52 protein-coding genes and 2 pseudogenes (2 of these 54 cut by a window edge) are annotated in these 56,578 nt (G+C 59.6%); 40 read left to right on the top strand and 14 right to left on the bottom strand.

Features of this window, described 5'->3' with window-relative positions:
- Positions 1-1,657: the 5' portion of an electron transfer flavoprotein-ubiquinone oxidoreductase gene (locus C6382_RS16655; protein ID WP_107025482.1), read on the bottom strand. The gene continues 8 nt to the left of window position 1, outside the view; 1,657 of the gene's 1,665 nt are visible here — the first part of the coding sequence; the start codon lies at positions 1,655-1,657; its stop codon lies off the left edge, out of view.
- Between the two features lie 545 nt (positions 1,658-2,202).
- Here C6382_RS16655 and C6382_RS16650 point away from each other — a divergent pair.
- The 9 genes from C6382_RS16650 (at position 2,203) to C6382_RS16610 (ending at position 9,110) form a co-directional block, all read left to right on the top strand.
- On the top strand, positions 2,203-2,952 hold the full coding sequence (locus C6382_RS16650) for an electron transfer flavoprotein subunit beta/FixA family protein (protein WP_107025481.1): 750 nt from the start codon (positions 2,203-2,205) through the stop codon (positions 2,950-2,952).
- Positions 2,953-3,882, top strand: coding sequence for an electron transfer flavoprotein subunit alpha/FixB family protein (locus tag C6382_RS16645; protein WP_107025480.1), 930 nt, complete (start codon positions 2,953-2,955; stop codon positions 3,880-3,882).
- 115 nt (positions 3,883-3,997) lie between these two features.
- Positions 3,998-4,822: an ABC transporter substrate-binding protein gene (locus C6382_RS16640; protein WP_107025479.1), complete on the top strand. Its 825-nt coding sequence runs from the start codon at positions 3,998-4,000 to the stop codon at positions 4,820-4,822.
- A 9-nt stretch (positions 4,823-4,831) separates the two neighbouring features.
- Positions 4,832-5,185: a DUF4398 domain-containing protein gene (locus C6382_RS16635; protein ID WP_107025478.1), complete on the top strand. Its 354-nt coding sequence runs from the start codon at positions 4,832-4,834 to the stop codon at positions 5,183-5,185.
- A gap of 14 nt (positions 5,186-5,199) precedes the next feature.
- Positions 5,200-5,991 (top strand): OmpA family protein, encoded by a 792-nt coding sequence (locus C6382_RS16630; RefSeq protein WP_107025514.1) that lies wholly within the window; start codon positions 5,200-5,202, stop codon positions 5,989-5,991.
- 199 nt (positions 5,992-6,190) lie between these two features.
- Positions 6,191-7,636: a PLP-dependent aminotransferase family protein gene (locus C6382_RS16625; protein WP_107025477.1), complete on the top strand. Its 1,446-nt coding sequence runs from the start codon at positions 6,191-6,193 to the stop codon at positions 7,634-7,636.
- 75 nt (positions 7,637-7,711) lie between these two features.
- Positions 7,712-8,089, top strand: a complete 378-nt coding sequence (locus C6382_RS16620; RefSeq protein ID WP_107025476.1) for a translation initiation factor 2 — start codon at positions 7,712-7,714, stop codon at positions 8,087-8,089.
- A 128-nt stretch (positions 8,090-8,217) separates the two neighbouring features.
- Complete coding sequence (locus C6382_RS16615) at positions 8,218-8,472, top strand: YkgJ family cysteine cluster protein (RefSeq protein ID WP_107025475.1); 255 nt, start codon at positions 8,218-8,220, stop codon at positions 8,470-8,472.
- 32 nt (positions 8,473-8,504) lie between these two features.
- On the top strand, positions 8,505-9,110 hold the full coding sequence (locus C6382_RS16610; RefSeq protein WP_107025474.1) for an START domain-containing protein: 606 nt from the start codon (positions 8,505-8,507) through the stop codon (positions 9,108-9,110).
- Between the two features lie 148 nt (positions 9,111-9,258).
- On the opposite strand, the gene gltA is transcribed toward C6382_RS16610, so the two are convergent.
- The gene (gene gltA / locus C6382_RS16605) at positions 9,259-10,548 is read right to left on the bottom strand and encodes a citrate synthase (protein WP_028945360.1); all 1,290 of its coding nucleotides are present in this window, start codon (positions 10,546-10,548) and stop codon (positions 9,259-9,261) included.
- Between the two features lie 350 nt (positions 10,549-10,898).
- Here gltA and sdhC point away from each other — a divergent pair, with 350 nt between their 5' ends.
- The 11 genes from sdhC (at position 10,899) to C6382_RS16550 (ending at position 24,783) form a co-directional block, all read left to right on the top strand.
- Positions 10,899-11,285 carry a succinate dehydrogenase, cytochrome b556 subunit gene (gene sdhC, locus C6382_RS16600; protein WP_174446946.1) on the top strand — a complete coding sequence of 129 codons (387 nt, stop codon included), beginning with the start codon at positions 10,899-10,901 and terminating at the stop codon, positions 11,283-11,285.
- Positions 11,279-11,647 (top strand): succinate dehydrogenase, hydrophobic membrane anchor protein, encoded by a 369-nt coding sequence (gene sdhD, locus C6382_RS16595; RefSeq protein WP_028945358.1) that lies wholly within the window; start codon positions 11,279-11,281, stop codon positions 11,645-11,647. The genes sdhC and sdhD overlap by 7 nt, the downstream gene beginning before the upstream one ends.
- A 3-nt stretch (positions 11,648-11,650) precedes the next feature.
- A complete protein-coding gene (gene sdhA / locus C6382_RS16590) occupies positions 11,651-13,423 on the top strand; it encodes a succinate dehydrogenase flavoprotein subunit (RefSeq protein ID WP_107025473.1) in 1,773 nt (590 codons plus the stop codon).
- A gap of 12 nt (positions 13,424-13,435) precedes the next feature.
- Positions 13,436-14,140 (top strand): succinate dehydrogenase iron-sulfur subunit, encoded by a 705-nt coding sequence (locus tag C6382_RS16585; protein ID WP_107025472.1) that lies wholly within the window; start codon positions 13,436-13,438, stop codon positions 14,138-14,140.
- Between the two features lie 246 nt (positions 14,141-14,386).
- The gene (locus tag C6382_RS16580) at positions 14,387-17,218 is read left to right on the top strand and encodes a 2-oxoglutarate dehydrogenase E1 component (RefSeq protein WP_107025471.1); all 2,832 of its coding nucleotides are present in this window, start codon (positions 14,387-14,389) and stop codon (positions 17,216-17,218) included.
- Between the two features lie 42 nt (positions 17,219-17,260).
- A complete protein-coding gene (gene odhB / locus C6382_RS16575; protein ID WP_107025470.1) occupies positions 17,261-18,472 on the top strand; it encodes a 2-oxoglutarate dehydrogenase complex dihydrolipoyllysine-residue succinyltransferase in 1,212 nt (403 codons plus the stop codon).
- 90 nt (positions 18,473-18,562) lie between these two features.
- On the top strand, positions 18,563-19,999 hold the full coding sequence (lpdA, locus tag C6382_RS16570) for a dihydrolipoyl dehydrogenase (protein WP_107025469.1): 1,437 nt from the start codon (positions 18,563-18,565) through the stop codon (positions 19,997-19,999).
- 175 nt (positions 20,000-20,174) lie between these two features.
- On the top strand, positions 20,175-21,341 hold the full coding sequence (sucC, locus tag C6382_RS16565) for an ADP-forming succinate--CoA ligase subunit beta (RefSeq protein WP_038613110.1): 1,167 nt from the start codon (positions 20,175-20,177) through the stop codon (positions 21,339-21,341).
- Positions 21,341-22,225, top strand: coding sequence for a succinate--CoA ligase subunit alpha (gene sucD, locus C6382_RS16560; protein ID WP_038613108.1), 885 nt, complete (start codon positions 21,341-21,343; stop codon positions 22,223-22,225). The genes sucC and sucD overlap by 1 nt, the downstream gene beginning before the upstream one ends.
- A gap of 312 nt (positions 22,226-22,537) precedes the next feature.
- Positions 22,538-23,851 carry a branched-chain amino acid transport system II carrier protein gene (gene brnQ / locus C6382_RS16555; RefSeq protein WP_107025468.1) on the top strand — a complete coding sequence of 438 codons (1,314 nt, stop codon included), beginning with the start codon at positions 22,538-22,540 and terminating at the stop codon, positions 23,849-23,851.
- 188 nt (positions 23,852-24,039) lie between these two features.
- Entirely contained in the window at positions 24,040-24,783 is a 744-nt protein-coding gene (locus tag C6382_RS16550) for a DUF599 domain-containing protein (protein ID WP_107025467.1), read from the top strand.
- Between the two features lie 73 nt (positions 24,784-24,856).
- Here C6382_RS16550 and C6382_RS16545 read toward each other — a convergent pair whose 3' ends face one another.
- Positions 24,857-25,138 (bottom strand): hypothetical protein, encoded by a 282-nt coding sequence (locus tag C6382_RS16545; protein ID WP_107025466.1) that lies wholly within the window; start codon positions 25,136-25,138, stop codon positions 24,857-24,859.
- A gap of 156 nt (positions 25,139-25,294) precedes the next feature.
- Here C6382_RS16545 and C6382_RS16540 point away from each other — a divergent pair, with 156 nt between their 5' ends.
- The 4 genes from C6382_RS16540 to C6382_RS16525 all read left to right on the top strand — a co-directional run bounded on the left by C6382_RS16540 (position 25,295) and on the right by C6382_RS16525 (position 29,021).
- Positions 25,295-25,771 (top strand): PaaI family thioesterase, encoded by a 477-nt coding sequence (locus tag C6382_RS16540; protein ID WP_107025465.1) that lies wholly within the window; start codon positions 25,295-25,297, stop codon positions 25,769-25,771.
- Complete coding sequence (locus C6382_RS16535) at positions 25,768-26,229, top strand: PaaI family thioesterase (RefSeq protein ID WP_107025464.1); 462 nt, start codon at positions 25,768-25,770, stop codon at positions 26,227-26,229. Before C6382_RS16540 ends, C6382_RS16535 begins: the two co-directional genes overlap by 4 nt.
- A 105-nt stretch (positions 26,230-26,334) precedes the next feature.
- Positions 26,335-28,239 carry a molecular chaperone HtpG gene (htpG, locus tag C6382_RS16530; RefSeq protein WP_107025513.1) on the top strand — a complete coding sequence of 635 codons (1,905 nt, stop codon included), beginning with the start codon at positions 26,335-26,337 and terminating at the stop codon, positions 28,237-28,239.
- Positions 28,240-28,295: 56 nt separating this feature from the next.
- Positions 28,296-29,021: a dienelactone hydrolase family protein gene (locus C6382_RS16525; protein WP_107025463.1), complete on the top strand. Its 726-nt coding sequence runs from the start codon at positions 28,296-28,298 to the stop codon at positions 29,019-29,021.
- A 62-nt stretch (positions 29,022-29,083) separates the two neighbouring features.
- Here C6382_RS16525 and C6382_RS16520 read toward each other — a convergent pair whose 3' ends face one another.
- Entirely contained in the window at positions 29,084-29,947 is an 864-nt protein-coding gene (locus C6382_RS16520; RefSeq protein ID WP_178082792.1) for a pirin family protein, read from the bottom strand.
- A gap of 109 nt (positions 29,948-30,056) precedes the next feature.
- On the opposite strand from C6382_RS16520, the pseudogene C6382_RS16515 reads away from it, so the two are divergent.
- The 3 genes and pseudogenes from C6382_RS16515 to C6382_RS16505 form a co-directional block, all read left to right on the top strand.
- Positions 30,057-30,290 (top strand): annotated as a pseudogene (locus C6382_RS16515) (amidohydrolase); the annotation flags it as partial.
- Positions 30,291-30,375: 85 nt separating this feature from the next.
- A complete protein-coding gene (locus tag C6382_RS16510) occupies positions 30,376-30,840 on the top strand; it encodes a DUF3859 domain-containing protein (protein WP_107025461.1) in 465 nt (154 codons plus the stop codon).
- Positions 30,839-31,054 (top strand): annotated as a pseudogene (locus tag C6382_RS16505) (methyl-accepting chemotaxis protein); the annotation flags it as partial. The gene C6382_RS16510 and the pseudogene C6382_RS16505, both read left to right, overlap by 2 nt.
- Positions 31,055-31,120: 66 nt before the next feature.
- Here the strand turns inward: C6382_RS16505 and fabB are convergent.
- From fabB to C6382_RS16480, 5 genes are all read right to left on the bottom strand, one after another.
- Positions 31,121-32,341 (bottom strand): beta-ketoacyl-ACP synthase I, encoded by a 1,221-nt coding sequence (gene fabB / locus C6382_RS16500; protein ID WP_107025460.1) that lies wholly within the window; start codon positions 32,339-32,341, stop codon positions 31,121-31,123.
- A gap of 11 nt (positions 32,342-32,352) precedes the next feature.
- Positions 32,353-32,868 (bottom strand): 3-hydroxyacyl-[acyl-carrier-protein] dehydratase FabA, encoded by a 516-nt coding sequence (gene fabA, locus C6382_RS16495; RefSeq protein ID WP_107025459.1) that lies wholly within the window; start codon positions 32,866-32,868, stop codon positions 32,353-32,355.
- 212 nt (positions 32,869-33,080) lie between these two features.
- Positions 33,081-35,006 (bottom strand): ATP-binding protein, encoded by a 1,926-nt coding sequence (locus C6382_RS16490; protein WP_107025458.1) that lies wholly within the window; start codon positions 35,004-35,006, stop codon positions 33,081-33,083.
- Positions 35,003-35,899: an ABC transporter substrate-binding protein gene (locus C6382_RS16485; protein WP_107025457.1), complete on the bottom strand. Its 897-nt coding sequence runs from the start codon at positions 35,897-35,899 to the stop codon at positions 35,003-35,005. The genes C6382_RS16490 and C6382_RS16485 overlap by 4 nt, the downstream gene beginning before the upstream one ends.
- A complete protein-coding gene (locus C6382_RS16480; RefSeq protein ID WP_107025456.1) occupies positions 35,896-38,007 on the bottom strand; it encodes a TonB-dependent siderophore receptor in 2,112 nt (703 codons plus the stop codon). Before C6382_RS16480 ends, C6382_RS16485 begins: the two co-directional genes overlap by 4 nt.
- A gap of 171 nt (positions 38,008-38,178) precedes the next feature.
- Between C6382_RS16480 and C6382_RS16475 the strand changes: the two genes are divergently transcribed.
- The 3 genes from C6382_RS16475 to sixA are packed head-to-tail and all read left to right on the top strand — an operon-like array spanning position 38,179 to position 40,019.
- The gene (locus tag C6382_RS16475) at positions 38,179-39,204 is read left to right on the top strand and encodes an NAD(P)H-dependent glycerol-3-phosphate dehydrogenase (protein WP_107025455.1); all 1,026 of its coding nucleotides are present in this window, start codon (positions 38,179-38,181) and stop codon (positions 39,202-39,204) included.
- Between the two features lie 15 nt (positions 39,205-39,219).
- The gene (locus C6382_RS16470) at positions 39,220-39,567 is read left to right on the top strand and encodes a DUF4389 domain-containing protein (protein ID WP_107025454.1); all 348 of its coding nucleotides are present in this window, start codon (positions 39,220-39,222) and stop codon (positions 39,565-39,567) included.
- Positions 39,564-40,019 carry a phosphohistidine phosphatase SixA gene (gene sixA, locus C6382_RS16465; RefSeq protein ID WP_107025453.1) on the top strand — a complete coding sequence of 152 codons (456 nt, stop codon included), beginning with the start codon at positions 39,564-39,566 and terminating at the stop codon, positions 40,017-40,019. Before C6382_RS16470 ends, sixA begins: the two co-directional genes overlap by 4 nt.
- Before the next feature lie 129 nt (positions 40,020-40,148).
- Here the strand turns inward: sixA and C6382_RS16460 are convergent, their stop codons facing one another.
- A complete protein-coding gene (locus C6382_RS16460; protein WP_107025452.1) occupies positions 40,149-41,987 on the bottom strand; it encodes a hypothetical protein in 1,839 nt (612 codons plus the stop codon).
- 353 nt (positions 41,988-42,340) lie between these two features.
- On the opposite strand from C6382_RS16460, the gene C6382_RS16455 reads away from it, so the two are divergent.
- The 4 genes from C6382_RS16455 (at position 42,341) to C6382_RS16440 (ending at position 45,964) form a co-directional block, all read left to right on the top strand.
- On the top strand, positions 42,341-43,135 hold the full coding sequence (locus tag C6382_RS16455) for an alpha/beta fold hydrolase (RefSeq protein WP_107025451.1): 795 nt from the start codon (positions 42,341-42,343) through the stop codon (positions 43,133-43,135).
- Positions 43,132-43,986, top strand: a complete 855-nt coding sequence (locus tag C6382_RS16450; protein WP_107025450.1) for an alpha/beta hydrolase — start codon at positions 43,132-43,134, stop codon at positions 43,984-43,986. Before C6382_RS16455 ends, C6382_RS16450 begins: the two co-directional genes overlap by 4 nt.
- Positions 43,987-44,101: 115 nt before the next feature.
- Complete coding sequence (locus C6382_RS16445) at positions 44,102-44,899, top strand: DUF4892 domain-containing protein (RefSeq protein WP_107025449.1); 798 nt, start codon at positions 44,102-44,104, stop codon at positions 44,897-44,899.
- A 12-nt stretch (positions 44,900-44,911) separates the two neighbouring features.
- The gene (locus C6382_RS16440) at positions 44,912-45,964 is read left to right on the top strand and encodes an AI-2E family transporter (protein WP_107025448.1); all 1,053 of its coding nucleotides are present in this window, start codon (positions 44,912-44,914) and stop codon (positions 45,962-45,964) included.
- 13 nt (positions 45,965-45,977) lie between these two features.
- On the opposite strand, the gene C6382_RS16435 is transcribed toward C6382_RS16440, so the two are convergent.
- The 3 genes from C6382_RS16435 to C6382_RS16425 form a co-directional block, all read right to left on the bottom strand.
- Positions 45,978-46,472 carry an Lrp/AsnC family transcriptional regulator gene (locus C6382_RS16435; RefSeq protein WP_107025447.1) on the bottom strand — a complete coding sequence of 165 codons (495 nt, stop codon included), beginning with the start codon at positions 46,470-46,472 and terminating at the stop codon, positions 45,978-45,980.
- Positions 46,473-46,571: 99 nt separating this feature from the next.
- Positions 46,572-47,618, bottom strand: a complete 1,047-nt coding sequence (locus C6382_RS16430; RefSeq protein ID WP_107025446.1) for an ornithine cyclodeaminase — start codon at positions 47,616-47,618, stop codon at positions 46,572-46,574.
- A gap of 165 nt (positions 47,619-47,783) precedes the next feature.
- Positions 47,784-49,577 carry a sigma-54-dependent Fis family transcriptional regulator gene (locus tag C6382_RS16425; protein ID WP_107025445.1) on the bottom strand — a complete coding sequence of 598 codons (1,794 nt, stop codon included), beginning with the start codon at positions 49,575-49,577 and terminating at the stop codon, positions 47,784-47,786.
- Positions 49,578-49,825: 248 nt separating this feature from the next.
- On the opposite strand from C6382_RS16425, the gene C6382_RS16420 reads away from it, so the two are divergent.
- From C6382_RS16420 to C6382_RS16395, 6 genes are read left to right on the top strand one after another with little or no spacing between them, the layout of a single operon-like run.
- On the top strand, positions 49,826-50,920 hold the full coding sequence (locus C6382_RS16420; RefSeq protein ID WP_107025444.1) for an ABC transporter ATP-binding protein: 1,095 nt from the start codon (positions 49,826-49,828) through the stop codon (positions 50,918-50,920).
- The gene (locus tag C6382_RS16415; protein WP_107025443.1) at positions 50,920-52,017 is read left to right on the top strand and encodes an ABC transporter ATP-binding protein; all 1,098 of its coding nucleotides are present in this window, start codon (positions 50,920-50,922) and stop codon (positions 52,015-52,017) included. The genes C6382_RS16420 and C6382_RS16415 overlap by 1 nt, the downstream gene beginning before the upstream one ends.
- Positions 52,014-52,877, top strand: a complete 864-nt coding sequence (locus tag C6382_RS16410) for a carbohydrate ABC transporter permease (protein ID WP_107025442.1) — start codon at positions 52,014-52,016, stop codon at positions 52,875-52,877. The genes C6382_RS16415 and C6382_RS16410 overlap by 4 nt, the downstream gene beginning before the upstream one ends.
- A gap of 10 nt (positions 52,878-52,887) precedes the next feature.
- Positions 52,888-53,688, top strand: a complete 801-nt coding sequence (locus C6382_RS16405) for a carbohydrate ABC transporter permease (protein ID WP_107025441.1) — start codon at positions 52,888-52,890, stop codon at positions 53,686-53,688.
- 11 nt (positions 53,689-53,699) lie between these two features.
- Positions 53,700-53,972: a DUF2160 domain-containing protein gene (locus tag C6382_RS16400; protein ID WP_107025440.1), complete on the top strand. Its 273-nt coding sequence runs from the start codon at positions 53,700-53,702 to the stop codon at positions 53,970-53,972.
- A gap of 50 nt (positions 53,973-54,022) precedes the next feature.
- Positions 54,023-55,762: an ABC transporter substrate-binding protein gene (locus tag C6382_RS16395; RefSeq protein ID WP_107025439.1), complete on the top strand. Its 1,740-nt coding sequence runs from the start codon at positions 54,023-54,025 to the stop codon at positions 55,760-55,762.
- A 111-nt stretch (positions 55,763-55,873) separates the two neighbouring features.
- On the opposite strand, the gene folD is transcribed toward C6382_RS16395, so the two are convergent.
- Positions 55,874-56,578 carry the 3' portion of a bifunctional methylenetetrahydrofolate dehydrogenase/methenyltetrahydrofolate cyclohydrolase FolD gene (gene folD / locus C6382_RS16390; RefSeq protein WP_107025438.1) on the bottom strand. 150 nt of this gene lie beyond the right edge of the window, so the window shows 705 of its 855 coding nt (coding positions 151-855); its start codon lies off the right edge, out of view; it ends in the stop codon at positions 55,874-55,876.

Below are 56,578 nucleotides of genomic sequence, written 5' to 3'. Positions count from 1 at the left end.
TCGGGTAAGTCGGGCCACCAGCGCCTTCCGGCGTTACCCAGGTGATGTTCTGCGCAGGGTCCTTGATGTCACAGGTCTTGCAGTGCACGCAGTTCTGGGCGTTGATCTGGAAGCGCTTGTTGCCGTCTTCCTGAGTAACCACCTCGTACACGCCAGCCGGGCAGTAGCGCTGGGCCGGTTCGTCATACAGCGGCAGGTTGCTGCCAATCGGGATGCTCGCATCGGCAAGCTTCAGGTGGCAGGGTTGTTCTTCTTCATGGTTGGTGCTGGAGAGGAATACCGAGCTGAGTTTGTCGAAGCTCAGTTTGCCATCCGGTTTTGGATAGTCGATTTTTTTCGAGTCGGCGGCCAGCTTCAGGCAGGCGTAGTCCGGCTTGGTGTCGTGCAGGGTAAACGGCAGTTTGCCACCGAACCAGTTCTGGTCAACGTAGTTGAACGCTGCACCGAGCATCGGGCCGAACTTGTGCATGGCCGGGGCGAAGTTACGGCTGGAAAACAGCTCTTCATACAGCCAGCTGGCCTTGAAGGCATCGACGTAGCTGTTGAGTTGATCGCCGCCTTCACCGCCGGCCAGCAGGGCATCGGCCACTGCGTCGGCAGCGAGCATGCCGGACTTCATTGCGGTATGGCTGCCCTTGATCTTGGCAACGTTCATGGTGCCCAGGTCGCAGCCGATCAAGGCGCCACCAGCGAAGACCATTTTGGGCAGCGAGTTCAAGCCACCTTTAGCCAGAGCGCGGGCGCCGTAGCTGATGCGCTTGCCACCTTCGAGGTACTGGCTGATCACCGGGTGGTGCTTGAGGCGCTGGAATTCATCGAACGGCGACAGGTAGGCGTTGCTGTAGGACAGGTCGACGATCAGTCCGACCACTACCTGGTTGTTTTCCAGATGGTAGAGGAACGAGCCGCCGGTGTTCTCGGTGCTCATCACGTCCAGTGGCCAGCCAGCGGTGTGCACCACCAGGCCCTGTTCGTGCTTGGCCGGGTCGACTTCCCAGATTTCCTTGAGACCGATGCCGTAGTGCTGGACGTCGGACTCGCTGTCGAGGTTGAAGCGTTTGATCAGTTGCTTGCCGATGTGGCCACGGCAGCCTTCGGCAAACAGGGTGTATTTGCCGCGCAGCTCCATGCCTGGAGTGTAAAGCCCTTCTTTCGGGTTGCCTTCACGGTCGACACCCAGGTCACCGGTGATGATCCCGCGGACTACGCCGTTCTCGTCGAACAACGCCTCTTGGGCGGCGAAGCCCGGGTAGATCTCCACGCCCAGGTTCTCGGCCTGCTGAGCCAGCCAGCGGCACAGGTTGCCCAGGGAGATGATGTAGTTGCCTTCGTTGTGCATGGTCTTGGGCACGAACAGGTCAGGGACCTTGATCGAGCTGCCAGCATCCTTGAGCACGTAGATGTCGTCGCGTTTGACTTCGGTGTTGAGCGGGGCGCCGAGCGCTTTCCAGTCCGGGAACAGTTCGTTCAGGGCACGCGGTTCGAAGACCGCGCCGGAGAGGATATGGGCACCGACTTCCGAGCCTTTCTCGACCACGCAGACGCTGATTTCGTTACCGGCTTCGGCGGCCTTCTGCTTCAGTCGGCAGGCGGCGGACAGGCCAGCCGGGCCAGCGCCGACAATGACCACGTCGAATTCCATGTATTCGCGTTCCACAGGTTCTCTCCTACTCAAGGCTCATCGGTTTTTCTTTGTTGGCGGGTGTCAGGCGGTCATTTTTCGGTACGTGTAAGCTGTAGCTCGAGTGATGACGGACTACACCGCTTTCTCTTGGCCGCGCATTATATCTACACCACTCACAGGGTCCAATACAAACGTTTGTTTGAATTTGCCGCAGGCCAGTAAAATCAAAGACGCACGGCGTGAATCTGGCCGGTTTGCCGTATTGACCGGATTGGGCGTTACGGTCAAGATACGAGCGGTTTTGCGCTCGCCGTAGGCTGACCGCCGGATGCAGGTGCACCCCTAAAAACCAGGCGAAAAGCAGGGCAGTTGGGCTGCGGGCCGCTTTGTAGTGGAGTTTACACACCACGACAGAAAATGACCCATAGGTTTTGCTGCTGCAAGGTCGAATTGAGACTGCTGGGTCAGGGTTGAATTCTATCGGCTGCAATCGTTTTTAGAGGTGCCCTTGTACCCACGCGCAATCGCCGGGTTTGCCCCAGGCGACATTCTTTTCACCGGAGAGTAACGAGGAATCCATGAAGGTTCTTGTAGCTGTCAAACGAGTGGTCGACTATAACGTCAAGGTTCGCGTCAAGGCGGACAACTCCGGCGTCGACCTTGCTAACGTCAAGATGTCCATGAACCCCTTCTGCGAAATCGCCGTAGAAGAAGCCGTACGCCTGAAAGAAAAGGGCGTTGCGAGCGAGATCGTCGTCGTTACCGTCGGCCCGGCCACTGCCCAGGAGCAGTTGCGTACTGCTCTGGCACTGGGTGCCGACCGTGCCGTGCTGGTCGAATCTGCTGAAGAGCTGACTTCGCTGGCCGTGGCCAAACTGCTCAAGGCTGTGGTCGACAAAGAACAGCCGCAACTGGTGATCCTTGGCAAGCAAGCGATCGACAGCGACAACAACCAGACCGGTCAGATGCTGGCAGCGCTGAGCGGTTTCGCTCAAGGTACTTTCGCCTCCAAGGTTGAAGTGGCTGGCGACAAGGTCAACGTTACCCGTGAAATCGACGGTGGCCTGCAGACTGTTGCGCTGAACCTGCCTGCGATCGTCACCACTGACCTGCGCTTGAACGAGCCGCGCTACGCGTCGCTGCCGAACATCATGAAGGCCAAGAAAAAGCCGCTGGAAACCGTTACTCCAGACGCGCTGGGCGTTTCCACCGCCTCCACCAACAAGACCCTGAAAGTCGAAGCGCCAGCTGCACGCAGCGCGGGTATCAAGGTCAAGTCGGTTGCTGAACTGGTCGAGAAATTGAAGAACGAGGCGAAGGTAATCTAAATGACTATCCTGGTTATCGCTGAACACGAAAACGGTGCCGTTGCCCCGGCCACTCTGAACACTGTTGCTGCTGCCGCCAAAGTTGGTGGCGACATCCACGTGCTGGTCGCTGGCCAGAATGTCGGTGGCGTCGCTGAAGCAGCAGCGAAAATCGCGGGTGTTGCCAAGGTGCTGGTTGCCGACAACGCCGCTTACGCGCATCAACTGCCGGAAAACGTCGCGCCGCTGGTAGCCGAGCTGGGCAAGGGCTACAGCCATGTGCTGGCGCCAGCCACTTCCAATGGCAAGAACATCCTGCCGCGCGTTGCCGCGCTGCTGGACGTTGACCAGATCTCCGAGATCATCTCGGTGGAATCGGCTGACACCTTCAAGCGTCCGATCTATGCCGGTAACGCCATTGCCACCGTGCAATCGAACGCTGCCGTCAAAGTCATCACCGTCCGCGCCACCGGCTTCGACGCTGTTGCAGCTGAAGGTGGTTCGGCTGCTGTTGAAGCCGTCGCTGCTGCTCACAACGCTGGTATTTCGGCGTTCGTTGGTGAAGAGCTGGCCAAGTCCGATCGTCCTGAGCTGACCGCTGCCAAGATCGTCGTTTCCGGCGGCCGTGGCATGCAGAACGGTGACAACTTCAAACACCTGTATGCCCTCGCTGACAAGCTGGGTGCTGCCGTCGGTGCTTCGCGCGCTGCGGTCGATGCAGGTTTCGTACCGAACGACATGCAGGTCGGCCAGACCGGCAAGATCGTTGCGCCACAACTGTACATTGCCGTCGGTATCTCCGGCGCGATCCAGCACCTGGCCGGCATGAAAGACTCCAAAGTGATCGTTGCGATCAACAAGGACGAAGAAGCGCCGATCTTCCAGGTGGCCGATTACGGGCTGGTCGCTGACCTGTTCGAAGCCATCCCTGAGCTGGAGAAGCTGGTTTAATCCAGCTGCTTCACTTATAAAAGAGCCCGATCCGTTCGGGCTGTGCAAGCCTGCCTTGCACAGCTCGATTGATCGGGCTTTTTCATTCAGGGTACTAAGGGTAGGGAGTCGTTGCATGGGAGGGCATGGCCGAATTAACACGGCGCTGGTGTTCGCTACGCTGCTGATGCCGTTGTCGGCGTGGGCTATGGGTAAATGTGAACGGCTGGTGGCTACCGGCAGCCCTGACGCTCCGCCTTATTCCTGGCGCGACCCGCAAGACCCCAAGCACCTGATCGGCGCTAGCGTCGACCTGTTCAAGCAGGTTGCTGGCGAGTTGGGCCTGAAGGTTGAAGTGCTTGATAGCGGAACGCGCAACCAGGCGCTGGAAGAAGTGCGCAGCGGTCGTGTGGATTTGCTGATCGATTCACCCTTCGCGGTGGCTGAGCTCACTACGGTGGACTATGTACACCCGTCGTTGCTAAGCAATGAGTACGTGGTCTGGACTCGCCACGATTCGACGCTGGCCTACGACACCTTGTCCGATCTGCGCGAGCGCCAGGGCAGTGTTTCGGAAAAAGCGCGCCTTACCCCGGAATTTTCAGCCTACGCCAAGAGTCAGTTGCGGCTTGCGCCAGCGCAGAATCTGACCCAGGCGTTTCAGAGGCTGTTGCTTGGCCAGGTCGACTATGTCCTGGCTGGACGCTATGCCGGTATGGCCATGACTCAGGCCCTGGGCATGAGCAACGCGTTGATCGCCCGCGGCTTGCCCCTGGATCGCCCTGGATTGTATTTGGCGCTGTCGCACAATTCGGCGTGCAATGACGCCTGGTTGCGCGGACAACTGGCAAAAAAGCTGACAGAATTGCCGGCCTCCGGCGTGTCCCAAGCGGTACTGCAGCGCAACTTCGAGCGCTGGAAGGCGCAGATGCAGGTACCGCTGGATGCCCCTAAACAGTAGGAAGATTGCGTGAGAACTCATTCACTATTCGCCGCTCTGGCGCTGCTGGCCCTGGCTGGATGCGCCAATGACCCGGCTCCCAATGAACAGCTGCGCCTGTCTGAGCAGGCGCTGGCGCAGGCCAAGGCCGTCGGTGCGACCGATGAGGTGGCAGAGCTGAAAATGGCCGAAGCCAAAATGGCTCGGGCCCAGGTCAATATGAGCCATGAAGCCTACCGCGATGCGCGCATGCGCGCCGAACAGGCTGAGCTCGACGCGCGTCTGGCCGAGGCGCGGGTGTTGACCAGCAAGAGCAAAGAGCAGCTCGACCTGCTGCAATCGCGGGTCAACCGCCTGCGCAAACAGTTGGGAGAACAGCCGTGAGTTCGATCAAACCTATGGCGGCTTTGCTGCTGCTCGGGCTCGTCGGCCTGCAGGGTTGCGCCAGTCAGCGCAGCGAGTCGACGCTGGATGAGGCGACGGCCAAGTTCCAGGCCGTCAAGGACGATTCTGATGTGCTGCGCAGTGCGCCACGCGATGTTATTCGCGCGGGTGAGTCGCTGGCGCGGGCCGATCGGCTGTCCAGTTACTTGGGGACCGGTGCCGATGTGCGCCACTATGCTTACCTGAGCCAGCGTTACAGTGATATTGCCCGTGAGCACAGCAACCTGGTGCTCAGCCAGGAGCGTCTGGCCAAACTCGAACTTGAGCGTCAGCGCCTGCAGCTGGCGCTGCGTGAGGCCAAGCTGGCCAGTGTGCAGCAGCAGGGCAAGTGGCTGGAGGCGCAGATTGTCAGTCTGGCCACCACCCAGAGCGATCGCGGCCTGGTCATGACGTTGGGCGATGTGCTGTTCGACACCGGTCGCGCCGAATTGAAAAGTTCGGCCAATCGAACCGTGCTCAAGCTCGTGCAGTTCTTGCAACTCAACCCCAAGCGTGTCGTGCGTATCGAGGGTTACACCGACAGCACGGGTGCAGCGCAGGACAACCTCAAGTTGTCCCGCGAGCGGGCGCAGGCGGTGGCGGATATGCTGGTCGACCTGGGGGTCGACGAAAAGCGCATTCAGGTCGAAGGATATGGCGATCAGTATCCGGTCGAGGCCAATGCTTCGGAACGGGGCAGGGCGCAGAACCGTCGGGTCGAAATCGTCTTTTCCGACGATAAGGGCAGGCTTGGCGCAGCGCGTTAAAGCGCTTTGAAAACCCGGTGAGTCTGCTCACCGGGTTTTTTTATGGGCGTTAGAAAGCGGCGGCGGGGGGCTGTCACGCAACTGTATTGTCGACTATTCTTCAATCTGTCCCAGTACACTTTGCAACTGTTCCGGTATTCTGGCTCGAGCTTCGAGTCGTAAAACAATAATTACATTGCCTGCGTGTCGAGAACCGATCATGACCAACCTGTTGCTCTACCAGCGCATCGCCCAGCAACTGGCCGAAGACATTCGTCGTGGTGTCTATCAGCCGGGTGAGCGGGTGCCGTCGGTACGCAAGATGAGTTCGCAGCTCAATGTCAGCCATGCCACGGTGCTGCAGGCCTATGCCAACCTGGAAGACCAGGGGCTGATCCGGGCTCGTCCGCAGTCTGGCTATTATGTGCACCAGACCCCGGCGCTGACTGCGCAGACCCCGGATATCGCCCGGGTCGAACGCCCCGGTCTGGTCACCCGTAGCAGCATCATCCAGCAAGTACTGGCCGAAGCGCGGCGTGACGGTGTGTTCCCGTTCGGGGCGGCGGTACCTCATGTCGACTATTTGCCGGTGCGGGCACTGCATCAGCAACTGGCCAAGGTCACCCGTTTTCATAGTCCGCGGGCTTTCAGCTATATGTTCAGCCCGGGCTTTGAGCCTTTGCGTCGGCAGATCGCCATCCGCATGCGTGATGCCGGCGTCGTAGTTGATCCCAGTGAGGTAGTGGTCACCCATGGTTGCGTCGATGCGCTGCAGATGTCGCTACGGGTGTTGACCAAGCCGGGTGATCTGATTGCCGCCGAATCACCGACTTATTATGGTTTGCTGCAATTGGCCGATCTGTTGGGGCTGAAAGTCATCGAGATTCCCAGTGATCCGTCTACCGGCATCAGTCTGGAGGCGCTGCAGCTTGCGGCCAATCAGTGGTCGATCAAGGCGTTGGTATTGACCGCGCGGCTGAGCAACCCGCTCGGTGGTACGATTCCGGAAGATCGGCAGAAGCAATTGCTGCGCCTGGCTTCGGACTTCGATATCCAGATTGTCGAAGACGATATTTACGGCGAATTGATGTTTGAACAGGGCAAGACCAAAGCGCTCAAGGCCTTTGATCGCTTGGGGCGGGTGATTTATTGCTCAAGCTTTTCCAAGACCTTGTCGCCCGGGGTGCGTATTGGCTGGATGATTGCCGGTAAATACCAGGCGGAAATCCAGCGCTTGCAGACCTTCACCACGCATTCGGCCTGCAGTGTGACGCAGATGGGGGTGGCCTCGTATCTTGAGAATGGCGGCTACGATCGGCACTTGCGTTATATCCGCCAGGAGTACCGGAAAAACCTCAGCGCCTATCAGTTGGCGGTGCAGCAGCATTTCCCTGAAGGCACACAAATGACCCGGCCGACCGGTGGTTTCATTCTCTGGGTGAGCCTGCCTGGGCGGGTCAATACCCAGGAGCTGCATGTGCGGGCGCTGCAGCAGGGGATCAGTATCGCACCGGGGCTGATATTCAGTAATACCGAGCAGTTCAACCACTGCATCCGCCTGAATTGCGGGATTCCCTGGAATCGCGAAGCGGAACGCGCCTTGATGACCTTGGGTATGTTGGCCGGTCAACTGTGTCAGGAGTCGGGGGTGGCAAACTTTTTCTAGGTATTGTGCCGTAAGCTTGCCAGTCCTCTCGGGAGCGAGGAGCATATACATATTTGCAGATGATTTTCGGTGTATATGAAAGCCTTGTCTCGGGTTGGTCTGTTCCTGTGTTTTCTGGGCTTGCTGGCAGGCAACGGCAGTGCGACGGCTCAGACACCAGTTGCTGCTACGCCGACGAAACAGGGCAAAGCTGCGCCGGCAGCGCTGCCAGCAGCAAAACTCGACCTGCGTTTACCGGTCGATATGGTCAAAGATCTCAAGCCGGCGACCCAGGATCCGGCGTCTACGCCCAGGCCTTTGTTGCCCTATCTGTTTGGTGAGAAGCCCCCGTCTGACAGCCCGTTTCAGCTCAACGGCCGCCTGCTGAACAACGAAATGCAGCTGCAGTTGCGTAATGATGCTCGCCAGCAGGATATCGAAGGGGCGGCGATCGAATTCGAGTTCAAACAATAGTTGTCGTACTGACCCGTCAGTCATGGCCGGTCACGTGAGTTTTCATGTTTTCAGCAATTTCAAACGACCGTTTAAGCGGTTACTATTTCGATTCATTGATCATTTGCTGTACCGAGGATTGTGTTGTCATGAATTGCCGTGAAGGATGTGGCGCTTGCTGCATCGCGCCCTCCATCAGCTCACCGATTCCGGGTATGCCCAAGGGCAAGCCAGCGGGTGAGCGTTGTCTGCATCTGTCGCTCGCTAACCTGTGCGGGTTGTTCGGCAAGCCCGAGCGACCTGCGGTGTGTGGCGGCTTCAAGGCCGATGTTGACGTATGCGGCAGTGATCGCGATGAGGCGATCAGGATCCTGGGATGGCTGGAGCAAATGACGGCGGCTTGAAACGTGGATCTTCGACAATAAGGAACAATAGAATGGGATCGTTTAAGCGAGTGGCACTGGTCATGGGGCTTAGTGTGGCGCTGCTGCCGCTGGCCCATGCCGAGAGCTGGAAGCAGGCCAGGAACGAAGATGGGATCAAGGTCGATCTGGCTGAGGTTGCCGGTTCCGACTACAAGGCTTATCGCGGCGTAACGCTGATCAAGGCGCCGCTGGCAAAAGTCAGGGCCCTGCAGGAAGACGTCGTGGGTGCTTGCGCCTGGATTCATCAGTGCAAGTCGCAAAATCTGCTCAAGATCGAGGGCAATCAGAGCTGGTCTTACACGCAGTTCAATACGCCATGGCCGGTCACCCCGCGCGACTCCATTCTGCACGTCACCACCACTGAGGAAGCTGATGGCAGCTTGACCCGCAAGCTTGAAGGTGTGCCGAAGTATCTGCCTGAAGAAAAGGGCTTTGTGCGCGTGGCCAAGGTTCAGGGTTTCTGGAAGCTGCAGCCCAAAGAAGGTGGTACCGAGGTAACTTACCAGGTGCACACCGAGCCAGGTGGCAGCGTGCCGTCGATGGTGGCGAACAAGTTTGTGGTGGATGCGCCGTTCAATACCTTGAAAGCGTTGAAGGCGAAGGCTGAGAAGCCTTGACTCGGTAAGTACAGATCGCCAGTTTAACGAAGGCCGCGAAACTGTAGGGTCGCTTTGTGAGCCATCGCCGGCAAGGCCGGCTCCTACAAGGATTGCACCAATAAAAAGGCTGCCCGAGGGCAGCCTTTTTTCGTGTTCAGCGCAGGGCTTACTTGCGGTCTTCCAGCTTGGTGATGTCACGCGACTCGTAGCCGGTGTACAGCTGACGCGGACGGCCAATCTTGTACGGGCTGGAAAGCATTTCTTTCCAGTGCGAGATCCAGCCGACGGTACGCGCCAGGGCGAAGATCACGGTGAACATACTGGTTGGAATGCCGATCGCCTTGAGGATGATCCCCGAGTAGAAGTCGACGTTCGGGTACAGCGAGCGCTCGATGAAGTACGGATCGGTCAGGGCGATCTCTTCCAGGCGCATGGCCAGTTCCAGCTGCGGGTCGTTCTTGATGCCCAGCTCGCGCAGGACTTCGTCGCAGGTCTGCTTCATCACGGTGGCGCGTGGGTCACGGTTCTTGTAAACGCGGTGACCGAAGCCCATCAGCTTGAACGGATCGTTCTTGTCTTTGGCCTTGGCGATGAACGTGTCGATGTTCGAGACATCGCCGATTTCATCGAGCATGGTCAGTACGGCTTCGTTGGCGCCGCCATGCGCCGGGCCCCAGAGTGCGGCGATACCGGCAGCGATACAGGCGAACGGGTTGGCACCCGAGGAGCCGGCCAGGCGGACGGTGGAGGTCGAGGCGTTCTGTTCGTGGTCGGCGTGGAGGATGAAGATCCGGTCCATTGCCTTGGCCAGTACCGGGCTGATCGGTTTGATCTCGCACGGGGTGTTGAACATCATATGCAGGAAGTTTTCCGCGTACGACAGGTCGTTGCGCGGGTACATCATGGGTTGACCCATGGAGTACTTGTACACCATCGCCGCCAGGGTCGGCATCTTGGCGACCAGGCGAACCGCGGAGATTTCGCGGTGCTGCGGGTTATTGATGTCCAGCGAGTCGTGGTAGAACGCCGACAGGGCGCCGACCACACCGCACATGACGGCCATCGGGTGGGCGTCGCGGCGGAAGCCGTTGAAGAAGGACTTCAACTGCTCATGCACCATGGTGTGATTTTTCACGGTGCTGACGAACTGGGCCTTCTGCTCGGCATTCGGCAGTTCGCCGTTGAGCAGCAAGTAGCAGGTCTCGAGGTAATCGGATTTTTCAGCGAGCTGTTCGATCGGGTAGCCGCGGTGCAGCAGGATACCCTTGTCGCCGTCGATATAAGTGATCTTCGACTCGCAGGATGCGGTCGCCATGAAACCAGGGTCGAAAGTGAAGTGACCCGTGGCCCCCAACCCTCTAACGTCGATAACATCGGGACCAACGGTGCCGGTTAAAATGGGCAGCTCGACGGGGGCTGCGCCCTCGATGACCAACTGCGCTTTTTTGTCAGCCATGTGGCCTCCTATTAATGCTTGAAATCATCAGACAGACCCCCCACGCAGGGCCCGCACCACTATAGTGAGATAAATTCGAATGTCAATTTGCCTAAAGCACGGTTGTAATGGGCTTTGGGCGCGGTTTTTCCTCGAAATTACCGCCCGTTTACGCCTTTTGTCCGCTAAAGGCAATGCGCTATTTGGGCTAGGGGCTTGCGTTGTCATTAGTAGCCTAACTGTCTATAATCGGCCCCCGACCGCCAGGGGCTTGCAAGCCCGTGTTGCTGGGGTCGTCACTCCCTGGGTGGTGGGTACCTGACCAGTACACTTACCAACAACTTTGCCCTGCTTGCTAGGGGCTCTTCAGTGTGAAAAAAGCCGTGAAAAGCCAACGACCTGTAAACCTAGACCTAAGGACCATCAAACTCCCCATTACCGGCGTTACGTCATTTCTTCACCGTGTTTCCGGCATCATCCTCTTCCTGGGCCTTGGCATCATGCTTTATGCATTGGGCAAATCCCTGGGTTCGGAGGAAGGTTTCGCCGAGGTGAAGGCATGCTTGACCAGTCCGCTGGCCAAATTCGTGGCATGGGGCCTCCTGTCCGCCTTGCTGTATCACTTGGTAGCCGGTGTGCGCCACTTGATCATGGACATGGGCATCGGTGAAACGCTGGAAGGCGGAAGACTGGGCTCGAAAATTATCATCGCCGTCTCTGTGGTGGTGATCGTGCTGGCAGGAGTTTGGATATGGTAACCAACGTCACGAACCTCTCGCGTTCGGGCCTCTATGACTGGATGGCGCAGCGCGTTTCTGCGGTCGTTCTCGCGGCTTATTTCATTTTCCTGATCGGATACCTGGTCGCGCACCCGGGCATCGAGTTTGCCCAGTGGCACGCTCTGTTCTCCAACAACGCGATGCGTATTTTCAGTCTGCTGGCACTGGTTGCCCTGGGCGCTCACGCCTGGGTCGGCATGTGGACCATCGCAACCGACTACCTGACGCCGATGGCGCTGGGCAAGTCGGCGACTGCCGTACGTTTCCTGTTCCAGGCGGTATGTGGTGTCGCGATGTTCGCGTACTTCGTCTGGGGTGTGCAGATTCTCTGGGGTATCTGATTCATGGCTAACATTCCTACGATTACATTCGACGCCATCATTATTGGTGGTGGTGGTGCCGGCATGCGCGCTGCGCTGCAGCTGGCTCAGGGTGGTCACAAGACTGCCGTGATCACCAAGGTCTTTCCGACCCGTTCGCATACCGTATCGGCCCAGGGTGGCATCACCTGCGCCATCGCTTCGGCCGACCCGAACGATGACTGGCGCTGGCACATGTACGATACCGTCAAAGGCTCCGACTACATCGGTGACCAGGACGCTATCGAATACATGTGTCAGGAAGGCCCTGCTGCGGTCTTCGAACTGGACCACATGGGTCTGCCGTTCTCGCGCACCGAAACCGGTCGTATCTATCAGCGTCCGTTCGGTGGTCAGTCCAAAGACTACGGTAAAGGTGGCCAGGCCGCCCGTACCTGTGCCGCTTCCGACCGTACCGGTCACGCGCTGCTGCACACCCTGTACCAGGGCAACCTGAAAGCAGGCACCACCTTCCTGAACGAGTACTACGCCGTAGACCTGGTGAAAAACCAGGAGGGCGCGTTCGTCGGTGTGATCGCGATCTGCATCGAAACCGGCGAAACCCTGTACATCAAAGCCAAGGCCACCGTATTGGCTACTGGCGGTGCAGGCCGTATCTACTCCTCCACCACCAACGCCCTGATCAATACCGGTGACGGTATCGGCATGGCGCTGCGTGCAGGCGTTCCGGTCCAGGACATCGAGATGTGGCAGTTCCACCCGACTGGCATCGCCGGCGCCGGTGTACTGGTTACCGAAGGTTGCCGTGGTGAAGGTGGTTACCTGATCAACAAGCATGGCGAGCGTTTCATGGAGCGTTATGCGCCAAACGCCAAAGACCTTGCCGGTCGTGACGTTGTAGCCCGTTCCATGGTTAAAGAGATCATCGCCGGTAACGGCTGTGGCCCTAATGGCGACCACGTGATGCTCAAGCTCGACCACCTGGGCGAAGAAGTACTGCACAGCCGCCTGCCAGGCATCTGCGAGCTGTCCAAGACTTTCGCTCACGTCGACCCTGTCGTCGCGCCGGTTCCTGTTGTTCCAACCTGCCACTACATGATGGGCGGCGTTGCCACCAACATTCATGGCCAGGCGATGACTCAGAACGCCGATGGCGTTGACCAGATCATCCCGGGGCTGTTCGCGGTAGGTGAAGTGGCGTGCGTATCGGTTCACGGTGCCAACCGTCTGGGCGGCAACTCGCTGCTCGACCTGGTTGTCTTCGGCCGTGCTGCTGGCCTGCACCTGGAAAAAGCGCTGTCCGACGGTATCGAATACCTCGACGCCAGCGACACCGATATCGATGTTGCCCTGAGCCGCCTGAACAAGCTCAACGAGCGCAGCACTGGTGAAGACGTGGCTACCCTGCGTCGCGAGCTGCAAAGCTGCATGCAGAACTACTTCGGTGTATTCCGTACTGGCGAATACATGCAGAAGGGTATCGAGCAGCTGGCGCAACTGCGTGAGCGTATCGCCAACGTCAAGATCAACGACAAGTCCCAGGCCTTCAACACTGCGCGTATCGAAGCGCTGGAGCTGCAGAACCTGCTGGAAGTCGCTGAGGCCACTGCAATCGCTGCAGAAGTTCGTAAAGAGTCCCGCGGTGCCCACGCCCGTGAAGACTTCGAAGACCGTGACGACGAAAACTGGCTGTGCCACACCCTGTACTTCCCGGGCGAAAAACGCGTTGCCAAGCGCGCCGTCAACTTCGCGCCGAAAACCGTACCGGCGTTCGAGCCAAAAGTCCGGACTTACTAAGGGGTGGTCGCTATGTTGCAAGTCGAAGTCTATCGTTACAACCCCGATACCGACGCTGCGCCGAAGATGCAGACGTTCCAGGTCGATACCGGTGGTAAGGACTTGATGGTGCTGGATGTCTTGGCGCTGATCAAAGAACAGGATGAAGGTTTCTCGTATCGTCGTTCTTGCCGCGAAGGTGTTTGCGGCTCCGACGGTATGAACATCAACGGCAAGAACGGCCTGGCCTGCATCACGCCGCTGTCGGCAGTGGTCAAGCGTAACAAGCTGATCATCCGTCCGCTGCCTGGATTGCCGGTCATTCGTGACCTGGTCGTCGATATGAGCATCTTCTATAAGCAGTACGAGAAGGTGAAGCCATTCCTGCAGAACGACACGCCGGCTCCGGCCATCGAGCGTCTGCAGTCGCCGGAAGAGCGTGAGAAGCTGGACGGTCTGTACGAGTGCATCCTGTGCGCTTGCTGCTCGACCTCTTGCCCATCGTTCTGGTGGAACCCTGACAAGTTCCTCGGTCCAGCTGCACTGTTGCAGGCCTATCGTTTCCTGGCCGACAGCCGTGACACCAAGACCCAGGAGCGTCTGGCTTCGCTGGACGACCCGTTCAGCGTATTCCGCTGCCGCGGGATCATGAACTGCGTCAACGTTTGCCCTAAAGGTCTGAACCCGACCAAGGCAATCGGCCACGTACGTAACATGTTGCTGCAGAGCGGTGTCTGATTTTTAAAATGTTGTACCCGTAGCACGCCGAGGTGCGGGCCTTTGCCCGCACCAAGGTGAAACCCGAGCGAGGGCCCAAAAAGCCTGAGCTTTTACCTATGAAGATATGAGACCAGCAGGGGCTTCCGGGCTGGTACCCGGAAAATCTGTGGGATCCTTGGTGGCTTGGTTCGGTCGCTGCATTGGGACTTTTCCAGGCTTGCTATGGCTCTCGCCGATCCGTCCCCTAACCGAGGGTGACCAAGCATGCAAGAAAGCGTGATGCAGCGCATGTGGGAAAGCGCCCACCTTTCAGGTGGTAACGCTGCATATGTGGAAGAGCTCTACGAGCTTTACCTGCACGACCCTAACGCTGTGCCAGAAGAGTGGCGCACTTACTTCCAGAAGTTGCCCGCCGAAGGCAGCACCGCTACCGATGTATCGCACTCTACAATCCGCGACCATTTCGTACTGCTGGCAAAGAACCAGCGCCGCGCTCAACCGGTTTCTGCCGGGAGCGTGAGCAGTGAACACGAGAAGAAGCAGGTTGAAGTTCTGCGACTGATCCAGGCTTACCGTATGCGCGGCCACCAAGCTGCCAAGCTCGACCCCCTGGGGTTGTGGCAGCGCCCTGCGCCAGTAGACCTGTCGATCAATCACTACGGCTTGACCAATGCCGATCTTGATACGACCTTCCGTGCCGGCGACCTGTTCATCGGCAAAGAGGAAGCGAGCCTACGCGAAATTTTCGACGCTTTGCAGCAGACATATTGCCGCACCATTGGCGCCGAATTTACCCACATCGTCGATTCCGAGCAGCGCAGCTGGTTCCAGCAGCGTCTGGAGAGCGTTCGTGGCCGCCCGGCTTTCTCCGCGGATGTCCAGAGCCACCTGCTTGAGCGTGTGACCGCAGCAGAAGGTCTGGAAAAGTACCTGGGTACCAAATACCCGGGCACCAAGCGTTTCGGCCTGGAAGGCGGCGAAAGCCTGATTCCGATGCTGGACGAGCTGATTCAGCGTTCCGGCTCCTACGGTACCAAGGAAGTTGTCATCGGCATGGCCCACCGCGGCCGTCTGAACGTGCTGGTCAACACCTTTGGCAAGAACCCGCGTGAGCTGTTCGACGAGTTCGAAGGCAAGAAGAAGGTCGAGCTGGGTTCCGGTGACGTTAAATACCACCAGGGCTTCTCGTCCAACGTGATGACCGCCGGTGGTGAAGTTCACCTGGCCATGGCGTTCAACCCTTCGCACCTGGAAATCGTCTCGCCAGTGGTTGAAGGTTCGGTGCGCGCCCGTCAGGACCGTCGCAACGACACCGTTGGCGACAAGGTACTGCCGATTTCCATCCACGGTGACGCGGCATTCGCCGGTCAAGGCGTGGTCATGGAAACCTTCCAGATGTCGCAGACCCGCGGTTTCAAGACCGGCGGTACCGTGCACATCGTGATCAACAACCAGGTCGGTTTCACCATCAGCAACCCGCTGGACTCGCGTTCCACCGAATACGCTACAGACGTCGCCAAAATGATTCAGGCGCCGATCCTGCACGTGAACGGTGATGACCCAGAGGCGGTGCTGTTCGTGACCCAGCTGGCAGTTGACTACCGCATGCAGTTCAAGCGTGACGTGGTCATCGACATGGTCTGCTATCGTCGTCGTGGCCACAACGAGGCCGACGAGCCGAACGGCACCCAGCCGCTGATGTACCAGCAGATCGCCAAGCAGCGCACTACTCGTGAGCTGTACGCCGAAGTTCTGACCAAGTCGGGCAGTCTTGATGCTGCACGCGTCCAGGCCAAGGTCGACGAGTACCGCAACGCGCTGGACAACGGTCTGCACGTAGTAAAGAGCCTGGTCAAAGAGCCGAACAAAGAACTGTTCGTTGACTGGCGTCCGTACCTGGGTCACACCTGGACCGCGCGTCACGACACGCGTTTCGACCTCAAGACCCTGCAGGAACTGTCGGCCAAGCTGCTGGAACTGCCAGAAGGTTTCGTGGTTCAGCGTCAGGTTTCGAAGATCTACGAAGATCGCCAGAAGATGCAGGCCGGTGGCTTGCCGATCAACTGGGGCTACGCCGAAACCATGGCCTATGCGACCCTGCTGTTTGAAGGTCATCCGATCCGCATGACGGGTCAGGATATCGGTCGCGGCACTTTCTCCCACCGCCATGCGGTATTGCACAACCAGAAAGACGCCAGCACCTACCTGCCACTGCAGAACCTGTACGCCGATCAGCCTAAGTTCGACCTGTACGACTCCTTCCTGTCGGAAGAAGCGGTACTGGCCTTCGAATACGGCTACTCCACCACCACGCCAAACGCGCTGGTGATCTGGGAAGCCCAGTTCGGCGACTTCGCCAACGGTGCCCAGGTGGTTGTCGACCAGTTCATAACCAGCGGCGAGCACAAGTGGGGCCGTCTGTGCGGTCTGACCATGCTGCTGCCACACGGTTATGAAGGGCAGGGGCCTGAACACTCTTCGGCACGTCTGGAGCGTTACCTGCAGCTGTGCGCCGAGCACAACGTCCAGGTTTGCGTACCGACCACGCCGGCTCAGATCTACCACCTGCTGCGTCGTCAGGTCATCCGTCCGCTGCGCAAGCCGCTGATCGTGCTGACGCCAAAGTCGCTGCTGCGCCACAAGCTGGCCATCTCGACCCTGGAAGAACTGGCCGAAGGCTCGTTCCAGACGGTGATCCCGGAAATCGATACTCTCGATCCGAAAAAGGTCACTCGCCTGGTCCTGTGCAGCGGCAAGGTCTACTACGATCTGCTGGAAAAACGCCGTGCCGAAGGCCGCGAAGACATCGCTGTCGTGCGTATCGAGCAACTGTATCCGTTCCCTGAGGACGATCTGGTCGAGATCCTCGCGCCGTACTCCAATCTCAAGGATGTGGTGTGGTGCCAGGAAGAGCCGATGAACCAGGGCGCCTGGTACAGCAGCCAGCACCACATGCGTCGTATCCTGACCCGCCACAATAAAGAGCTGGTTCTGGAATACGCCGGTCGTGATGCTTCGGCAGCACCAGCCTGTGGTTACGCTTCGATGCACGCCGAGCAGCAGGAAAAACTGCTGCAAGATGCCTTCACTGTTTAATGCCATCGCGCACCAGAAACCGAATTTAAGGAACCACTGATAATGGCTATCGAGATCAAAGCCCCTACTTTCCCGGAATCGGTTGCCGATGGCACCGTTGCCACCTGGCACAAGCAGCCGGGCGAAGCCGTCAAGCGTGACGAGCTGATCGTCGACATCGAGACCGACAAAGTCGTTCTGGAAGTACTGGCTACCGCCGACGGCGTACTGGGCGCTATCGTCAAAGGCGAGGGCGAAACCGTCCTCTCCGACGAAGTTCTGGGCTCGATCGAAGAAGGTGGCGTTGCCGCCGTAGCGCCTGTCGCTGCCGCCGCTCCGGCTGCCGCTGTTGCCCCTGCCGCTGCTGGCGACGAAGACGCCATCGGCGCTCCAGCTGCTCGCAAGCTGGCCGAAGAGAACGGCATCGCGCTGAACAGCATCAAGGGCACCGGCAAAGACGGTCGTATCACCAAGGAAGACGTTGTAGCTGCCATCGAAGCGAAGAAATCCGCTCCGGCTGCCGCTCCAGCTGCCAAGCCTGCCGCTGCTGCGCCGATCGTTGCTACTGGCGATCGTACCGAGAAGCGCGTGCCGATGACCCGTGTGCGTGCAACCGTGGCCAAGCGCCTGGTTGAAGCACAGTCGAACATGGCCATGCTGACCACCTTCAACGAAGTCGACATGACCGAAGTCATGGCGCTGCGTTCGAAGTACAAGGACCTGTTCGAGAAGACCCACAACGGCGTACGCCTGGGCTTCATGTCGTTCTTCGTCAAGGCTGCTACCGAAGCACTGAAGCGCTTCCCGGCTGTCAACGCTTCGATCGACGGTTCCGACATCGTTTACCACGGTTATGCGGACATCGGCGTTGCCGTATCCAGCGACCGCGGCCTGGTGGTACCGGTTCTGCGTAACGCCGAGCTGATGAGCCTGGCTGAAATCGAGAACGGCATCGCTACCTTCGGCAAAAAAGCACGTGACGGCAAACTGTCGATCGACGAAATGACCGGCGGTACTTTCACCATCACCAACGGTGGTACCTTCGGTTCGATGATGTCGACGCCGATCGTCAACCCGCCGCAGGCCGCTATCCTGGGCATGCACAACATCATCCAGCGTCCTATGGCCGTCAATGGTCAGGTCGTGATCCGTCCGATGATGTACCTGGCACTGTCCTATGATCACCGCCTGATCGACGGTAAAGAAGCCGTGACCTTCCTGGTGACCATCAAGAACCTGCTGGAAGACCCGGCTCGTCTGCTGCTGGACATCTAAAACGCAGCCGCGAGCGGCAAGCGGCGGGCCCCTGAGGGCTACGCTGCTTGCCGCTTGAGGCTTGCCGCTTGAAGCTAAAAGGAATCTTTTATGACCCAGAAATTCGACGTGGTAGTGATTGGCGCAGGTCCTGGCGGCTACGTAGCTGCTATCAAGGCCGCGCAACTCGGTCTGAGCACCGCCTGTATCGAGAAGTACACTGACGGCGAAGGCAAACTGGCCCTCGGCGGTACCTGCCTGAACGTGGGTTGCATTCCGTCCAAGGCGCTGCTGGACAGCTCCTGGAAGTACAAGGAAGCCAAAGAGAGCTTCAACGTCCACGGTATCTCCACCGGCGAAGTCAAAATGGACGTCGCGGCGATGGTTGGCCGCAAGGCTGGCATCGTCAAGAACCTGACCGGCGGCGTAGCCACTCTGTTCAAGGCCAACGGCGTTACTTCGATCCAGGGCCACGGCAAACTGCTGGCCGGCAAGAAAGTCGAAGTCACCAAGGCTGACGGCACCACCGAAATCATCGAAGCCGAAAACGTGATCCTGGCTTCCGGCTCGCGTCCGATCGACATTCCGCCGGCTCCGGTCGACCAGAACGTCATCGTCGACTCCACCGGTGCCCTGGAATTCCAGGCCGTACCTAAGCGCCTGGGCGTTATCGGTGCTGGCGTTATCGGTCTGGAGCTGGGTTCGGTCTGGGCTCGTCTGGGCGCAGAAGTTACCGTTCTGGAAGCGTTGGACACCTTCCTGATGGCGGCTGACACTGCCGTCTCCAAGGAAGCCCTGAAGACCCTGACCAAGCAAGGTCTGGACATCAAGCTGGGCGCTCGCGTCACCGGTTCCAAGGTCAACGGCGCTGAAGTCGAAGTGACCTACACCGATGCCAATGGTGAACAGAAGATCACCTTCGACAAGCTGATCGTTGCCGTCGGCCGTCGTCCAGTGACTACCGATCTGCTGGCTGCCGACAGCGGCGTGACCATCGACGAACGTGGTTTCATCTTCGTTGATGACCATTGCGCGACCAGCGTACCGGGCGTTTACGCCATCGGTGACGTGGTGCGTGGCATGATGCTGGCGCACAAGGCCTCGGAAGAGGGCATCATGGTTGTCGAGCGCATCAAGGGCCACAAAGCCCAGATGAACTACGACCTGATCCCGTCGGTTATCTACACTCACCCGGAAATCGCGTGGGTCGGTAAAACCGAACAAACCTTGAAGGCTGAAGGCGTTGAGGTTAACGTGGGCACCTTCCCGTTCGCGGCCAGCGGCCGTGCGATGGCTGCCAACGACACCGGTGGTTTCGTCAAGGTCATCGCCGATGCCAAGACCGACCGCGTTCTGGGTGTACACGTGATTGGCCCATCGGCTGCCGAATTGGTGCAGCAGGGTGCAATCGCAATGGAATTCGGCACCAGCGCCGAAGACCTGGGCATGATGGTTTTCTCCCATCCGACCCTGTCCGAAGCGCTGCATGAAGCCGCGCTGGCTGTGAATGGCGGTGCCATTCACGTAGCCAACCGTAAGAAGCGTTAAACAATAAGAAACCACGGCGGGTGGCCCGTCGTGAGTCTTGCGTGCATGGCTCACCGCGGAAAGTCCGCCGGACTCGAACCCCCGGAGCATACCGGGGGCAAGTGGTCACAGGTGGCGCGGCACTCCAAAAGAGCGCAGCGCCGAAGCGCAGTACCTAACGAAGACGGTAAAAAGCATGAATCTTCACGAGTATCAGGGTAAGCAGCTGTTCGCTGAATACGGCCTGCCAGTTTCCAAGGGTTTCGCAGTCGACACCCCAGAAGCTGCCGCAGAAGCCTGCGAAAAGATCGGTGGCACCGAGTGGGTTGTCAAAGCCCAGGTTCACGCCGGTGGTCGCGGTAAAGCGGGCGGCGTCAAGCTGGTTCGCAGCAAAGAAGACGCCAAGGCGTTCGCTGCGCAGTGGTTGGGCAAGCGTCTGGTGACTTACCAGACTGATGCCAACGGTCAGCCAGTGACCAAGATCCTGGTCGAATCCTGCACTGACATCGCCAAAGAGCTGTACCTGGGCGCTGTAGTCGACCGTTCGAGCCGTCGTATCGTGTTCATGGCCTCCACCGAAGGTGGCGTGGACATCGAGAAAGTCGCTCACGACACTCCTGAGAAGATCATCAAGGCTACTATCGATCCTCTGGTTGGCGCTCAGCCATTCCAAGGTCGTGAACTGGCGTTCCAGCTGGGTCTGGAAGGCAAGCAAGTTGCACAGTTCGCCAAGATTTTCGTCGGCCTGGCCAAGCTGTTCAAAGAACACGACCTGGCCCTGCTGGAAGTAAACCCGCTGGTCATCAAGGCCGACGGCGACCTGCACTGCCTCGATGCCAAGATCAACATCGACGCTAACGCCATGTACCGTCAGCCTAAGCTGAAAACCTTCCACGACCCGTCGCAAGACGATCCTCGTGAAGCCCACGCTGCCAGCTTCGAGCTGAACTACGTGGCGCTGGAAGGTAACATCGGCTGCATGGTCAACGGTGCTGGCCTGGCCATGGGTACCATGGACATCGTCAACCTGCACGGCGGCAAGCCAGCCAACTTCCTCGACGTAGGTGGTGGTGCTACCAAAGAGCGCGTTACCGAAGCCTTCAAGATCATCCTGTCCGACAGCAATGTCGCGGCCGTTCTGGTCAACATCTTCGGCGGCATCGTTCGCTGCGACATGATTGCCGAAGGCATCATCGGTGCGGTGAAAGAAGTCGGCGTGAAAGTACCGGTTGTTGTTCGCCTGGAAGGTAACAACGCTGAACTGGGTGCTAAAGTACTGGCAGAAAGCGGTTTGAACATCATTGCGGCAACCAGCCTGACCGACGCTGCTCAACAAGTTGTCAAAGCTGCGGAGGGCAAGTAATGAGCGTCCTGATCAATAAAGACACCAAAGTCATCTGCCAGGGCTTCACCGGCTCGCAAGGTACTTTCCACTCCGAACAAGCCATCGCCTACGGCACCAAGATGGTTGGCGGTGTGACTCCGGGCAAAGGCGGCACCACCCACCTGGGGCTGCCAGTGTTCAACACCGTTAAAGAAGCCGTTGCGGCTACCGGTGCTGACGCTTCGGTCATCTACGTTCCGGCTCCTTTCTGCAAAGACTCGATCCTGGAAGCGGCTTTCGGCGGTATCAAGCTGATCGTCTGCATCACCGAAGGCATTCCTACCCTGGACATGCTCGATGCCAAGGTCAAGTGCGACGAGCTGGGTGTTACCCTGATCGGCCCTAACTGCCCAGGTGTCATCACTCCGGGCGAGTGCAAGATCGGCATCATGCCAGGTCACATCCACTTGCCAGGCAAGGTCGGTATCGTTTCGCGTTCCGGCACCCTGACCTACGAAGCGGTCAAGCAGACCACTGACGCCGGTTTCGGTCAGTCCACCTGCGTTGGTATCGGTGGTGACCCGATCCCTGGCTCGAACTTCATCGACATCCTGAAGCTGTTCCAGGAAGACCCGAAGACTGAAGCGATCGTCATGATCGGTGAGATCGGCGGTTCGGCTGAAGAAGAAGCGGCTGCCTACATCAAGGCAAACGTGACCAAGCCTGTGGTTTCCTACATCGCTGGTGTTACCGCTCCTGCGGGCAAGCGTATGGGTCACGCCGGTGCAATCATCTCCGGCGGCAAAGGCACTGCAGACGAGAAATTCGCTGCACTGCAAGACGCCGGTGTGAAAACCGTGCGTTCGCTGGCAGACATCGGCAAGGCCCTGGCCGAGCTGACTGGCTGGGAAGTGAAGAAGTAAGCTACGGCTGAACCTTCGCTCCAGACGCAAAGGCCACCTTCGGGTGGCCTTTGTGCTTTTTGGGGGTGCACCAGGTGACGCCTGGATTGCTGTCATCAAGGCGACAAACCCATGCGCTCATCGGACACCTTGACTGGCAGCGGTGCGCTGTTGGTGCAACTTGGTTACACTGTGCGCACTTTCGTGTCGGTACCCCAAAAGGGCACAGGCATGCTTTAAAGGGCTTGTCTCATCCGGACGGGCTACATATTTCCCTCACCCAAGGGGAAATCCCTCTCTAAATCCCGATTTCAGAAGTGTGGTATTTCCTTAATGAAAGTGTTGAAAGGCCAGGACATCCTGGCGCTTGGTTTTATGACGTTCGCGTTGTTCGTCGGTGCGGGCAATATCATCTTCCCGCCTATCGTCGGTCTGCAGTCCGGTCCGCATGTGTGGATGGCGGCGTTAGGCTTTCTGATCACTGCAGTTGGCCTGCCGGTCATCACGGTTATCGCCCTGGCCAAAGTTGGCGGTGGCATGGACGCGCTGAGCAGCCCTATCGGTAAGGTGGCTGGTGGTTTGCTTGCAGCGGTCTGCTACCTGTCGGTCGGTCCGCTGTTCGCTACCCCGCGCACCGCTACGGTGTCGTTTGAAGTGGGCCTGGCGCCGCTGACCGGCGAAAGCCCGGCGGCGCTGTTCATCTACAGCCTGGTGTACTTCCTGGTGGTGCTGGCCGTGTCCATGTACCCGGGCAAGCTGCTCGATACCGTCGGTCGCTTCCTGGCACCGCTGAAGATTATCGCCCTGGCCGCTCTGGGTATTGCCGCGTTCATGCTGCCTGCCGGTACCAGTGGTGAGGCAATGCCTGCCTATGAGGCGTCAGCATTTTCCCAGGGCTTTATCAATGGCTACCTGACCATGGATACCCTCGGCGCGCTGGTGTTCGGTATCGTTATCGTCAATGCCATTCGTTCCCGTGGTGTCGAGTCGCCGAGGCTGATTACCCGTTACGCCATTATCGCCGGCCTGATCGCCGGTGTCGGCCTGGCGCTGGTGTACATCAGCCTGTTCCGCCTGGGTGCGAGCAGCCATGAAATTGCCGCTGGCGCTACCAACGGTGCAGCGGTTTTGCATGCTTATGTGCAGCACACCTTCGGCTCTCTGGGCAGCGGCTTCCTCGCCGTGCTGATCGCATTGGCCTGCCTGGTAACGGCTGTGGGTTTGACCTGCGCCTGCGCCGAGTACTTCAGCCAGGTGTTGCCGTTGTCCTACCGCACCCTGGTGGTGATTCTGTGCGGATTCTCGCTGCTGATCTCCAACCTGGGTCTGACCAAGCTGATCATGTTCTCGATCCCGGTACTGACGGCTATCTACCCGCCGTGCATCGTGGTGGTGGGGTTGAGCTTCTGCAAAGAGCTGTGGAACTCCCAGGCACGCATCCTGGCTCCGGTGATGCTGGTATCGCTGCTGTTTGGCATGGTTGATGCCCTCAAGGGCACCAGTCTGGCTCACTTGCTGCCAGATGCTCTGGCGCACCTGCCGTTGAGCGATCAAGGCTTGGCCTGGCTGGTCCCTTCGGTGGCGACCCTGGCGGTAGCGGTGGTTTGTGACCGTATGCTGGGCAAACCGCGCGAAGCGCTTGCCTGAGAATAAGCCGAAGCCTGACGTCGGCCACAAGCCATAGCGCGTCGGGCAGGGCGGATTCCAAGCCCCGTATCCGTAAGGATGCGGGGCTTTTTCAATTTTTGCTCGAGGACGTGTCTTTTTCTTCGGCTAAGCGTCGAAATCCGGTCAATGCGCTTTACTGTGCACGAAACTCTTTACCGGGAGCTTGCATGAGCTTTATTCAAAGTAATCTCAATCACTTGCTGGCGGCCTGTTGGTTTGTTGTCTGCTGGGGCGGCTATACCCGCTATGCCACCTGGAAGGGGCGTGATACCGCGTGCCTGGCCAGCGTGCTGCACCTATACCGCGAAGACTGGATGCGCCGCATGCTGATGCGTGACAACCGTATCGCCGATGCCAGCGTGATCGCCAACCTTGAGCGCAACGCCTCGTTCTTCGCCTCCAGTACCCTGATCATCCTTGCCGGTATCCTTACTGTGCTCGGCGCTTCAGATCGCGCGGTGTCGCTGCTGGCGGACCTGCCGCTGGTCCAGCAGGCGACCCAGGGCATGTCGGAAATCAAACTGCTGTGCCTGGCCACAGTGTTTGTCTATGCCTTTTTCACCTTCAGCTGGTGCATGCGCCAATACAACTTCGCTGCTGTGCTAGTGGGTTCGGCGCCGATGATCGGTGAGCGGCATGTCACAGAGATGGAGCGCAAAGCGTTCGCCCAGCGTGCCGCTCGGGTTATCTCAATGGCCGCCAATCAGTTCAACTTTGGCTTGCGCTCCTATTATTTCGGCATGGCCATGCTCAGTTGGTTCATCAGCCCCTGGTTGTTCATGCTAATGAGTGCCGGGGTTGTTCTGGTACTGTATCGGCGCGAGTTTCACTCCGATGTCCTGGAGGTGATGGTATATACCCCGACCGAAGCGCCAGCGGCGGACGCGAGCAAAGAGACTGTCGTTAACTGAAGCGTTAAAGCAAGGTTGGCCAGGTATAAAAAAACCCGACAATAGTCGGGTTTTTTCATTCCAGGGTGCTTGCTTACTTGGCAGGCTCGGCTGGAGTGGTTTCTGGCGCTGGGGTAGCCGGAGCAGCAGGAGCGGCTTCTTCAGCGGCTTTCTGTTGCGCTTCAGCACTGTCTTTGGCTGCTTCAGCGTTTTCTTTTGCGGCCTCGTTCACTTTATCCTGAGCTTCGTCCATCTTCTGCTGGGCGTTCTCGGTTTGTTGCGCAGCATCCTGAGCCTTGTCTTCGTTGGCTTTATCGCAAGCAGCGAGACCCAGGGCGGCGGCCAGCATTACGGCAAAAGCAAAAGGTTTACGCATGGGGTGTTTCTCCTTGGGGAAATAAGTTACTTGTTCCTTTGAGCTCAAGTAACGGATAGAAGTTCCACTTACTTTACAGATATATAAGTGCTGGATCTATATAGACTTTTTTCTAGGCTTGTGCATCGTCTGAACAACCACAAGGGCCTTAGTGATATGAGCGAGACTGCATTGATGGCCATGGCAGAGCGATTTCTCTCTGCCTTGCGTCATTGCCAGGTATTACAGATGCGTGTGCAGCATGCCGATGCTCAGGGAATGACCCTGTTGCTACCGTATTCGACGAAGATCGTCGGTAACCCCCAGACCGGCGCCATTCACGGTGGCGCGTTGACCACCCTGATGGACACCACCTGCGGCATGGCCACGCTCTGCGCATTGCCTGAGTTCGAAGTCTGCCCGACCCTCGATCTGCGCATCGACTATATGCACCCGGCCAAAGCCGGTCTGGACATCTACGGCCACGCTCACTGCTACCGGGTCACCCGCGATGTGATCTTTACCCGCGGTATGGCCTATCAGGACGATCCCGAGCAGCCGATTGCGCAAGTGGTGGGCACGTTCATGCGCTTGGGCAAGGGGGTGAAGGGTGGGTTGAATTTCGCTAACGCGCTGAAGGGCGGTGCCCAATGATACCTCCCGAGGTGCATCAGCAATTACGCCAGGCCCATGCACAAGGCAACTACCAGCCGCTGTTGCAGCTGATTCCCTATGCGGGGTTGATCGGTATCCAGTGCAGCCGTCAGGGCGATGATCTACTGTTCTGTTTGCCGGCCAATAAGGACAACATCGGCAATCCGTTGCTGCCGGCTATCCATGGTGGCGTGATTGCCGGATTCATGGAGCTGTCGGCGGCCCTGTATCTGCTGATTTTCACCGAGAGTGCGACAATTCCGAAGATCATCGATTTTTCCATCGATTATCTGCGTGCCGGCCATTTTCGCGACACCTATGCTCGTTGCCAGCTCTGGCGCCAGGGGCGACGGGTAACCAACGTGGCGATTACCGCCTGGCAGGGCAACCAGGACGAGCCCATCGCCACCGCACGTGCGCATTTCAAGATCGAAGAAATGACTGCGCCCTTGAAATAGCTTCTCGCGCCCCCATCTGCATGACATCCCGCCGTGAAAGCAGGCCCGGGCCGCTGTGTCCGCCTGCCGAGCGACAACTGCCATCAGATTGGAGTGTTGAAGACCATGAGTGTGGAAACTCAAAAAGAAACCCTGGGCTTCCAGACCGAGGTGAAGCAGCTGCTGCACCTCATGATCCATTCCTTGTATTCGAACAAGGAAATCTTCCTTCGCGAACTGATTTCCAACGCCTCCGACGCCGTCGACAAACTGCGTTTCGAAGCGCTGGCCAAGCCTGAGCTGCTCGAAGGCGGCGCCGAGCTGAAAATTCGCGTCAGCTTCGACAAAGACGCCAACACCGTCACCCTCGAAGATAACGGCATCGGCATGAGCCGCGAGGATGTGATTACCCACCTGGGCACCATCGCCAAGTCCGGCACCGCCGACTTCATGAAGAACCTGACCGGTGACCAGAAGAAAGATTCGCACCTGATTGGTCAGTTCGGCGTGGGCTTCTACTCGGCCTTCATCGTTGCCGACAAGGTTGATGTATTCAGCCGCCGTGCCGGTCAGCCTGCCGCCGAAGGCGTGCACTGGTCGTCCAAAGGCGAGGGCGAGTTTGAAGTTGCCACCATCGACAAGGCCGAGCGCGGTACGCGTATCGTCCTGCACCTGAAAAAGGGTGAGGAAGAGTTCGCTGACGGCTGGCGCCTGCGTAACATCATCAAGAAGTACTCCGACCACATCGCCCTGCCGATCGAGCTGCCAAAGCAGGTCGAAGCCGCTGAAGGCGAAGAGAAGCCGGCCGAAGAATGGGAAACCGTCAACCGCGCCAGCGCCTTGTGGACCCGTCCGCGTACCGAGATCAAGGACGAGGAATACCAGGAGTTCTACAAGCACATCGGTCACGACTTCGAAAACCCGCTGGCCTGGAGCCACAACAAGGTTGAAGGCAAGCTTGAGTACAACTCGCTGCTGTATGTGCCTGCACGTGCGCCGTTTGACCTGTACCAGCGTGAAGCACCTCGCGGCCTGAAGCTCTACGTTCAGCGCGTGTTCGTCATGGACCAGGCCGAGTCGTTCCTGCCACTGTACTTGCGCTTCATCAAGGGCGTGGTTGATTCCAACGACCTGTCGCTGAACGTTTCGCGGGAAATCCTGCAGAAAGATCCGATCATTGATTCGATGAAATCGGCGCTGACCAAGCGCGTACTGGACATGCTCGAGAAGCTGGCCAAGAACGAGCCTGAACAGTACAAGGGCTTCTGGAAAAATTTCGGTCAGGTGATGAAAGAAGGCCCGGCCGAAGACTTCGCCAACAAGGAGAAAATTGCAGGCCTGCTGCGCTTTGCCTCCACCAGCGACGACAGCGGCGAGCAGAGCGTTGCCCTGGCCGACTACCTGGCGCGGGCCAAGGAAGGTCAGGACAAGATCTATTTCCTCACCGGCGAATCCTATGCGCAGGTCAAGAACAGCCCGCACCTGGAAGTCTTCCGCAAGAAAGGCATCGAAGTGCTGCTGCTGACCGACCGTATCGACGAGTGGCTGATGAGCTACCTGAGCGAATTCGACGGCAAGCACTTCGTCGACGTCGCCCGTGGCGATCTGGACCTGGGCAAGCTGGACTCCGAAGAGGACAAGAAGGCCCAGGAAGAAGTCGCCAAGGAAAAAGAAGGGCTGGTTGAGCGCCTGAAAGCGGCCCTGGGCGAAAACGTCAGCGAAGTGCGGGTCTCGCACCGCCTGACCGATTCGCCAGCGATCCTGGCCATTGGTGAGCAGGACCTCGGCCTGCAGATGCGCCAGATCCTCGAGGCCAGTGGGCAGAAGGTACCGGATTCCAAGCCGATCTTCGAATTCAACCCTGGCCATCCGTTGATCGAGAAACTGGACAACGAGCAGAGCGAAGACCGTTTCGCCGACTTCTCGCACATCCTCTTCGATCAGGCCGCCCTGGCGGCAGGTGACAGCTTGAAGGACCCGGCGGCCTACGTTCGTCGCCTGAACAAGCTGCTGGTCGAATTGTCGGCTTAAGTAGACTCAGCAAAGCCCGCTTCGGCGGGCTTTTTTCATGGTGCAAGGAGGAGTGCATGAGCAAGGTTACCGTCGAATCGCTGGTCTATCATGTTGCCGGCAAAGCCTATGAGAGCCGCTTGTTTTATACCCATGACGCCAAGCCGCAGCCTGGTTTGCTGATGGCGCCGAACTGGATGGGGGTCGGCGAAGGCGCCGAGCGGATTGCCCGCGACGTTGCCGCCCAGGGGTATGTGGTGCTGCTCGCCGATATCTACGGGCAGACCCTGCGGCCGTCGAACATGGATGAAGCAGGTGCGGCGATGATGCCGCTTAAAAATGACCGCGTCGAACTGCGTAAACGCATGAAAGCGGCGCTGGACCAGTTGCTGGGGCAATCGAAGGCGGTGCTGGAGCCAGGCAAACTGGCGACCTTCGGCTTCTGTTTTGGCGGTTGCTGTGCACTTGAGCTGGCCCGTGAGGATGATCGTCTGCAGGCTGCGGTGTCCTTTCACGGGACCCTCGATACGCCATTGCCGGCGCAGGGAGGCAAGGTCAAGGCATCGATGCTGGTATTGCACGGTGCGGCTGACCCGTTTGTGCCCAAGGAACAATTGCCAGCCTTCGAGGCTGAGATGGACGCAGCCAAGGTCGATTGGCAATTGATCAGCTACGGTGGTGCGGTGCACTCGTTCACCGATACCGCCGCGAACATGCCGGGCAAGATGAAGTACGACGCCAAAACCTCCAGGCGCGCGTTCCGGGCGATGTTCAATTTGCTGGGTGAAGTGTTCCAGCGCTGAATTGCTCCTCGTTGCAGGAGCCGATTCACCGGTCCGGCGTCCCGGTGAATCCCCACAGCTTTCTACTTAGGCAACTCGATCCGCTCGCTTTCCCCCGGCACCGTCGGCCAGTCTCCAGCAGCCCAACGCACCCGGGCCCGCTCGATCAGCGCCGGATCACTGGCCACGAAGTTCCAATTCATCCGCCGTGGCCCGTCCAGTACTGCGCCGCCGAACAGCACCAGCCGGCTCTCACTGTCGGCATACAAACTCATTTCCTCGCCTTCAGGTAGTACCACAAGGCTCTGGGGTTCGACGGCTTCATCGTTGAGGCTCATCTCACCGTCCAGCACATACAGCGCACGTTCGGCATGCTCATCGGGGATGGTCAGGGTTGTCGCAGCCTGCATCTGCACCAAGGCATAGAGGGTCGGCGACAGCACCGGCACCGGGGATACCAGGCAGAAGCCGCTACCGGCAATCATACGGATGTTCACACCCAGGTTATCGCTGACCGGCAGGGTTGCAGCCGGGTAGTGGCTGTAATGGCCGGGTCCCTGTTCCTTGTCTTTGGGGGAAGCCAGCCAGACCTGCAGGCCATGCAGGCGTGAGCCCTTTTCCAGCAGATCAGCCGGGGTGCGTTCGACATGGGCAATGGCGCTACCCGCCGTCATCCAGCTGACATCTCCAGCCTTGACCCGTTGATCCGATCCGAGGCTGTCCTTGTGCAGGATCTCGCCTTCGAACAGGTAGGTGAGGGTGGACAGGCCGATGTGTGGGTGCTGACGAATGTTTACGCCATTACCGGCGGTGTAATCGGTTTCGAGCATGTGATCGAAGAACACGAACGGTCCGACACTGCGGCATTGTGCCGACGGTAGTGGGCGCAGGATCGGTTGACCCTCGACAGACTCGACGCGAGGGCGGATGACCAGGGGATTGCTCACGGCGGGCTCCAGAGCGGGGATGATGAGCTTGAGCATAACCTGTTACAGGCAGCGCCTGAACTGCGCTGCGGTTTGACCGGTCTACCCTGTATTCATCGACCTGTCCTGAAGCGTCCTGCAGCCTTGTCTGTTGGGCGAGCAGGGCGAGCCCAGGGCTGCGTGGCTGGCGCTGGTCAAACGCTTCCCGGAGCGCTTCATGCTCGGTTCTGATGTGGTCGGACGGTTCGACAGCCTGGGTGAGCAGTTGCACGGCTTCGATCCTTTCCTCGATGCCTTGCCGGCGGATGTGGCGCAGAAGGTTGCGCGGGATGATTTTCTCGCGGTACTGGCGAAGCGGCGCTAGGGACGCCGCTGTCGGTTGTGTAGTTGTCATCAGTCTGTCATGCCGGCGTCATAGCCTGCCGCCATCAATCCTGATGGAGTGCATCATGTTTTCAAGTCGTTTTAGTGCGGTGTGCGGGCTTTTGCTGGTCAGTGGCCTGGCCAGTGCAGAGGTCAGGGTCGAAGGGCCGATTGAATATGGTCTGTTTGAAACCCGTCACCAGAACTTTCAGCCCGGTGAGCGGGTGCTGACCCAGAGCAACCAGACTCTCCAGTCCACCGATCAGATCCCGGCGCGCCTGGGCAGCAAGTTTGGCATGCGCTACCGCCTGGAAGGCAAAGTGGCAGACGACACGCCGCTGACCCTGTTGTCCCTCACCCCGGGGGTGCGCACGCCCGATGGCAAGCGCCATGACAAATTCGAAGTGGTGCAGAAGCTGGTGCCTGGAGCGGCCCAGGATGTCATGGCCTACGAGTTCACTGAAAACCACGAAGTGGTGCCGGGGCAATGGCATTTCATGGTCTTTCAGGGTGATCGCCTGCTCGCCGAGCAGCGTTTTATTGTGCGCTGAGCGGATTGCGCCTGCCGTCGCGATGAGCAGGCGTTTTGATATCGTATTTCCGTCTAAGGCAAATCTTCCGCGGGAGGTGGGCCGCAACCTGACCAACATCCGCGATATAGCGATGCAGGGCTCGGCGGGGGCCAACCAGACCAATGCGGCGAGTCAGGCATTGTCGCAGTTGGCGATTGATTTGAATGGCCTGGTGGCGCGGCTCTCGGTGTAAACAATCACGAGGCAGAAACAAAAACGCCCCGACGAGTCGGGGCGTTTCAGTATAAGGGGCTAGCCCTTACTTGCCTTCCCAGCGCTTGAGCACCAGGGTGGCGTTGGTGCCGCCGAAACCGAAGCTGTTGCTCATGACGGTATCGATCTTGGCGTTTTCCCGCGTTTTGGTCAGGATCGGCATGTCGGCTACCGCTGGGTCCAGCTCGTCGATGTTGGCGGAGCCGGCGATGAAGTTACCTTCCATCATCAGCATGCAATAGATCGCTTCGTGAACGCCGGCGGCGCCCAGGGAGTGACCGGACAGGCTCTTGGTCGAGCTGATGGCCGGAGCCTTGTCGCCGAACACTTCGCGAACGCCCTTGATCTCGGCAACATCGCCGACCGGCGTCGAGGTGCCGTGGGTGTTCAGGTAGTCGATCGGGGTGTCGACGGTGGACAGCGCCTGCTGCATGCAGCGGATGGCACCTTCGCCACTTGGGGCAACCATGTCGTAGCCATCGGAGGTCGCGCCGTAGCCGACGATCTCGGCGTAGATTTTCGCGCCACGGGCCAGAGCGTGCTCCAGCTCCTCGACCACGACCATGCCGCCACCACCGGCGATGACGAAACCGTCACGGTCGGCGTCGTAGGCGCGGGAGGCCTTTTCCGGGGTGTCGTTGCGCTTGCTGGACAGCGCGCCCATGGCATCGAACAGGAACGACTGGCTCCAATGCTCTTCTTCACCACCACCGGCGAAGACGATGTCCTGCTTGCCCATCTGGATCTGTTCCATCGCGGTGCCGATGCAGTGCGCACTGGTGGCGCAAGCGGAGGCGATGGAGTAGTTCAGGCCCTTGATCTTGAACGGGGTGGCCAGGCACGCCGAAACGGTGCTGCTCATGGTCCGGGTGACGCGGTACGGACCAACGCGCTTGACGCCTTTTTCGCGCAGGATGTCCAGCGCTTCCATCTGGTTCAGGGTCGAGGCGCCGCCGGAACCTGCGATCAGGCCGGTACGCGGGTTCGACACTTGCTCTTCAGTCAGGCCCGAATCCTTGATCGCGTCGGCCATTGCCAGATAGGCGTAGGCGGCAGCGTGACCAACGAAACGGAAGATCTTGCGGTCGATCAGTTCTTCGAGGTTGAGGTCAATGGAGCCGGAAACCTGGCTACGCAGACCCATTTCGGCATATTCCGGGTTGAATCGGATGCCAGGGCGGCTTGCACGCAGGTTGGCGGAGACGGTCTCTTTGTCATTGCCCAGGCACGAAACGATGCCTAGACCAGTGATAACGACGCGGCGCATGCGGATAACCCTTAGAAGTTGTCAGTGGAGGTGAATACGCCGACCCGAAGGCCTTCGGCGGTGTAGATCTCACGGCCGTCGACGCTGACCGAGCCATCGGCGATGGCCATGTTCAGCTTGCCCTTGAGGACGCGCTTGATATGAATGTTGTAAGTGACTTTCTGGGCGGTTGGCAGGACCTGGCCGAAGAACTTCACTTCGCCCGAACCCAGGGCACGGCCACGGCCCGGCAGGCCCTGCCAGCCGAGGAAGAAGCCGACCAGCTGCCACATGGCGTCCAGGCCCAGGCAGCCTGGCATCACTGGATCACCTTCGAAATGGCAGGCGAAGAACCACAGGTCCGGATTGATATCCAGCTCGGCGACCAATTCACCTTTGCCGTACTTGCCACCCTCGGCGCTGATATGGGTGATGCGATCCACCATCAGCATGTTCGGGGCGGGCAGTTGCGCGTTACCTGGGCCGAACAGCTCACCGCGACTGCAGCGCAGCAGGTCTTCCCGAGTAAAGGCGTTTTGTTTGGTCATGCGAGCTCCTCAATAGTCCCCATGTGGCAGGGGGGCAAATCTTCCCGGCCGACCCAAAACGCTTGTGCTTGGGGCGGCAGCCTACACATAGACTATTGCGTTGTAGTGAAAGTCACAGCGCACGAGGCAAAGAAGTACACTTGTGCACTGAAATTTTATTTTCAGGCCTTCAACGCGGCCTGTCCAGTCCATAAGACTGCCGCAATTTCAGATTAATCGCCAGTCGCAGCTGACTGATCGGGCAGCCAACGCTGCAGAATCTGCTGCAGATCAGTACGTTTGAACGGCTTGGCCAGGTAATCGTTCATGCCGGCGCTCAGGCAGCGTTCGCGGTCACCCTGTAAGGCATTAGCGGTCAGGGCGATGATCGGCATGGCGGCCGCCTGGGGGAATTGGCGGATGCGCCGGGTGGCTTCATAGCCATCGATGATCGGCAATCGGCAATCCATCAGGGTTGCGGCAAAGCGCTGACGGGCAACCTGCGACACCGCCTGGGCACCGTCCACGGCAATCTGCACCTCGTATCCCAGGCTGCGCAGCATGGCTTCGATCACGGTCTGGTTCACCGGATTGTCCTCCACCAGCAGGATTCGCCGACCCTGAGCTGCGTCTTCCTGGTCGCGGTTCTGGCTGGGCAGGCACGGTGCCGGCTGCACTGACAGCGTCAGCGGCATTTCCAGGGTAAAGGTCGAGCCCTGCCCCTGACGGCTTTCACCACGTAAGGTGCCGCCCATGCGTTCTGCCAGCGTGCGCGCAATCGACAGGCCCAGGCCGGTGCCGCCGTAACGTCGGGAAATCGAGCTGTCGGCCTGCTGGAAGGCAACGAACATGGTTTCCAGGCGCTCGTTGTCGATGCCGATACCGGTGTCGTGCACCGCGCAGGCGAACCAGATCAGTTGGCGGTCGAGCACCTGCCAGCGCGGTTCGATGCGTACGCCGCCTTGCTCGGTGAACTTCAGCGCATTGCCTACCAGATTGAGCAGGATCTGGCGAATCCGTGTCGGGTCGCCGACCACCTGCAACTGTTGCATGCCGGCTGGCAACAGCAACTGCAGGTTCAAGCCGCGCTGGGTGGCCAGGTGCTGGAAGGATTGCACACAGCTACCGATCAGTTCACCGAGGTTGAAATCGATGTGCTCCAGCTCCAGGTGAGTGCGCTCGATCCGCGAGAAGTCGAGAATGTCGTTGATCACCTTGAGCAGGTGGCCGGTCGATTCACTGGCCACGGCGGCGTATTCGACCTGCTCCTCGCTCAGGCTCGTGGTTTCCAGTAACTGCAACATGCCCAGCACCCCGTTCATGGGGGTGCGCAGTTCATGGCTCATCATGGCCAGAAAGTCGGATTTGGCCCGGTTCGCCTGTTCGGCTTCTTCCCGGGCCTGGATCAGTTGCGACATGGCCTGCTGTTGCTCATGGCTGGCCTGAGCCAGTGCCCGGGCCAGGTTATTGATGTGACGGGCCAGGTGTCCGAGTTCACTGTCATCGACTACCGGCAAGGGGGCATTGAAGTCGCCTTGCTGGATGGCCTTGACCGCATGGCCCATGTCACTGATCGGTTTGGCCAGGCTCAGGGCCAGACGGCGGGCCAGTAGAAAGGTGAAGAGCAGGGCGAACAAGGCCAGTATCCCGGCCTTGATCACGATTTCCTGCTGACGCTCGCTGAACGCGTCATTGGACATACCGACAATGACCCGGCCCAGGTAATCATCATCGATATGTTTTAAGGGTTGCCTGCCGTTATGCAGAAAATCGTTGTCCAGGCGGATTTGCTGCAGGCGGATAGGGGCCTGGAACACCTCGACCTGTTGGGCGCGGTTGTCGTGCTCATCCGGCTGTTCGACATACACCAGAATATGGTTGCTGCTGTCCTGTACTTCGAGAAAGCGCACATGAGGGATGCTCAAGGTGGCGCGCATCAGGCTTTCGAGCACTTCGTCGTTACCGGCGATCACGCCGTACTCGGACGCAGGCGCCAGCTGGTTGGCGATCAGTTGGCCGGTGTGATTGAGCTCCTGACGCAGGTCCTGGATCCGCACGAAGGTAAAGAAGCTGATCAGCAGCAGCGTCAGCAGCAGGGCCGGGCCCAGGCTGATGATCTGCGTGCGGGTATGTATGTCCCAGCTCAGACGACGCCTCATGGTCTGCGTTCTCCTTCGGCCAGCGCCAGTGCGGCGCCTTCGGGATCGATGGCGCCGACGCCCAGGGCGCGGGCGACCTGCTGGTTGCCGACGACGCTGAAATGTTCGGGATACAGGGCGCGTGGCCACTTGCCGGGCGCTTGATCGAGCAGGCGGTCAAGCACCGCTAGCCAATCGTCCTGATTGCTCAAGGTGCTGGCCAGGGCGCCGGCGCGGACAAAGCCCGCGTTGGGGCCGATCAATGCCATTTGCCGCCCGTAGCTGCTGAGCAGCAGGTTCTTCGCGGTCTTGGAGTTGTATAGCTGCAGATCGTCGATGCCCAGCAATACATCACTGCTTTGCAGCAGGGCTTGTAGTGGACGATTGTCGCGCAGGTCCGGCCAGGGTTCGGCGATGATTTCAAGGCCCATGGGTTTCGCGGCGCGGCGCGCTTCTTCGACAAGGAACCGGCTGTGCTCAGCATAGAGCACGCCAATACGCCGAGCCTCGGGCAGCAGGTAACGGGTCAAGCGTAGTTGACGGTCCAGCGGCGGATCGCTCCACAACAGGCTCAGGTAAGCTGGGCGCAGCTTGCCCAGACGTTGCTCGGCCTGGACCCGGCTGATCCGCATAGCCAGTGCTGGTGGCCCTGCAGTTTCACTCAAGCGCCATTCCAGCCCGGCGCTGTCGAGCAGGATCAGGCGCACGGCCGGATTCAGCCGGGACGGGCGGGCAAGCTCGGTGACGGGAACGAAGTGAACCTTGTCGGCGGGGCGGCGTTCGCGCAGGGCCTGGACGAAATGCTCGACACCGGGGCTGTCCTGGCTGCCGGTGAGGAGGATTTCACTGGCCCAGAGCATTCCCGCCGGCCACAAACAGACCAGCAGCAGCCAGCGCCGCAGCACGCGCATCAGAATTCCAGCTCCGCACTGAAGTACACAACATGGCGGCTGTCGTAGCGGTTTTCTGCAAAGGTAGTGGGCTCGTCGTCCAGGCGCTGCTGCACGACACCCGCCAATTCAAGCTGTGTGCGCTGCCAGCGCAGTTGCTTGGCCACACGCAGGTCGACACGCTCGAAGCGGTACTGGTTCAGTTCATCGTCACCATAGTAGAACAGGGCGCTGGACCAGCCTCGCCCCCAGTCGCGCAGCCAGCCGGTCGATCCGCTGTTGTGCGCGCTCAGGCGCCGATCAGCGGGGTTGCTGGCCCAGGCGTCGACATGGGCGTAGGTCAGGCGCCAGCGATCGGCGGGACTCAGGCGCCAGTCCAGTTGCGTTTCACCGCCGCTGAAGCGGGCTTTGTTGCTGTTGCTGGCGATGTATTGGTTGTTGCGCAGCGGTTCGCTGATCATGCCGGTGATTTCGTCGTAGAACAGCTTGATGTCAACGCTGAGGTCGGCGTCGGCGAAGTAACCGTTATAGCCCAGTTCCCGCGAGCGCATCCGTTCCTGTTCCAGGTCGCCCGGTCCGCGCGTCTTGACGAAGTACTGGGCGCTGTTCTGGCCGAAAGCGCCTGGGCGCAGGTTGTTGACCCGATAACTCCAGTTGACGTTGTTTTCGAACATGTCCGGTGAGCGTACGGCTTCGGAGTACACCGCGCGCAAACCGTGGCGTGGGGTGATCAGGTAGTTCACAGCCAGCCGTGGTGTGAGCGAACTGCCGGAGAGCCGGGCGTCTTCGTACATCGCCCCGCCCTGGACAATCCAGTGTTCGTCAGCGCGCCATTCCAGGTGGCCGAACAGGCGCCAGGTGCTGTCGTCCAGGCTGCCATTGAAGAAGGTCTGCGAATCGGCGCGGTCGTAGCGGTAGTTGGCGCCGCTGACCAGGCGCAGGTTGTCGGCCAGACTGAGGGTGTCCTGCAGTTCCAGGTCGTAACGCGTTTCCCGGGTGCTCTGGTCGATATCGCCGCAGACCTGACTTGAGCCGCCGTTGCGCCATTGCTGCTGCACCTGGCGGGCCAACGTCTGTTCTTCGCTGCTGCCCCTGGGGACTGGCGAACGAATGTTGCGGGCCACGTGTTCAGCGTAGTTCGGATTGAGCTGCCACAGGCGGGTCAGTTCCGGGCTGAACGACAACGCCGCATCGCACGCACGCCAGACCTGCTGACGATCCCAGTGCTGGGCTGAACCTTGCAGGTAAAGGCTGTGCTCGGGGTTCAAGTCAATGTTCCAGCGTACCGAGCCGGCATAGTCTTTGGCGTTGACGTCGGAATTGTCACCACTGGCGGTGACACCGTAGAACACCGGTTTGTAGGTGTAAGGGCGCTGGTTACTGCCTTCCTTGGCGGCAAATTGCCAATCCAGGCTCTGGTTGCTTGCCAGGCTGTGGCTGACGCTCAGGTTCAGGCGGTTGAGTCGGCGACTGTCGCGGTAATCCTGGCCGTTACGGGTTTGATCAAAGCCGTCATCCTGCATGCCGGACAGCGACAGACGCAGGTCGCCGCCGTCCCAACCGCTACCCTGGCTGGCATACCAGTCATTGATACCGCGTTGGCCGCGGGTCATTTTCAGTCGCGTACCCTGGCTATCGGCCGGTTTGCGCGTAAGAATGTTGACCACCGCCATCAGTGCATTGGCGCCATAGCTGACGGTATTAGGGCCGCGAAAGACCTCGATGCGCTCGATATCCTCCATGGCCAGGGGAATGTCGCTCCAGTCCACCGTGGCCAGCCCCGCGCGGTACACCGAGCGGCCATCGATCAACACCTGCATACGCCGGGCATCGTTAGCGTTACTGCCGTGGTAGTTGACGGAGGGCTGATTGCCGGCGCCGTAGCCGATCATCATCCCCGGCACCAGGCGCAGTAATTCGGGGATGTCGCGGGCACCGCTAGCGCGGATCAATGCGCTGTCGAGCACGGTCATGCTGCCTGGTACGGCCGCCGGTGACTGTTTGAGCCGGGTGGCGGTGAGCACTTGTGGCAGGGCCTGGCTGTCGACGAACAGATCGTCAGCCAGCGCGGCACCGCCGAAAAAGGCAGTCAACAGCAGGAGGGGGCGTGAAGCCGGGGGGCCAAATGACACGGTGCGGCCTTGGTAGCGAATTCAAACCGGGCATGTTAACCGAGTGGCCAGCATTTTTCAGTGCTGTATGGGGCGTTATCGAGGTCAATTCACGCAACTGGCGCTGGCTCTGGCACGGGCGCTCCGTATAATGCGCAAGTCGCCACTTTAATTGGTTTTAATGGATCGGATATGACTGAACAGCAGCCTGTTGCAGTGCTTGGAGGCGGGAGTTTCGGCACCGCCGTGGCGAACCTGCTGGCGGAAAACGGCATCAGCGTACGGCAATGGATGCGCGACCCCGAGCAGGCCGAGGCGATGCGCAACAACCGGGAAAACCCGCGTTACCTCAAAGGGGTGAAAATCCACCCGGGCGTTGATCCGGTCAATGACCTGCTGGCGACCCTGCAGGATTGCGAGCTGATCTTCGTCGCCCTGCCATCCAGTGCCTTGCGCAGTGTGCTGGCGCCCCATGCGCAGCTGCTGAGCGGAAAAATGCTGGTCAGCCTGACCAAAGGCATCGAGGCGCAAAGCTTCAAGTTGATGAGCCAGATTCTCGAAGAAATCGCCCCCAAAGCGCGCATCGGTGTGCTCTCGGGGCCGAACCTGGCCCGTGAAGTGGCGGAGCACGCGCTGACCGCCACTGTGGTTGCCAGTGAAGACGAAGCACTGTGCCAGCGGGTGCAGGCCGTGCTGCACGGGCGTACCTTCCGCGTGTATGCCAGCAGCGACCGTTTCGGTGTCGAGCTGGGCGGGGCGCTGAAGAACGTCTACGCGATCATTGCCGGCATGGCGGTGGCCCTGGGCATGGGTGAGAACACCAAGAGCATGCTGATCACCCGCGCATTGGCGGAGATGACCCGCTTTGCGGTGAGCCAGGGCGCCAACCCGATGACTTTTCTCGGCCTGGCCGGAGTCGGTGACCTGATTGTGACCTGCTCTTCGCCCAAAAGCCGAAACTATCAGGTCGGTCACGCACTGGGTCAGGGCTTGAGCCTGGAAGAGGCGGTCAGCCGTCTGGGCGAGGTCGCCGAAGGCGTCAATACGCTCAAGGTGCTCAAGGTCAAGGCCCAGCAAGTGCAGGTATATATGCCATTGGTAGCGGGCTTGCATGCGATTCTTTTCGAAGGGCGGACCTTGACCCAGGTGATCGAGCTGCTGATGCGCGCCGAGCCGAAAACCGATGTCGATTTCATCTCCACCAGCGGTTTCAACTGAGTACAGGAGCAATATATGAACGAATCCCCGAACCAGTCGCAGCGCGAGTCAATCATCCTGCGCGTGTTGTGGATGCTGGTATTCCTGGTGATCTGGCAGTTGGCCGAGCTGCTGCTGGGCGGCCTGGTGCTGGTTCAACTGATCTACCGCCTGATCTATGGCGCGCCGAGTGCCAGCCTGATGAACTTCGGCGACAGCCTCAGCCAGTTTCTGGCGCAGATTGGCCGCTTCGGCAGCTTCCACAGCGACCAGAAACCCTGGCCGTTCGCCGACTGGCCAGCGCCGCGCGCCCCGGAAGGTGAAGCCGCCCATAGCGTACCGCCGGCGCCGCATCCGGTACGCGATGAGGAGCCCAAGCTGTGAAGCTCTGGGTGTTGCGTCATGGTGAAGCCGAGCCTCGGGCCAATAGCGATGCCGAACGCCGGTTGACCGCGCATGGTCGTGAGCAAGTGCTGCGCAGTGCCGCAGTGCTGCTCGGCCAACCTTTGCAGGCGATCATCGCCAGCCCTTACGTACGGGCCCAGCAGACCGCCGGGCTGGTGCACGAGGCGTTAGGGTTTGATGATCCGGTGCAGACAGTCACCTGGCTGACCCCGGATACCGATCCCCAGGAGGTCATTGCCGAGCTGAACAAGCTGGGCCTGGAGCAGGTATTGCTGGTCAGTCATCAGCCGCTGGTGAGCTGTCTGGTCGGCATGCTGGAGCAGGGACACCGGCAGGGGCCTTCGATGTCCACGGCGAGCCTGGCCGAACTTGAAGGTGACTGGCCGTTGGCAGGGCTGATGAGTTTATGTGCCATCAGCCATCCCGATTGATTATTGATCACTGACAAATTCGCCCTTTACTCCCGAGTCGTTGACTCTCTTGAGCGCCGACTACACAGGCAAGTGTACTCGGCGTCACAAGGCTTTGTTTCGGACCGAGATGGATAGGGCAGGGAATTTTTATGAGGCGGACCAAATTATATCGTTCAGCACAAAGCCCGTGTCTATATTTGGGCGGCCTGGGTGCTCCCCTCTGAATCCGGTGATCTCGATCGAAGTAGGGTATCGCCCTTGGTTGAAAGTATACGAGGACTGAAGATAACCATCACCTGTTTCTGGGAGATTGAATCCTTCAATTAAACCCTTACTATCAAAGAAGTTTATCGGGCGTCCAGTGGCATGGAGTGCACCAATTGTCAATTGAACGCGCTTGAAGCTGCCGGGAAATACTAGCCTTATTTTTGAGTCGCCAACAATGTGTACGACCATGGTTCCTTGAAATAGGTAGAAGCCTGAGGAGGCGCCACCGTGGGTGTCCCCTTCTAGGAGTCGCACAATAAGCCCTGACGGAGTGGAATAGTCCCTACGCTCGACAAAGTTAATTACCGACTGACTCTGCCAGTTCTCGTTGCCACTGACAGTATTTAGAACCTTTATGAGAAGTGTTGGCGACGCCATCCACTCACCGTTGACCAAGACTTGGTAGCCCCACTGCGTCTGACCCCAGGAGGCCAGAAAAGCCAGCAGTTCTACAGGAACTTTTAAGTCCAGCGCCGCACCTGGTTGGGACACGGTGACAGTACTGGTGGGTCCCCCACCTGCCACCCCGCGCACCTGTTCGCCGGCGCGCAGGTTCGCTGTTGCCGGTACGCGTATGATGGCCTCTGTATGCCGATCTTCGATCGTGCCACTTTTCGCCTCAGGAACGGTCGGCACCGGCAAGGTTCGAGGGATGTTCAATAGCGTGAGCGTCAAGGTCGGGAAGGCTCGCGCCCCGGCCTCGCTCACGCCACCCTCGAATGCCACCTTGACTTCCAGGCTAACCGAGCTGGCAGAGCGCAGCTTTTCAAGCTCGCTGCGTAGCATGGTTATGCCTAGGCCGTTGCTGACGTGGTCTTCATCGACCAACTGGCTCTGTGCCAGATAAAAACTATAGGGGTTGCCATTTACCAAGGTTCCCCCTGCCACGATCCAGTACCGCTGCCCTTTGGCAATCAACGGCCAGGGCTGGACGTTGACCGTGGCATTGCCTTGGAATGTAGTCAGATCGAGCGTGCCAGCGCTGGCCTCGGGCACCGTCGGGGTTGGCAAAGCGCTCTGGGGCAGTTCGCCGACAATCAATGCCAGTGGCTTGGACAGTAATTCCGGATTGCCCCCACGAACAATGGCATAGCGCACCGTGATGGTCTTGCCTTGACTGGCCGCCACCACCGAGACCGGGATGGCGAAGTCGACATACCCAGAGGCGCTGCCATTCTCTTGTGCGCTTTGATAGGAATCCGCCTCACCCTCACCCTGCCAGTCCACGGCCAGGAGGTCGTCAGGCCGCATGCCAGTGTAGGCGACGCGCACAGTGGCGCCGTTTCTCGCCTGGATTGGATCAAGCGTGTTGCCCGACGCCTCTCGCACCGTCGGCGCCACCAGGTTTTGCTCCAACTGCCGCTTGATCAGGAACGACAGCGTCTGCGAGGTGGCGGTGCGACCGTTCTGGCGTTTGACCTCGTAGATCACCAATACATCATTATCGAGGTTGCCGATGATGTATGGCTCATAAGCGATCCTGACCGGAATCGGGGCATTGGCATTGCCTCCATCCACAGTGATGGTGGTGGAGAAGGTGGGACCGAGGGTGCTCTCAAACTTGAAGGTGATTACATCGCCTTCAGTTTTGCCCGCGTACTGGGGGATGTTGGCGTTGGTCCCGTTGCGAACTTCGTCGGGATCGAGGATCAGGTTTCTGAGGCCGACGATGGCTTGGAGGGTGTCGCTATCTGGCCGGGATGCACTGGATGTCGACATGATTGACTCCTGAAGGTGAGCGGCGCGGCGTTAGTGTGTTGCTGGGTATTGTGCTGAGAAAGCGTGCATCCGGTAACTGGTAAAAATGTCAGGTGCTTTCTGTGCAGCTGCCCGCTGAGCGAACTCATATTTATCAGTTGTCGATCCCTGATCAGCTTGTTAGCGTTCAGTTGATGTGTGGGCAAGGTGGCCCTGGAACAGCAACTGGCGTCTATGCAGGCATGCCTGCGCCGTTCGATGGCCAGTTTTGGCGAGTATTGACCTGATTGCCCTTGGCGATGGCTTTTCCGGACATTGCCGGTCGCGAGCGGCTTGCAGACAATGGGCCATCACTCTCCTACGGACAGGCGGCCATGTCGCAGCAGATCTTCTTCGCCCATGCCAACGGCTTTCCTTCGGCGACCTATGGCAAGCTGTTTGCCGCGCTTGCACCTGACTACCGGGTATTCCACCTGCCGCAACACGGCCATGACCCGCGTTTTCCAGTCGATGACAACTGGCAGAATCTGGTCGATGAACTGCTTCATCACCTGCAACAACAGCCCGAACCGGTCTGGGGAGTGGGCCACTCACTCGGCGGTGTATTACACCTGCATGCGGCGTTGCGCTGCCCGCAGTACTACCGGGGCGTGGTCATGCTCGACTCCCCGGTGCTGACCCGGGTCGATCAGTGGCTGCTGCAGGCAGCCAAACGCATGGGTTTCATCGACCGCATTACCCCGGCTGGACGTACCCTGGGACGTCGCGAGGCGTTCGCTGACCGTGACAGTGCCCGGGCCTATTTCGCCAGCAAATCGCTGTTTCGCCATTTCGATCCAGAGTGCCTCGACGCTTACCTGGAACACGGTCTGCAAACGACCGATGAAGGCTTGCGCCTGCGCTTCGACCCCGCCACGGAAATCAGCATTTACCGCAACATACCGCACACCCGCCCGGCACCGGCCAAGTGCCTGGAGCTACCGTTGGCGATGGTGCGTGGCAGCAGCAGCCGGATCGTCAGGCATCATCACGCCCTGGCCGTGCGCAGCCTGCCACGGGGTGAGTATCACAGCCTGCCAGGAGGTCACATGTTCCCGCTCGAGCGGCCTACAGACACCGCGAGCCTGATCAAAGGCTTGTTTGATCGTTGGCAGCAGGTACCGGCATGAGTACGCAAATGGAAGAAATTCGTCTGAACCTGGGCCATATCGAGCTTGCCGGGCATCTGTTCGGTCCGGCTGAAGGCGTTCCGGTGATTGCCTTGCACGGCTGGCTGGACAACGCCAACAGCTTTGCCCGGCTGGCGCCTAAGCTGCGAGGGCTACGGATCCTGGCACTGGACCTGGCCGGCCATGGTCACTCCGAACACCGCCCGGTTGGCGCTGGCTATGCCTTGTGGGATTACGCACATGATGTGCTGCGGGTCGCCGAGCAAATGGGCTGGGAGCGTTTTGCCCTGCTTGGTCACTCACTGGGGGCGATTGTCTCGGTGGTGCTGGCCGGTTCGCTGCCCGAGCGCGTTACCCATCTGGCGCTGATCGACGGCTTGATCCCGCCGACCAGCGGCCCCCAGGATGCCGCCGAGCGCATGGGCATGGCGTTACAGGCCCAGCTTGGGCTGGATGCCAAGCGCAAGGCCGTACACCCAACCTTTGAGCAAGCGGTCCAGGCGCGGATGAAGGGCCTGGTCGCGGTCAGTTGCGAAGCCGCCGAGCTGCTCGCCCAGCGTGGCCTGATGCCGGTGCCAGGGGGCTACATCTGGCGTAGCGACAGCCGCTTGACCCTGCCGTCGCCTACGCGCTTGAGCGAAACTCAAGCGCTGAGTTTCGTCCAGCGTATTGCCTGCCCGGCTAAGCTGGTGGTCGCCGCCGACGGCATGTTGGTCCGCCATACCGAACTGCTCGATCAACTACGCTTTAGCCACGAGGTCTTGCCCGGTGGCCATCATTTGCATATGAATGACGAGTCTGGCGCAGCCCTTGTTGCAGACTGTTTCAATCGCTTCTTTGGCATTCCTTGACTTGCGGCGGGCAACTGTCGAGGCTTGGCGGGTTGAACAGGGAGACAACCATGAACGAGCAAGACAACGCCACATCCATTGACCCCCTTGGCGCCGCCTACAGTGTGGCGTGCCTATGAATCTCAAGTATTGCATCCGTACAGCGTTTGCCGGGCTGGGTATACTCGTTAGCGCGCCATTGTTGGCCGAAGGGCTGCCGGTGCCAGTTGATGGCAAAGTCGTCGATCAGCGCCCGGCGCTGGTTCAGGAACGTGTCTATCCCTTGGGTAGCCTGCGCAAGATCAGTAACCAGCTGCGAGTGGAAGGCAAAATCGAAAGCCGCGGCCAGGTCAGTTCGGTCACCTACGAGCTACCGCGTGAGCGCTCTGCTAATGAAGCTTTCACTGCGGCGCGCGAAGCCTTGCAAAAGGACGGGGGCTATCCGTTGTTCTGGTGTCAGGCGCGCGACTGTGGTGAGAACAGCCTGTGGGCCAATGAAGTGTTCAAGAACAGGCAGCTTTCTGGCGCGGACGAGCAGCAGGCATTCATCCTCCTGCGGCGCTCTGCTGAGCTGAACAATAGTCTGATCGCCTTGTACAGCATCACCCGCGGCAACAAGCGCGCTTATCTGCACGTCGAGGAGTTCGTCGCTGACGCTCCGCTGGGCGAGTTGCTGCCCACTGCGGCCACGGTAATGCGCGAGCTGCTCGACACCGGCAGACTCGACTACCCTGACCTGAACGGTGAGCCGCCCCTGGCCTGGGTAACCTTGATCGGACGCAGCTTGAATAACAACACCACTTTGCGCGTGAGCCTCAGTGGCGCCCAGGCCGAGGCCTGGCGTGAGCAACTGATCAAGGTCGGGGTGCTTGCGGCCCGCCTGGAAGTGGGCGATGCCCCAACCGACGGTTTCCACGTCGAACTGATACGTTGATCGAGATGCATGATGCCCAACAATGATCGCCTGCTGGTACAGATTATCCTGCTGGCCCTACTCGGGGCTGGTCTTTGGGTGATGGCCCCGTTCATGTCGGCGCTGCTCTGGGGGGCGATCCTGGCCTATGCCAGCTGGCCGTTGATGCGCCTGTTGACCCGTTTGTTAGGCGGTCGCGAAACCCTCGCCGCCGGCCTGTTGACCTCCCTGTGGATCCTGCTGGTGGCGTTGCCGCTGGTGTGGTTGGGCTTCAACCTGGCCGATCACATACGCGATGCCACCGCATTCGTGCGTGACGTCCGGGTTGGCGGTCTGCCGGATGCACCGGGTTGGCTGGGGGGGGTACCGCTGGTGGGGGAGCGCCTGGTGCGCATGTGGAACACGATCGATCAGCAGGGCGCCGCCATGCTGACTACGGTCAAACCCCACCTGGGCCAGGTCGGCAACTGGTTGCTGGCGCGTAGCGCGCAGATTGGCAGCGGGATGCTTGAGCTGACCTTGAGTCTGGTCTTCGTGTTCTTTTTCTACCGTGACGGTCCGCGCCTGTCGGCGTTTGTCCTGCGCTTGCTGGATCGTTTGATCGGTGAACGCGCCGAGTATTACCTGGGGCTGGTCGCCGGCACAGTGCAGCGGGTGGTCAACGGCGTGATCGGTACTGCGGCGGCTCAGGCCGTTCTGGCGTTGATCGGCTTCCTGATCGCAGGTGTACCCGGAGCGCTGGTCTTGGGTATCGTCACCTTCATGCTCAGCCTGATCCCCATGGGCCCGCCACTGGCCTGGGTTCCGGTCACGGCCTGGCTGGCCTGGCAGGGTGAGTACGGCATGGCGGTGTTTCTCGGAATCTGGGGCACGTTCATCATCAGTGGCGTCGACAACGTGCTCAAGCCTTACCTGATCAGTCGGGGGGGCAACCTGCCGTTGGTGATCGTCTTGCTGGGGGTGTTTGGCGGTTTGCTGGCCTTTGGCTTCATTGGTTTGTTTATCGGTCCGACCCTGTTGGCCGTCGCCTACAGTCTGTTGCTGGATTGGTCGCGCAGCGAGCCGGTGGCGCCGCCGCGTACTTGATACGTAGTGCTGCTCAGCGTTGAGGTGCGGTGTTTTTCACCACCGCCAGCTCTGGGTGGGCCACGAGCTTATCGATATGTAGATCGTCGTTGTTCATCCAGGTTTCGGTCAGCACCCGGTAATGCTCCATGTCGCGGCAGCGCATGCGCAGGCTGTAGTCGAAATGGCCGCTGATCAGCTGACAGTCGAACACCTGCGGACAGGCGTTCACACAGGCTTCAAACGCCTTTTGCGCCGCACGCCCGCTCTGATTGGACAAAGCCACTAGCACCAGCAATGACAAGCCGGGCGACACCTTCTGCACATCGATGATCGCGCTATAGCCGCGAATCACCCCGCGTCGCTCCAGCTTGCGCACGCGCTCAAGGCAGGGGCGGGGAGTGAGGTGCACCAGCGAGGACAGTTTCTCGTAGGTGATGCGCCCGTCATGGCGCAGTACATCGATGATCGCTTCGTCGATCCGGTCCAGCGCTGGTGCGGCGTGTGGGCTGTTGACCTTGGTATCCATACGGGTTCGGCTTCACTTCAAACGGTGGGTGACGCTGATTATGGTACGACCTTCCTTGCTCAGCGTCTGTACCCATTGAGTCGCTGAACCCGCACGGGCTCAGGCGCGTTTTTTGCGAGTGTCAGCAAGTGGTTGGCGCAGTACGGCGAACAGATCCTTGGGATTTGCAAGCTCTGGTACCAGCGCGAGCTCATGGCCGATATCCAAGGACTTGGCAACATCGAGCACATAGCGAAGGGCCGAGTAGTCTTCCAGGGCAAAACCAACCGAGTCAAACAACGTCACCTGATCAGCGCTTTCGCGGCCAGGCGCCTGACCGCTGACCACTTGCCAGAACTCGGTGGTCGGCGAGTCGGCGGGCATCTGTTGGATCTCGCCTTCGACACGGCTTTGCGGTTCGTACTCGACGATCACCCGCGCGCGATCGACGATGTCCCGGTGTAATTCGGTCTTGCCCGGGCAGTCACCGCCGACGGCATTCAGATGCATACCCGGCTCAATCATGTCCGGGGTCAGGATGGTGGCGTACGCCTTGTCGGCGGTCACCGTGGTGACGATATCCACGCCGCGCACCGCTTGCGCCACGGAACCGGCGATGCTCACCCGCAGCTGAGGGAAAGCGCTAAGGTTGGCGACCAGCTTGGCGCTGGCCTTGGGATCAAGGTCGTACAGGCGGACTTCTTCGATCCCCAGTAGGGTGTGGAAGGCCAGGGCCTGGAACTCGCTTTGTGAGCCGTTGCCGATCAGCGCCATGCGCCGGCTGTCGGGACGGGCGAGGTAGCGGGCAGCCAGGGCTGAAGTGGCGGCGGTACGAATGGCGGTGGTCAGGGTCATTTCACTGAGCAGCACCGGCGCGCCGGTATCGACGTCGCCGAGAGCGCCAAAAGCCATCACCGTGAGCATGCCGCGCTGGGTGTTCTTCGGATGACCGTTGACGTATTTGAAGGCGTACAGGTTGCGGTCGGACACCGGCATCAGCTCGATCACGCCATCGGGCGAGTGGTTGGCCAGACGTGGGCATTTTTCGAAGTCGTGCCAGCGCAGGTAGTCCTCACGGATGTACTCGGCCATTTCGCTGATACAGGTGCTCAGGCCTTTATGGGCAACCAGGCGGCTGAGGTCAGTCACATCGATATAGCGGGTCATGATGAACTCCTTTGTTATTGGCATCGAGGCACGTATTCGGGGGCAGTGTGCCTATTGTCGATGCAGCGCCGGGCATATCTCGGCTGAAGCGCGGTGGGCACTCAGCCGCTTCAGCTGAAATATGCGCTTTGGCAGCGGAATCGGCTGCTTGTGTTCGGGCGTTGCTCAGCCCTCGGTCTGACCCTGGGCGTGCAGGCGTTTGTAGAGGGTGGTGCGACTGATGCCCAGATCGCGGGCCAAGGCTGATACGTTGCCCTTGAGCGCTTGCAAGCGCAGGTTCAGGTTGTGCTCATCGGGTGCGAAGGGCGGGGGTGGCTCGACTTCTTGCGTAGCAGGCAGTTCGCTGAAAAAGCTGTCCGGCAGGTGCTCCAGGGCGATCGGGTGCTGGCCTGCCAGGGCCAGGGCGACTTGCAGGGTGCTGGCAAGCTGGCGCATGTTGCCTGGCCACGGATGCTGTAACAGATGTTGCAGTACCTTGTTGTCCAGCTGTGGTGGCGCGTCGGCATCGCGGTAGTGCTGGTGGATCTGTTCGATCAGCGCCAGGCGATCACTGCGTTCGCGCAACGGTGGCAAGGTCAGGCTGAGGCCGGCGATTCGATAGTACAGGTCTTGGCGGAAACATCCCTGCCGTACCCGCTCGGACAGGTTCTGGTGGGTGGCGGAGACGACCCGGATATCCACCGGCACCGGATCGCCACTGCCCAGCGGCTGGATGCAGCGGGTCTGGAGAAAACGCAGCAAGCGCGCCTGGGTTGGCAGCGGCATGTCACCGATTTCGTCGAGAAAGACGATGCCATGTTCGGCCTTGCGGATCAGCCCAGGGTTGCCCTTGTGGTGGGCGCCCGTGAATGCGCCTTTGTCGTAGCCGAACAGCTCCGACTCCACCAGCTCAGCCGGAATCGCTGCACAATTCACTGCAATCAAAGGCTGCTTGCGACGGCTGCTGGCTTCGTGCAGGGCCTTGACGAAAACTTCCTTGCCAACCCCGGTTTCACCCTGGATCAATACCGGGATGTCCTTCTCCAGCAGCAGCCCCGCCTGTCGTAGCGCTTTGGCTATACGTGGGTCACAGTCGGCGGGTGGCCGGCGGCTCGGCGCTGCCGAGGGGCTTGTCAGCGGCTCACGCAACAGGCAGTGAAAGCGATTGCGCCCGGTCACCTGCACGGCAAAAGGCTGTCCCGCAGCATGCTGCAACAGCTCCGGCAGCGGGGTCTGGAACAGGTGTTCAAGGGTGTGCTGCAAGGCTGGCTGACCGAGCAGGCTGTCCGCGCGGCGATTGGCGGCCAGGATACGGCCGCGGTCATCGAACAGCAAAAGCCCGGCCCACTGGCTGTCGAGGTTGTTCGAGCCGGTATTGAAACTCAATTGTCGGTACTGCCCGGCATAGCGCGCGATGATCAGGCGGTTTTCCAGGCTCTGGCTCATCATCCGCACCATACCCAGGGTTTGCGAGGCTGGCAGGTAGCTGTCGCTGGACACATCCAGTACGCCGATCAGGCGCCGTTCGGCATCGAATAGCGGCGCGGCGGCGCTGGCCATGTAGCGGTTGCGCTTGAGGAAGTGCTCATCCTGGCCCACATGCACGGCCTCGCTGCAGGCCAGGGCGGTGCCGATGGCATTGGTGCCAACTCCCTGTTCAAGCCAGCGGGCGCCGGCGATAAAACCGTGTTGCTGGCGCGGGTCGATAAAACGCCGGGTGCCCCAGGTTTCCAGGAGCTGGCCCTGATTATCGCTGAGCATGATCAGGTAGCTGGAATTGCCCAGCAGATGATTGAACTGCGGGATCACCTCGTCGCCGGTGGTGCGCAGCAGGTCGTGCTGGCGTTCGAGCAGTTCGCTGAGGCAGGCAGCGGGCAGCTCGCCGAAGTCGGGGGCTGACTGGTGCTCCAGGCCGTAGTCACGGCAGCGTGCCCAGGAGGCCTGGATCAATTGGTCATGGGATGCAATGGAGACGGCCATGGGCGTTTCCTCTGCCAGCGTTGTAGTTTTTGTGTGATCCAGTGTTGTTCAGTCCTGTTCATTGTCAATGTCAGGGCTGTTCAGGTGTTCAGCAGTTACTGTTCATTTCTGTTCAGGAGCGAATTGACAGTTGTTGTGGAGGAAGAAAAAGTTGCGTCGCGACAACGACTTATCGATGGCTGTCAGCACTGGCACGAAACTGGCTCTACAGCGAAGGCCTCTCCGATAACAACAATCAGGGCCGCCCCATGTCGCTTACACTGGAGCACGTCAGTCGCACCGTCGACAGTCAGCGCTGGATTGTCGATGCCAGCCTCAGTTTCGAGCCGGGTTCGTTCAATGTCCTGCTCGGGCGCACCTTGTCCGGCAAGACCAGCCTGATGCGCCTGATGGCCGGACTGGACCGTCCTGACCAGGGGCGGGTGCTGATGAATGGTGTAGATGTCACGGGCCGGCCGGTGCGCCAGCGCAATGTGTCGATGGTCTATCAGCAGTTCATTAATTACCCGACCCTCAGCGTCTTCGAAAACATCGCTTCACCGCTTCGTCAGGCGCGTATGGGTGAGCAGGAGATTCACCACAAAGTGCATCAGACTGCGCAGATGCTGCGCATCGAGCCCTTCTTGCAGCGCCTGCCGCTGGAACTGTCCGGTGGTCAGCAGCAGCGCACCGCCATGGCCCGCGCGCTGGTCAAGGATGCGGAACTGATCCTGTTCGACGAGCCGCTGGTCAACCTGGACTACAAACTGCGCGAAGAACTGCGCCAGGAAATGCGCGAATTGTTCGCTTCCCGGCACTGCATTGCCGTGTATGCCACCACCGAGCCGAACGAGGCATTGGCCCTGGGTGGCACCACCACCATTGTCCATGAGGGTTGCATCGTGCAGAGTGGTGCGACCGCTCAGGTCTATCACCAGCCGCGCACGGTGCTGGCTGCTGAGTTGTTTTCCGAACCGCCGATCAACCTGATTGCCGGGCGCATCAGCGGCAATGAAGTGAGTTTCGCCGGGGCTGTGCACTTCGCCATGAATGCCGATCTGCGCCGCATCGGTGACGGTGAATACCGCTTTGGTGTGCGTCCCAGCCATATCAGCCTGGTGCCGTCGAATGACGATGACCTTGAGTTGGCGGTGCTGGTGGAACTGGCGGAGATCAGTGGTTCGGAAACCTTCCTGCATGTGCGTAACGAGCACTTTCGCATCATCCTGCACCTGTCCGGAGTGCACGAGTACCACGTCGATGCGCCGATTCGGGTGTTTATCCCGACCCACAAGCTGTTCGTCTTCGACAGTGCGGGTGTGTTGGTCCAGGCGCCGGGCGCGCGTGAAGCGAGGGTCGCCTGATGGCCGAAATTCGCCTGCAGCAGTTGGCCCACAGCTACAGCAGCACCCCCGCCCGTGGCGATGACTATGCCTTGCGTGAGCTGGAGCATGTCTGGGCCCAGGGCGGCGCCTATGCCTTGCTCGGGCCTTCGGGCTGTGGCAAGTCGACCTTGCTCAATATTATCTCCGGACTGCTTAGCCCCTCCCAAGGCCAGGTGCTATTCGATGGCAAGGTAGTCAATGAACTGTCGCCGCAGGCCCGCAATATCGCCCAGGTTTTTCAGTTTCCGGTGGTGTACGACACCATGACAGTGTTCGACAACCTGGCCTTTCCCCTGCGCAACCAGGGCATGGACGAGGCCCGTGTGCATAGCAAGGTGGAAGAGATCGCCGAGGTGCTTGAGCTCGGTCCGGCGCTGAAAAAAAAGGCCCGCAACCTCAGTGCCGATGAAAAGCAGAAAGTTTCCATGGGCCGCGGCCTGGTGCGCGATGACGTTTCGGCGATCCTCTTCGACGAGCCGCTGACGGTGATCGACCCGCACCTGAAATGGAAGCTGCGGCGCAAGCTCAAGCAGATTCACGAGCAGTTCAACATCACCATGATCTACGTCACGCACGATCAGCTCGAGGCCTCGACCTTCGCCGACAAGATCGCGGTGATGTATGGCGGGCAGATCGTCCAGTTCGGAACGCCGCGGGAACTGTTCGAGCGGCCGCGACACACCTTTGTCGGCTATTTCATCGGCAGTCCGGGGATGAACCTGATTGATGTGCAGCCGCAGCCAGGAGGTGTCGGCTTTGCCGGTGTCCATCTACCGCTGCCGGAAACATTGCAGGCACGTCTGGCCAGCACGCCGGTTGCGCGTTTGCAGGTAGGGATCCGCCCGGAATTCGTGCAGGTGCGCGAGGCGCCATTTGATGACGCATTTACCGCTCGGGTGGTGGATGTTGAAGACCTGGGTACCTATCGGATCCTGACCCTGGAGCTGGACGGTGTGGCCCTCAAGGTGCGCCTTGGGGAAGACCGTGTGGTGCCGCAGGGGCAGGCCTGGATCAGTTTTCCGGCACAGTGGTTGATGCTGTATGTCGACGATGTGCTGCTGGAGACCGCACCATGAACAAGGTGCCCAACAACAAGGCCTGGTGGCTGGTGCTGCCGGTGTTCTTGCTGGTGGCCTTCAGCGCCGTGATACCGATGATGACTGTGGTCAATTACTCGGTGCAGGACATTTTCGACCAGTCCAGCCGCTACTTCGTCGGGGCAGATTGGTATCGCCAGGTGTTACAGGATCCTCGTCTGCACGATTCCTTGCTGCGTCAGTTTGTTTATTCGGGCTGCGTGCTGTTGATCGAGATTCCGTTAGGGATAGCCATTGCCCTGACCATGCCGACCAAGGGGCGCTGGTCGTCACTGTGCCTGATTGTCATGGCCATCCCGCTGCTGATTCCGTGGAATGTGGTCGGCACCATCTGGCAAATTTTTGGTCGTGCCGACATCGGCCTGCTCGGGGCGTCGTTGAACCAGTTGGGCATCAATTACAACTATGCGGCCAACACCATGGATGCCTGGGTCACGGTGCTGGTGATGGATGTCTGGCACTGGACCTCGCTGGTGGCGCTGCTGTGTTACTCGGGGCTGAGGGCGATCCCGGATGTCTATTACCAGGCCGCGCGTATCGATCGCGCGTCGGCCTGGGCGGTGTTCCGGCACATCCAGTTGCCGAAAATGAAGAACGTACTGCTGATCGCAGTGATGCTGCGCTTCATGGACAGTTTCATGATCTACACCGAGCCCTTTGTGCTGACAGGAGGCGGACCGGGCAATGCCACCACCTTCCTCAGTCAGACCCTGACCCAGATGGCGGTAGGGCAGTTCGACCTGGGACCGGCCGCGGCGTTTTCGCTGGTGTATTTCCTTATCATCCTGCTGGTGTCCTGGCTGTTCTATACCGCCATGACCCATGCCGACAAAGACTAGGAGGGCGGCCATGAACCCGCGTAAAACGCTGCCTTTGCTGCTCTATATCCTGTTTTTGCTGGTACCGATCTACTGGCTGCTGAACATGTCGTTCAAGAGCAACACCGAGATTCTTGGTGGCCTGACCCTGTGGCCGCAGGATTTCACCTTCGACAACTACCGGGTGATTTTCACCGACCCCAGCTGGTACACCGGTTACATCAACTCGTTGTACTACGTTTGCCTGAATACGGTGATTTCCCTGAGCGTGGCCTTGCCTGCGGCCTATGCGTTTTCGCGCTACCGCTTTCTCGGCGACAAACATCTGTTCTTCTGGCTGCTGACCAACCGCATGGCGCCGCCTGCGGTGTTTCTGTTGCCGTTCTTCCAGTTGTATTCGTCGATCGGCCTGTTTGACACCCACATCGCAGTGGCTCTGGCGCATTGCCTGTTCAACGTTCCGCTGGCGGTGTGGATCCTGGAGGGATTCATGTCCGGGGTGCCCAAAGAAATCGACGAAACCGCCTACATCGATGGCTACAGCTTCCCGCGGTTCTTCGTGAAGATATTCGTGCCGCTGATTGGCTCTGGTATCGGTGTCACGGCGTTTTTCTGTTTCATGTTTTCCTGGGTTGAGCTGCTGCTGGCGCGCACCCTGACTTCAGTCAATGCCAAACCGATTGCTGCAGTGATGACCCGCACCGTGTCGGCTTCGGGTATCGACTGGGGCGTGCTGGCCGCTGCCGGGGTGCTGACGATCCTGCCGGGCATGCTGGTGATCTGGTTTGTCCGCAACCATGTGGCCAAGGGCTTTGCCCTGGGCCGGGTCTGAGGAGGCGCGTGATGGACTGGATGGCCTGGACCCTGCCGACCGCGGTGTTCTTCACCGCGATTGGCCTGCTGCTGGTGGGCATGACGATAATTGAACTGCACCGGCCGTGTGTCGAGCGTCGCGGTTTTTTGCCGATTGCCACAACCCGCGGCGATCGGCTGTTCATCGGTCTGTTGGTCAGCGCTTACCTGCACCTGCTGATCATCGGGGTCAGTGACTGGAGTCTCTGGGTGGCCTCACTGCTGTCGGTGGTGTGGCTGTTGGTGGTGATGCGCTGGGGTTAGCCGAACAGATTCGGTCAGGCTCCATGGGAATACTCAATCGGGAGATCACGATGTTCGACAACAACAAGAACCGGCGACATTTGACCCTGGCCGCCTTGCTCGTGCTTGGCAGTGTTCACGCCAGCGCCTGGGCCGATGCCTATGAAGACGCGGCGAAGAAATGGATCGGCAGCGAATTCAAGCCGTCGACCCTGACGCCGGAGCAACAGCTTGAGGAATTGAAGTGGTTCATCAAAGTCTCGGAACCGTTCCGTGGGATGAAGATCAACGTGGTGTCGGAAACTATTGCCACCCACGAATACGAGTCCAAGGTGCTGGCCAAGGCCTTCAGCGAAATCACCGGGATCAAGCTGACCCACGATCTGCTGCAGGAAGGTGACGTGGTGGAGAAGCTGCAGACCCAGATGCAGTCGGACAAGAACATCTATGACGGCTGGGTCAACGACTCGGACCTGATCGGTACGCACTTTCGCTATGGCAAGACCGAGTCCATCACTGATCTGATGGCCAATGAGGGCAAGGACTACACCTCGCCGACACTGGATCTGAAGGACTTTATCGGCATTTCCTTTACCACCGCGCCCGACGGCAAAGTGTATCAATTGCCTGACCAGCAGTTTGCCAACCTCTACTGGTTCCGCGCCGACTGGTTCGACAGGCCGGACCTGAAAGCCAGATTCAAGGAAAAGTACGGTTACGAGCTTGGAGTACCGGTTAACTGGTCAGCCTACGAAGACATCGCCAAATTCTTCAGCGAAGACGTCAAGGAAATCGACGGCAAGCGCGTCTTTGGGCACATGGACTATGGCAAGAAAGACCCCTCGCTGGGCTGGCGCTTCACCGATGCCTGGTTCTCCATGGCCGGCGGCGGCGACAAGGGGTTGCCCAATGGCTTGCCGGTGGATGAGTGGGGTATACGCGTCGAGGACTGTCATCCGGTCGGCTCCAGCGTCACCCGTGGTGGTGACACCAACGGCCCGGCGGCGGTCTATGCGACGCAGAAATACGTCGACTGGATGCGCGCCTACGCACCGCCGGAAGCGCAAGGCATGACCTTCTCCGAGTCTGGCCCGGTGCCGTCCCAGGGCAACATTGCTCAGCAGATCTTCTGGTACACCGCCTTTACCGCCGACATGACCAAGCCGGGCCTGCCGGTGATGAATGCCGATGGCACGCCGAAATGGCGTATGGCTCCTTCACCTAAAGGCCCGTATTGGGAGGAGGGCATGAAGCTGGGGTATCAGGATGCCGGGTCCTGGACCTTCCTCAAATCGACCCCGGAGAAACAGCGTCTGGCGGCCTGGCTGTATGCCCAGTTCGTCACCTCCAAGACTGTTTCGCTGAAGAAAACCATCGTTGGCTTGACCCCGATTCGCGAGTCGGACATCAACTCCCAGGCCATGACCGATCTTGCGCCCAAACTGGGTGGCCTGGTGGAGTTCTACCGCAGCCCGGCGCGGGTGCAATGGACCCCGACCGGCACCAACGTACCGGACTACCCGCGTCTGGCGCAGTTGTGGTGGAGTCATATTGCCGAAGCGGCCAGCGGTGAAAAGACCCCGCAAGAGGCGCTGGATGGCTTGGCCCGTGACCAGGACAGGATTCTGGAGCGGTTGGAGCGCTCCAAGGCCCAGGCGACCTGTGCACCCAAACTCAATCCGGAGCGTGATGCCCAGTACTGGTACGACCAGCCGGGGGCACCGAAGCCGAAGCTGGCTAACGAGAAGCCCAAGGGCGAGACCGTCAGCTACAGCGAGTTGCTCAAGTCCTGGGAGGCGGCGCGCAACTGAAAGCACCGCGGGGCTTGCCCCGCGATCGACCTTGAACCAGGCACAAAAAAACGGCACCTTCACAGGTGCCGTTTTTTTGATTGCGCCGCTGGAGTCTAAATCCAGTGGTGCTTACTTGTGCAGCGCTTCCGCCGCATACAGGGTGTTCTCCAGCAAGCAGGCGCGAGTCATCGGCCCGACACCACCTGGCACTGGCGTGATCCAGCCGGCGCGAGGCAGGGCGGTCTCATAGACCACGTCGCCGACCAGCTTGCCATCTTCCTGACGGTTGATACCGACGTCGATGACGATCGCGCCTTCCTTGATCCACTCACCTTTGACCAGGCCCGGCTTGCCAGCGGCAACCACGACCAGATCGGCGCGGCCAACGTGACCTGCCAGGTCCTTGGTGAAACGGTGGGTGACGGTAACGGTACAGCCAGCCAGCAGCAGCTCCATGGCCATCGGCCGACCGACGATGTTCGAAGCGCCGACAACCACGGCGTTCATGCCGTACAGATCCTGACCTGTGCTTTCCAGCAGGGTCATGATGCCTTTCGGCGTGCACGGACGCAGCAGCGGGATACGCTGGGCCAGGCGACCGACGTTATAAGGATGGAAACCATCGACATCCTTGTCCGGGCGAATGCGCTCGAGCAGCAACGACGCATCCAGGTGGGCCGGCAGTGGCAGCTGCAGCAGGATGCCGTCGATGTTCGCATCATCATTGAGGCGATCGATCAGGTCGGTCAGGGCCTGCTGGGTGGTCTCGCTGGGCAGGTCGAATGCCTGGGAGATAAAGCCGACCTCTTCGCAGTCCTTGCGCTTGTGCGAAAC

Origin of the sequence: Pseudomonas sp. BBP2017, from assembly GCF_003024385.1 — a bacterium.
Taxonomy (GTDB): domain Bacteria; phylum Pseudomonadota; class Gammaproteobacteria; order Pseudomonadales; family Pseudomonadaceae; genus Aquipseudomonas.
This window is presented reverse-complemented; position numbering and strand designations above follow the sequence as displayed.

What these genes read in the sequence shown, in the direction of transcription:
- C6382_RS16475 (WP_107025455.1), top strand. Translation starts at nt 38,179, where the DNA reads ATGACTGAACAGCAGCCTGTTGCAGTGCTTGGAGGCGGGAGTTTCGGC.
- C6382_RS16630 (WP_107025514.1), top strand. Translation starts at nt 5,200, where the DNA reads ATGGCGGCTTTGCTGCTGCTCGGGCTCGTCGGCCTGCAGGGTTGCGCC.
- C6382_RS16470 (WP_107025454.1), top strand. Translation starts at nt 39,220, where the DNA reads ATGAACGAATCCCCGAACCAGTCGCAGCGCGAGTCAATCATCCTGCGC.
- C6382_RS16425 (WP_107025445.1), bottom strand. Translation starts at nt 49,577, where the DNA reads ATGGCCGTCTCCATTGCATCCCATGACCAATTGATCCAGGCCTCCTGG.
- C6382_RS16405 (WP_107025441.1), top strand. Translation starts at nt 52,888, where the DNA reads ATGAACCCGCGTAAAACGCTGCCTTTGCTGCTCTATATCCTGTTTTTG.
- sucC (WP_038613110.1), top strand. Translation starts at nt 20,175, where the DNA reads ATGAATCTTCACGAGTATCAGGGTAAGCAGCTGTTCGCTGAATACGGC.
- C6382_RS16535 (WP_107025464.1), top strand. Translation starts at nt 25,768, where the DNA reads ATGATACCTCCCGAGGTGCATCAGCAATTACGCCAGGCCCATGCACAA.
- C6382_RS16540 (WP_107025465.1), top strand. Translation starts at nt 25,295, where the DNA reads ATGAGCGAGACTGCATTGATGGCCATGGCAGAGCGATTTCTCTCTGCC.
- C6382_RS16490 (WP_107025458.1), bottom strand. Translation starts at nt 35,006, where the DNA reads ATGAGGCGTCGTCTGAGCTGGGACATACATACCCGCACGCAGATCATC.
- C6382_RS16455 (WP_107025451.1), top strand. Translation starts at nt 42,341, where the DNA reads ATGTCGCAGCAGATCTTCTTCGCCCATGCCAACGGCTTTCCTTCGGCG.
- sdhD (WP_028945358.1), top strand. Translation starts at nt 11,279, where the DNA reads ATGGTAACCAACGTCACGAACCTCTCGCGTTCGGGCCTCTATGACTGG.
- C6382_RS16585 (WP_107025472.1), top strand. Translation starts at nt 13,436, where the DNA reads ATGTTGCAAGTCGAAGTCTATCGTTACAACCCCGATACCGACGCTGCG.
- C6382_RS16440 (WP_107025448.1), top strand. Translation starts at nt 44,912, where the DNA reads ATGCCCAACAATGATCGCCTGCTGGTACAGATTATCCTGCTGGCCCTA.
- C6382_RS16410 (WP_107025442.1), top strand. Translation starts at nt 52,014, where the DNA reads ATGAACAAGGTGCCCAACAACAAGGCCTGGTGGCTGGTGCTGCCGGTG.
- brnQ (WP_107025468.1), top strand. Translation starts at nt 22,538, where the DNA reads ATGAAAGTGTTGAAAGGCCAGGACATCCTGGCGCTTGGTTTTATGACG.
- C6382_RS16510 (WP_107025461.1), top strand. Translation starts at nt 30,376, where the DNA reads ATGTTTTCAAGTCGTTTTAGTGCGGTGTGCGGGCTTTTGCTGGTCAGT.
- C6382_RS16625 (WP_107025477.1), top strand. Translation starts at nt 6,191, where the DNA reads ATGACCAACCTGTTGCTCTACCAGCGCATCGCCCAGCAACTGGCCGAA.
- C6382_RS16395 (WP_107025439.1), top strand. Translation starts at nt 54,023, where the DNA reads ATGTTCGACAACAACAAGAACCGGCGACATTTGACCCTGGCCGCCTTG.
- C6382_RS16400 (WP_107025440.1), top strand. Translation starts at nt 53,700, where the DNA reads ATGGACTGGATGGCCTGGACCCTGCCGACCGCGGTGTTCTTCACCGCG.
- sucD (WP_038613108.1), top strand. Translation starts at nt 21,341, where the DNA reads ATGAGCGTCCTGATCAATAAAGACACCAAAGTCATCTGCCAGGGCTTC.
- C6382_RS16435 (WP_107025447.1), bottom strand. Translation starts at nt 46,472, where the DNA reads ATGGATACCAAGGTCAACAGCCCACACGCCGCACCAGCGCTGGACCGG.
- C6382_RS16445 (WP_107025449.1), top strand. Translation starts at nt 44,102, where the DNA reads ATGAATCTCAAGTATTGCATCCGTACAGCGTTTGCCGGGCTGGGTATA.
- sdhA (WP_107025473.1), top strand. Translation starts at nt 11,651, where the DNA reads ATGGCTAACATTCCTACGATTACATTCGACGCCATCATTATTGGTGGT.
- C6382_RS16645 (WP_107025480.1), top strand. Translation starts at nt 2,953, where the DNA reads ATGACTATCCTGGTTATCGCTGAACACGAAAACGGTGCCGTTGCCCCG.
- C6382_RS16650 (WP_107025481.1), top strand. Translation starts at nt 2,203, where the DNA reads ATGAAGGTTCTTGTAGCTGTCAAACGAGTGGTCGACTATAACGTCAAG.
- C6382_RS16620 (WP_107025476.1), top strand. Translation starts at nt 7,712, where the DNA reads ATGAAAGCCTTGTCTCGGGTTGGTCTGTTCCTGTGTTTTCTGGGCTTG.
- C6382_RS16430 (WP_107025446.1), bottom strand. Translation starts at nt 47,618, where the DNA reads ATGACCCGCTATATCGATGTGACTGACCTCAGCCGCCTGGTTGCCCAT.
- C6382_RS16545 (WP_107025466.1), bottom strand. Translation starts at nt 25,138, where the DNA reads ATGCGTAAACCTTTTGCTTTTGCCGTAATGCTGGCCGCCGCCCTGGGT.
- C6382_RS16580 (WP_107025471.1), top strand. Translation starts at nt 14,387, where the DNA reads ATGCAAGAAAGCGTGATGCAGCGCATGTGGGAAAGCGCCCACCTTTCA.
- C6382_RS16640 (WP_107025479.1), top strand. Translation starts at nt 3,998, where the DNA reads ATGGGAGGGCATGGCCGAATTAACACGGCGCTGGTGTTCGCTACGCTG.
- C6382_RS16450 (WP_107025450.1), top strand. Translation starts at nt 43,132, where the DNA reads ATGAGTACGCAAATGGAAGAAATTCGTCTGAACCTGGGCCATATCGAG.
- C6382_RS16610 (WP_107025474.1), top strand. Translation starts at nt 8,505, where the DNA reads ATGGGATCGTTTAAGCGAGTGGCACTGGTCATGGGGCTTAGTGTGGCG.
- C6382_RS16525 (WP_107025463.1), top strand. Translation starts at nt 28,296, where the DNA reads ATGAGCAAGGTTACCGTCGAATCGCTGGTCTATCATGTTGCCGGCAAA.
- C6382_RS16460 (WP_107025452.1), bottom strand. Translation starts at nt 41,987, where the DNA reads ATGTCGACATCCAGTGCATCCCGGCCAGATAGCGACACCCTCCAAGCC.
- C6382_RS16615 (WP_107025475.1), top strand. Translation starts at nt 8,218, where the DNA reads ATGAATTGCCGTGAAGGATGTGGCGCTTGCTGCATCGCGCCCTCCATC.
- fabB (WP_107025460.1), bottom strand. Translation starts at nt 32,341, where the DNA reads ATGCGCCGCGTCGTTATCACTGGTCTAGGCATCGTTTCGTGCCTGGGC.
- odhB (WP_107025470.1), top strand. Translation starts at nt 17,261, where the DNA reads ATGGCTATCGAGATCAAAGCCCCTACTTTCCCGGAATCGGTTGCCGAT.
- lpdA (WP_107025469.1), top strand. Translation starts at nt 18,563, where the DNA reads ATGACCCAGAAATTCGACGTGGTAGTGATTGGCGCAGGTCCTGGCGGC.
- C6382_RS16415 (WP_107025443.1), top strand. Translation starts at nt 50,920, where the DNA reads ATGGCCGAAATTCGCCTGCAGCAGTTGGCCCACAGCTACAGCAGCACC.
- fabA (WP_107025459.1), bottom strand. Translation starts at nt 32,868, where the DNA reads ATGACCAAACAAAACGCCTTTACTCGGGAAGACCTGCTGCGCTGCAGT.
- gltA (WP_028945360.1), bottom strand. Translation starts at nt 10,548, where the DNA reads ATGGCTGACAAAAAAGCGCAGTTGGTCATCGAGGGCGCAGCCCCCGTC.
- htpG (WP_107025513.1), top strand. Translation starts at nt 26,335, where the DNA reads ATGAGTGTGGAAACTCAAAAAGAAACCCTGGGCTTCCAGACCGAGGTG.
- C6382_RS16420 (WP_107025444.1), top strand. Translation starts at nt 49,826, where the DNA reads ATGTCGCTTACACTGGAGCACGTCAGTCGCACCGTCGACAGTCAGCGC.
- C6382_RS16550 (WP_107025467.1), top strand. Translation starts at nt 24,040, where the DNA reads ATGAGCTTTATTCAAAGTAATCTCAATCACTTGCTGGCGGCCTGTTGG.